At 53.9% G+C, this 57,671-nt stretch carries 44 protein-coding genes, 1 tRNA gene and 1 pseudogene (1 of these 46 running past the window's edge); 44 read left to right on the forward strand and 2 right to left on the reverse strand.

Features of this window, described 5'->3' with window-relative positions; all coding sequences use genetic code 11:
* Positions 1 to 386: 386 nt before the first annotated feature.
* From DXA66_RS03970 to DXA66_RS03980, 3 genes are all read left to right on the forward strand, one after another.
* Complete coding sequence (locus DXA66_RS03970) at positions 387 to 1,841, forward strand: lipopolysaccharide biosynthesis protein (protein ID WP_118526939.1); 1,455 nt, start codon at positions 387 to 389, stop codon at positions 1,839 to 1,841.
* 215 nt (positions 1,842 to 2,056) lie between these two features.
* A complete protein-coding gene (gene uxuA, locus DXA66_RS03975; protein WP_118526941.1) occupies positions 2,057 to 3,157 on the forward strand; it encodes a mannonate dehydratase in 1,101 nt (366 codons plus the stop codon).
* Between the two features lie 5 nt (positions 3,158 to 3,162).
* Entirely contained in the window at positions 3,163 to 4,749 is a 1,587-nt protein-coding gene (locus DXA66_RS03980) for a mannitol dehydrogenase family protein (protein WP_118526943.1), read from the forward strand.
* 137 nt (positions 4,750 to 4,886) lie between these two features.
* Here DXA66_RS03980 and DXA66_RS03985 read toward each other — a convergent pair whose 3' ends face one another.
* Complete coding sequence (locus DXA66_RS03985) at positions 4,887 to 5,420, reverse strand: YcxB family protein (protein WP_118526945.1); 534 nt, start codon at positions 5,418 to 5,420, stop codon at positions 4,887 to 4,889.
* Between the two features lie 137 nt (positions 5,421 to 5,557).
* On the opposite strand from DXA66_RS03985, the gene DXA66_RS03990 reads away from it, so the two are divergent.
* The 19 genes from DXA66_RS03990 to DXA66_RS04080 all read left to right on the forward strand — a co-directional run bounded on the left by DXA66_RS03990 (position 5,558) and on the right by DXA66_RS04080 (position 26,500).
* The gene (locus DXA66_RS03990; RefSeq protein ID WP_243089025.1) at positions 5,558 to 7,081 is read left to right on the forward strand and encodes a sensor histidine kinase; all 1,524 of its coding nucleotides are present in this window, start codon (positions 5,558 to 5,560) and stop codon (positions 7,079 to 7,081) included.
* Positions 7,078 to 7,887, forward strand: coding sequence for a response regulator (locus tag DXA66_RS03995; protein ID WP_005937194.1), 810 nt, complete (start codon positions 7,078 to 7,080; stop codon positions 7,885 to 7,887). Before DXA66_RS03990 ends, DXA66_RS03995 begins: the two co-directional genes overlap by 4 nt.
* Complete coding sequence (locus DXA66_RS04000; protein WP_242959327.1) at positions 7,884 to 8,894, forward strand: TRAP transporter substrate-binding protein; 1,011 nt, start codon at positions 7,884 to 7,886, stop codon at positions 8,892 to 8,894. Before DXA66_RS03995 ends, DXA66_RS04000 begins: the two co-directional genes overlap by 4 nt.
* Before the next feature lie 347 nt (positions 8,895 to 9,241).
* Entirely contained in the window at positions 9,242 to 10,330 is a 1,089-nt protein-coding gene (locus DXA66_RS04005) for a TRAP transporter substrate-binding protein (protein WP_118526947.1), read from the forward strand.
* A 99-nt stretch (positions 10,331 to 10,429) separates the two neighbouring features.
* Positions 10,430 to 10,951 (forward strand): TRAP transporter small permease, encoded by a 522-nt coding sequence (locus tag DXA66_RS04010; protein WP_097777886.1) that lies wholly within the window; start codon positions 10,430 to 10,432, stop codon positions 10,949 to 10,951.
* Position 10,952: 1 nt separating this feature from the next.
* Positions 10,953 to 12,293, forward strand: a complete 1,341-nt coding sequence (locus DXA66_RS04015; RefSeq protein ID WP_097777885.1) for a TRAP transporter large permease — start codon at positions 10,953 to 10,955, stop codon at positions 12,291 to 12,293.
* 233 nt (positions 12,294 to 12,526) lie between these two features.
* The gene (gene rpmE, locus DXA66_RS04020) at positions 12,527 to 12,727 is read left to right on the forward strand and encodes a 50S ribosomal protein L31 (RefSeq protein ID WP_005926533.1); all 201 of its coding nucleotides are present in this window, start codon (positions 12,527 to 12,529) and stop codon (positions 12,725 to 12,727) included.
* A gap of 189 nt (positions 12,728 to 12,916) precedes the next feature.
* Positions 12,917 to 13,891 (forward strand): ABC transporter ATP-binding protein, encoded by a 975-nt coding sequence (locus DXA66_RS04025; RefSeq protein ID WP_118526949.1) that lies wholly within the window; start codon positions 12,917 to 12,919, stop codon positions 13,889 to 13,891.
* A complete protein-coding gene (locus DXA66_RS04030) occupies positions 13,888 to 14,760 on the forward strand; it encodes an ABC transporter permease (RefSeq protein WP_118526951.1) in 873 nt (290 codons plus the stop codon). The genes DXA66_RS04025 and DXA66_RS04030 overlap by 4 nt, the downstream gene beginning before the upstream one ends.
* A 15-nt stretch (positions 14,761 to 14,775) precedes the next feature.
* Positions 14,776 to 16,206, forward strand: a complete 1,431-nt coding sequence (locus tag DXA66_RS04035; RefSeq protein ID WP_118526953.1) for a Gldg family protein — start codon at positions 14,776 to 14,778, stop codon at positions 16,204 to 16,206.
* 12 nt (positions 16,207 to 16,218) lie between these two features.
* Positions 16,219 to 17,202, forward strand: coding sequence for a DUF4340 domain-containing protein (locus DXA66_RS04040; RefSeq protein WP_118526955.1), 984 nt, complete (start codon positions 16,219 to 16,221; stop codon positions 17,200 to 17,202).
* A 280-nt stretch (positions 17,203 to 17,482) separates the two neighbouring features.
* Positions 17,483 to 18,529 (forward strand): spermidine/putrescine ABC transporter ATP-binding protein, encoded by a 1,047-nt coding sequence (gene potA / locus DXA66_RS04045; RefSeq protein WP_097774916.1) that lies wholly within the window; start codon positions 17,483 to 17,485, stop codon positions 18,527 to 18,529.
* Between the two features lie 9 nt (positions 18,530 to 18,538).
* Positions 18,539 to 19,354, forward strand: coding sequence for an ABC transporter permease (locus tag DXA66_RS04050; RefSeq protein WP_044953212.1), 816 nt, complete (start codon positions 18,539 to 18,541; stop codon positions 19,352 to 19,354).
* Positions 19,354 to 20,199 (forward strand): ABC transporter permease, encoded by an 846-nt coding sequence (locus tag DXA66_RS04055; protein WP_118526957.1) that lies wholly within the window; start codon positions 19,354 to 19,356, stop codon positions 20,197 to 20,199. The genes DXA66_RS04050 and DXA66_RS04055 overlap by 1 nt, the downstream gene beginning before the upstream one ends.
* Complete coding sequence (locus DXA66_RS04060; protein WP_118526959.1) at positions 20,199 to 21,431, forward strand: PotD/PotF family extracellular solute-binding protein; 1,233 nt, start codon at positions 20,199 to 20,201, stop codon at positions 21,429 to 21,431. The genes DXA66_RS04055 and DXA66_RS04060 overlap by 1 nt, the downstream gene beginning before the upstream one ends.
* A 63-nt stretch (positions 21,432 to 21,494) precedes the next feature.
* Entirely contained in the window at positions 21,495 to 22,232 is a 738-nt protein-coding gene (locus DXA66_RS04065; protein WP_118526961.1) for an acyl-[acyl-carrier-protein] thioesterase, read from the forward strand.
* Between the two features lie 176 nt (positions 22,233 to 22,408).
* Entirely contained in the window at positions 22,409 to 22,696 is a 288-nt protein-coding gene (locus tag DXA66_RS04070) for a hypothetical protein (RefSeq protein WP_005937246.1), read from the forward strand.
* 547 nt (positions 22,697 to 23,243) lie between these two features.
* Positions 23,244 to 24,758: an IMP dehydrogenase gene (locus DXA66_RS04075; protein WP_118526963.1), complete on the forward strand. Its 1,515-nt coding sequence runs from the start codon at positions 23,244 to 23,246 to the stop codon at positions 24,756 to 24,758.
* A 224-nt stretch (positions 24,759 to 24,982) separates the two neighbouring features.
* A complete protein-coding gene (locus DXA66_RS04080) occupies positions 24,983 to 26,500 on the forward strand; it encodes a nicotinate phosphoribosyltransferase (RefSeq protein ID WP_118526964.1) in 1,518 nt (505 codons plus the stop codon).
* A 50-nt stretch (positions 26,501 to 26,550) separates the two neighbouring features.
* Here the strand turns inward: DXA66_RS04080 and DXA66_RS04085 are convergent.
* A tRNA-Leu gene (locus DXA66_RS04085) sits at positions 26,551 to 26,634 on the reverse strand.
* A 283-nt stretch (positions 26,635 to 26,917) separates the two neighbouring features.
* Between DXA66_RS04085 and DXA66_RS04090 the strand changes: the two genes are divergently transcribed.
* From DXA66_RS04090 to DXA66_RS04190, 22 genes and pseudogenes are all read left to right on the forward strand, one after another.
* On the forward strand, positions 26,918 to 29,185 hold the full coding sequence (locus tag DXA66_RS04090) for a hydratase (protein WP_371288191.1): 2,268 nt from the start codon (positions 26,918 to 26,920) through the stop codon (positions 29,183 to 29,185).
* A gap of 64 nt (positions 29,186 to 29,249) precedes the next feature.
* The gene (locus DXA66_RS04095) at positions 29,250 to 30,107 is read left to right on the forward strand and encodes a PHP domain-containing protein (protein ID WP_118526966.1); all 858 of its coding nucleotides are present in this window, start codon (positions 29,250 to 29,252) and stop codon (positions 30,105 to 30,107) included.
* Between the two features lie 91 nt (positions 30,108 to 30,198).
* Complete coding sequence (locus tag DXA66_RS04100; RefSeq protein ID WP_005937268.1) at positions 30,199 to 30,462, forward strand: TIGR03905 family TSCPD domain-containing protein; 264 nt, start codon at positions 30,199 to 30,201, stop codon at positions 30,460 to 30,462.
* Positions 30,463 to 30,601: 139 nt separating this feature from the next.
* Positions 30,602 to 32,902 carry an ATP-dependent Clp protease ATP-binding subunit gene (locus DXA66_RS04105; protein ID WP_118526968.1) on the forward strand — a complete coding sequence of 767 codons (2,301 nt, stop codon included), beginning with the start codon at positions 30,602 to 30,604 and terminating at the stop codon, positions 32,900 to 32,902.
* A gap of 205 nt (positions 32,903 to 33,107) precedes the next feature.
* Positions 33,108 to 34,886, forward strand: coding sequence for a hypothetical protein (locus DXA66_RS04110; RefSeq protein ID WP_118526970.1), 1,779 nt, complete (start codon positions 33,108 to 33,110; stop codon positions 34,884 to 34,886).
* Positions 34,887 to 35,018: 132 nt separating this feature from the next.
* Positions 35,019 to 36,014: a diacylglycerol kinase family protein gene (locus tag DXA66_RS04115; protein ID WP_118526972.1), complete on the forward strand. Its 996-nt coding sequence runs from the start codon at positions 35,019 to 35,021 to the stop codon at positions 36,012 to 36,014.
* A gap of 253 nt (positions 36,015 to 36,267) precedes the next feature.
* Positions 36,268 to 36,555, forward strand: coding sequence for a co-chaperone GroES (gene groES, locus DXA66_RS04120; RefSeq protein ID WP_005937287.1), 288 nt, complete (start codon positions 36,268 to 36,270; stop codon positions 36,553 to 36,555).
* 52 nt (positions 36,556 to 36,607) lie between these two features.
* Complete coding sequence (groL, locus tag DXA66_RS04125; protein ID WP_118526974.1) at positions 36,608 to 38,251, forward strand: chaperonin GroEL; 1,644 nt, start codon at positions 36,608 to 36,610, stop codon at positions 38,249 to 38,251.
* A gap of 304 nt (positions 38,252 to 38,555) precedes the next feature.
* A complete protein-coding gene (locus tag DXA66_RS04130; protein ID WP_118526976.1) occupies positions 38,556 to 41,786 on the forward strand; it encodes a helicase-related protein in 3,231 nt (1,076 codons plus the stop codon).
* A 19-nt stretch (positions 41,787 to 41,805) separates the two neighbouring features.
* Positions 41,806 to 42,453: a DUF4391 domain-containing protein gene (locus DXA66_RS04135; protein ID WP_118526978.1), complete on the forward strand. Its 648-nt coding sequence runs from the start codon at positions 41,806 to 41,808 to the stop codon at positions 42,451 to 42,453.
* Positions 42,446 to 44,209 (forward strand): DUF4365 domain-containing protein, encoded by a 1,764-nt coding sequence (locus tag DXA66_RS04140; protein WP_118526980.1) that lies wholly within the window; start codon positions 42,446 to 42,448, stop codon positions 44,207 to 44,209. The genes DXA66_RS04135 and DXA66_RS04140 overlap by 8 nt, the downstream gene beginning before the upstream one ends.
* 17 nt (positions 44,210 to 44,226) lie before the next feature.
* The gene (locus DXA66_RS04145; protein WP_187119375.1) at positions 44,227 to 46,182 is read left to right on the forward strand and encodes a site-specific DNA-methyltransferase; all 1,956 of its coding nucleotides are present in this window, start codon (positions 44,227 to 44,229) and stop codon (positions 46,180 to 46,182) included.
* The gene (locus tag DXA66_RS04150) at positions 46,182 to 47,036 is read left to right on the forward strand and encodes a DUF2971 domain-containing protein (RefSeq protein WP_118526982.1); all 855 of its coding nucleotides are present in this window, start codon (positions 46,182 to 46,184) and stop codon (positions 47,034 to 47,036) included. Before DXA66_RS04145 ends, DXA66_RS04150 begins: the two co-directional genes overlap by 1 nt.
* Positions 47,037 to 47,051: 15 nt before the next feature.
* Positions 47,052 to 48,104: a virulence RhuM family protein gene (locus DXA66_RS04155; protein ID WP_118526984.1), complete on the forward strand. Its 1,053-nt coding sequence runs from the start codon at positions 47,052 to 47,054 to the stop codon at positions 48,102 to 48,104.
* The gene (locus DXA66_RS04160) at positions 48,094 to 51,231 is read left to right on the forward strand and encodes a type III restriction-modification system endonuclease (protein ID WP_118526986.1); all 3,138 of its coding nucleotides are present in this window, start codon (positions 48,094 to 48,096) and stop codon (positions 51,229 to 51,231) included. The genes DXA66_RS04155 and DXA66_RS04160 overlap by 11 nt, the downstream gene beginning before the upstream one ends.
* A 224-nt stretch (positions 51,232 to 51,455) precedes the next feature.
* On the forward strand, positions 51,456 to 51,740 hold the full coding sequence (locus tag DXA66_RS14050; protein WP_147365142.1) for a hypothetical protein: 285 nt from the start codon (positions 51,456 to 51,458) through the stop codon (positions 51,738 to 51,740).
* A gap of 832 nt (positions 51,741 to 52,572) precedes the next feature.
* On the forward strand, positions 52,573 to 53,586 hold the full coding sequence (locus tag DXA66_RS04165; RefSeq protein WP_118526988.1) for a hypothetical protein: 1,014 nt from the start codon (positions 52,573 to 52,575) through the stop codon (positions 53,584 to 53,586).
* Entirely contained in the window at positions 53,561 to 54,340 is a 780-nt protein-coding gene (locus DXA66_RS04170) for a replication initiator protein A (protein WP_118526990.1), read from the forward strand. The genes DXA66_RS04165 and DXA66_RS04170 overlap by 26 nt, the downstream gene beginning before the upstream one ends.
* A pseudogene (locus tag DXA66_RS04175) lies at positions 54,337 to 55,240 on the forward strand (ATP-binding protein). Before DXA66_RS04170 ends, DXA66_RS04175 begins: the two are co-directional and overlap by 4 nt.
* Entirely contained in the window at positions 55,237 to 55,431 is a 195-nt protein-coding gene (locus DXA66_RS04180) for an excisionase (RefSeq protein WP_117526274.1), read from the forward strand. The pseudogene DXA66_RS04175 and the gene DXA66_RS04180 overlap by 4 nt, the downstream one beginning before the upstream one ends.
* Before the next feature lie 127 nt (positions 55,432 to 55,558).
* Complete coding sequence (locus tag DXA66_RS04185) at positions 55,559 to 56,713, forward strand: site-specific integrase (RefSeq protein WP_118526992.1); 1,155 nt, start codon at positions 55,559 to 55,561, stop codon at positions 56,711 to 56,713.
* A 340-nt stretch (positions 56,714 to 57,053) separates the two neighbouring features.
* Positions 57,054 to 57,671: the 5' portion of a penicillin-binding protein 2 gene (locus tag DXA66_RS04190; protein WP_118526994.1), read on the forward strand. 978 nt of this gene lie beyond the right edge of the window; 618 of the gene's 1,596 nt are visible here — the first part of the coding sequence; its start codon is at positions 57,054 to 57,056; its stop codon lies off the right edge, out of view.

Below are 57,671 nucleotides of genomic sequence, written 5' to 3' on the forward strand. Positions count from 1 at the left end.
GGGAGGGGACTCGAACCCCCAAGGATAAACCACACGCACCTCAAACGTGCGCGTCTGCCAGTTCCGCCACCCTCGCATACCGTATTGTTTTCGCAGCCCTGAAATCTCTGAGGTGAAAGACCGTGATGCGGACTGCTTGAATATATTACCACGTTCCTGGCAGATAGTCAAGCGCTTTTTCTCTTTTTAAATGAAATTTTCGGGCCGTCATTCCTTAAGAATATGTTGGTTGAAATGCATGGATGGGTGTGATACTATATAACTAACTATCTCTGCTCAGTTGTTTTGGCAGCAGGGAAGAAGATGATAAGGATACGGCGGAAATGCATTTCTGCGCAGGGTGCAGACCGACCGGTTTTTTGAAAGGAATTTGAGTGGACGCAGGAATGAACGAGAAAAAAGAAAATGTTATTGTAAACGGTTTTTTCTGGCGCTTTGCAGAGCGGTGCGGTGTGCAGCTGATCTCAGCGGTGGTGTCCATCCTTCTGGCGCGCATCCTTACACCCGATGATTATGGCAAGGTGGCACTGGTGACGGTGTTCAACAATATCATGTATGTCCTGCTGGACTGCGGCATTGGCACCGCGCTGGTGCAGAAGAAGGAAGTGGACGAGCTGGATTACTCGTCGGCGTTCTTTTTCAGCATTGTGATCAGCTTTGTGCTGTATGGGGGAATGTTCGTGGCGGCACCGTATCTGGCTGCTTTCTACAATGACCCCAGCATGACCCCAATCTTTCGCGGCATCAGCCTGACAGTGGCGGTCTGCGGCATCAAAACGATCCAGCAGGCGCATGTGACCCGGAACATGAAGTTCCAGTATTTTTTCTATTCCGCCTTTGCGGGCGCGATCGTATCCACGGTTCTGGGCCTGGGCCTTGCCTATATGGGCTTTGGAGTCTGGGCGCTGGTGGTGCAGCAGGTATCCAATATCACGGTGGACACGCTGGTGTTGTGGAAGCTGTCCTCCTGGCGGCCTAAGATGGAGTTTTCGTGGCAGCACCTGAAAGGGCTGCTCTCTTATGGCTGGAAGCTGCTGGCCTCGTCGCTGAGCAGCGTCATCTACAACAACCTGCGCAGCCTGATCATCGGCAAGGTGTACACCTCGGCGGATCTGGCGTATTACAATCAGGGCGATAACCTGACTTATAATATCGCGTCAAGCGTGGATACTTCCATTGAGAGCGTTTTGTTCCCGGTCATGTCCTCACTGCAGGATGACCGTGCGCAGGTCAAGAACATGACCCGCCGCTCCATCAAGACCTGTACCTATATTATTGCGCCGGTGATGATGAGCGTTGCGTTCTGTGCCGAACCGCTGGTGCGCCTGATCCTCACCGAGAAGTGGCTGCCCTGCGTGCTGTTCCTCAGGGTGTTCTGCCTGAGCTATATATGCTGGCCGATCATCACGGCAAACCTGAATGCAGCCAAGGCCGTGGGCCGCAGCGATCTTTACCTGAAGCGTCAGCTTATGAACGAAGCGGTGTGCATCCTTCTTCTGCTGGCAACATTCCATATCAGCGTCGAGGCCATTGCATATGGTGTGCTGATCACGAATGTCGTGACCCAGATCCTGGATGCACAGCCCAGCAAAAAGCTGATCGACTATGGCTATCTGGAACAGATGCGCGATATCCTGCCGACCCTGCTGCTGGCAGCGGGCGCAGGCCTGTGCATGTATCTGGTCATTTTCCTGCACCTGCCGGATCTGCTGACGGTGATCATTCAGGTGGTGGTTGGTCTGGGCATTTATCTGACAGGCTCTGCCATTCTGGAATTGGACACCTTTGAATATTTCAAGGATGTGCTGGCTCCGTCCATCCGGCAGAAGCTGAAACGCTGAAACCGGCATTTTGAATCGCGTAAAAATCCGTCGGGCGGGTGATGTCCGACGGATTTTTGTTCTTTTTGTCTAAAGTATACAAGAACAAACATTAAAAACCGGCAAAGCGACCATTGAAAAAACGCAACTGATATACTAGAATATAAGTACAAGAGCGCGGCACACGGCTGCGCGGAAAATGCAAAGCAGAAAATATAAAACAGGAGGATTTTCCTATGCCTATGAAAATGGGTTGGCGCTGGTATGGCGAGGGCAACGATCCCATCAGCCTGAGCGACATCAAGCAGATCCCCGGCGTGACCAGCATCGTCTGGGCGCTGCACGATAAGATGCCCGGCGAGATCTGGGAGATCGACGAGATCCAGAAGGTAGCCGATCAGATCCACGCCTACGGCTTCGACATGGACGTGGTCGAGTCGGTCAATGTCCACGATGATATCAAGATCGGCCTGCCCACCCGCGACAAGTACATCGAGAACTACAAGCAGTGCATCCGCAATCTGTCCAAGTTCGGTGTCAAGGTCATCTGCTACAACTTCATGCCGGTGTTCGACTGGACCCGTACCGATCTGTTCCACCCCGTGGGCGACGGCTCCACTGCACTGTTCTATGAGAAGGACAAGATCAAGGGCGATTACAAGGCTATGGCTGAGTACATCATGTCCTTCACTGAGAAGTATAACATGACCTTCCCCGGCTGGGAGCCGGAGCGCATGGCAAAGCTGGACGAGCTGTTCAAGGCTTACGCCCCTGTCACCAAGGAAAAGCTGTGGGAAAACCTGAAGTACTTCCTGGAAGCACTGATGCCCACCTGCCATGAGTGCGGCATCAAAATGGCCATCCATCAGGATGATCCCCCTTGGGATATCTTCGGCCTGCCCCGTCTGCTGGTGGATGCCCAGAGCATCGACCGCTTCCTGAGCATGGTGGATGATCCGTACAACTGCCTGACCCTGTGCACCGGCAGCCTGAACGCAAACCCCAACAACAACTGTGCTGAGACCGTGCGCAAGCACTGCGACCGCATTGCCTTTGGTCACATCCGCAACATCCACCACTTCCCCAATGGCGACTTCTCCGAGGCTGCTCACCGCGACTGCTGCGGCGAGACCGGCATTATCGAGGTGCTGCGTGCTTACCATGACTGCGGCTTTGAGGGCTACATCCGTCCCGACCATGGCCGTCAGCTGTGGGAGGAAGGCCCCGGCAGCTGCCGCCCCGGTTACGGCAAGTATGACCGTGCTCTGGGCGTTCAGTACATGCTGGGTGTCTGGGATCTGCTGGATCGTCTGGATGAAGAGAAAAAGAAGGGCTGATAAATATGAAGCTGTCTGAGATCAAAAACGGCAATCTGTCCGCCGAGTGGGCAGAGAAGGGCTATGAGCTGCCCCAATTCGATATCGAGGCCGTCAAGGCCAAGACCCACGCTGAACCCACCTGGGTGCACTTCGGCGCAGGCAATATCTTCCGTGCATTCCCGGCTGCCATCCTGAACGATGCGCTGAACACCGGCAAGTATGACCGCGGTGTCATCGTGGCCGAGAGCTTTGACTATGAGATCATCGACAAGGCTTATCGTCCCTACGACAATATGAGCCTGCTGGTCTGCCTGAAGTCCACCGGCGAGATCGAGAAGAAGGTGGTGGCTTCCGTTACCGAGAGCCTGAAGGCTGACTACTCCTTCGGCGAGGACTGGGCACGTCTGGTGGAGATCTTCCAGAACCCCAGCCTGCAGATGATCTCCTTCACCATCACTGAGAAGGGCTACGGCGTTGCTCCTGCTGATCTGGAGCGCGGCCTGACCCCCGTGCTGGCCATGGGCAAGGTCACTGCTCTGCTGTACGAGCGCTTCAAGGCCGGCAAGCTGCCCCTGACCGTCCAGAGCATGGATAACTGCTCCCACAACGGCGATAAGGTCAAGAATGCTGTCCACGCCTATGCTGCCAAGTGGGTGGAGCAGGGTCTGGTGCCCGCCGAGTTCCTGGCCTATGTGCAGGACGAGACCAAGATCACCTTCCCCTGGAGCATGATCGACAAGATCACCCCGCGCCCGGATGCCAAGGTCCAGCAGATGCTGGCCGACGACGGCTTTGAGGATAACTACACCATCGTCACCGAGAAGCACACCTTCACTGCTCCCTTCGTCAACGCCGAGGAGACCCAGTACCTGTGCATCGAGGATCACTACACCAATGGCCGTCCTCCGCTGGAGCTGGGCGGTGTGCTGTACTGCGACCGTGAGACCGTTGACAAGATCGAGAAGATGAAGGTGTGCACCTGCCTGAACCCGCTGCACACTGCAATGTCCATCTATGGCTGCATGCTGGGTTACACCCTGATCTCCGCCGAGATGGCCGATGAAGACCTGCGTGCCTTCATCCAGAAGATCGGCTACATCGAGGCAATGCCCGTCGTGGTCGATCCCGGCGTTCTGAACCCCTACGAGTTCATCGGCGCTGTCATCAACCGCCGTCTGCCCAACCCCTTCATGCCGGATGCTCCCCAGCGTATCGCTACCGATACCTCCCAGAAGCTGGCCATCCGCTTTGGTGAGACCATCAAGGCCTACGAGGCACGCGGTCTGGACAAGAGCAACCTGATCCTGATCCCGCTGGTGCTGGCAGGCTACGCCCGCTACCTGAAGGGCATCGATGACAATGGTCAGGCTTTTGAGCCTTCCACCGATCCGCTGCTGGCTGAGCTGCAGGCCATCGTGGCTCCGCTGGAGGTCAAGGAAGGCGAGCAGGACTTCAGCTGCCTGAAGCAGCTCTACAGCCGCACCGATGTGTTCGGCGTAGATCTGTACGCTGTTGGTCTGGGCGAGAAGATCGAGGCAATGGCCAAGGAGCTGTTTGCCGGCCCCGGCGCTGTGCGCAAGACCCTGCACAAGTATACGCTTGCCCGCTGATCGGCTGACGCAATCACATAAGCTATCTCCGCACCCACGCTGCGCTTTGCTTTGCCGCAGTGTGGGTCTTTATAAAAGAAAAGAACTGCTGAACGAAATGTCAGCAGTTCTTTTTTTGTGTGTGCATATTTTTGGGTTTAGCCTTTTCTGCAGTCGTGCAGCTTTTCTTTGGGCAGGATGCTGGCCAAAAACTTCCACACCACTTCCATGCGGTCGTTCAGTAAGTAAGCTTTCTCTTTTTCTACGTAGAGGTACACCGCATTGTCCGTGCGGTAGGCGCAGTAAAAGCTGTCCCATGCGTGGCGGCTGGTGGGTTCGGGCTTGTCCTGCTGGCCGTACATCCACACAGCAATGCCGGTGTCGGCCAGCTCCACACGGTAGAAGGCCCGCGGCAGGTGCATCTGTTTGATTTGCCGGGAAACGCTGCGGAAGAATGAGTAAAAGTAGCTCACCGGCAGGCCGATGCCCACAATGGCAAGCACAGCAGCCAGCAGCCCGGCACCCGGGCGCTTGCCCAGCTGCGAAAGGCAGACGGCGGCAAAAGCCAGCATGATGGCGGCAAAAACAGCGGGACGCAGCCATGCTTTGCGGTGATGGAATGCATCGAACACGGCAAAATCGCGGAAGCCCTGCTCACCCATGGTGGTGGAAACGGAGATGGTCTGGGACATAAAGTCGCCTCCTTTGTATTTATAGGCATCGTACCACAATTGCGCGGTTTAGGCAAGAGAAAAACATGCAAACCTTGCCAATCCGGCCCAAAGCGTGGTACAATAAATCGTTACCAAACGAAAGGAGGCGGCAGGCTTTGCAGCACCGCAAGCGGCAGATCACCCTCAAGCAGCGCATGGGCTTGTGTCTGGCAGCATTTTTTGCGGCCTTTGCCATGCAGCTCACGCTCAATGGCTACCAGTCCAGAGCAGTGCAGGCAGTACAGGACGCGCAGATGGGCTGCTTCAACGCCATCAGCCGCTTTCAGGGCGGTGTGGAAAGCTCTATTTCCGTGCTGGAGAACTACCGCTGGGAGAACAGCGAGCCGGAGGTGATCATTGACCGGCTGCAGTCGGCATCTTCCACCTGCAACGCATGGCTCTGGCGCATCGGTACCAGCCTGAACAGTCTGGAAAGCGTCAGCGATGAGCAGTGGGTGCTCTACAGCGCAGTGGATACGGTCTATCAGACCTACACCGGCCTGCTGGATGAGCTGGAAAACGACCTGCTCAGCGGCAACGATGCCGCAGCTTCCCAGCTGTATTATGCAAAGGTGGTGCCCTGCGGCGATTACCTGAGCCAGTACACCCTGCAATTGCTGGAAACCGCCATTCAGGATTCCCAGACCACCTACACCACCATCTCGGCCCTGAACGAGCGCATCACCATGCTGCAGACGGTGGTGGTGGCGCTGTGCGTGGCGCTGGGCTGCGTTACCGGTTTGATGGTCATGCGTCTGCTCACGCCGGTGCAGCAGATGATCGCAGCCTCCCGCGCCATTGGCAAAAGTGAGTTCGACACCCCGGACATCCCGCTGCCCAAGCAGCCGGAGATCGCTCAGCTGGCCGAGTCCTTCAACATCATGAAGCACTCCATGGCCCAGCAGGTGACCACCCTGCAGGAGAAAAACGAGATCGAGCGGGAGCTGCATCGCCAGAAGACCGAAGCACTGGAGCTGCAGAACCGCATGGAGCGCAGCCGGCTGCAGCAGCTGCGCAGCCAGATCGACCCGCACTTTCTGTTCAACACCCTGAATGTGATCCAGCAGACCGCCGGTACCGAGACGGCCTACCGCACGCAGGCACTCATCATGGCGCTTTCGCATCTGCTGCGCTACAGCCTGATGAGCAACGATGAACAGGTGCCGCTCTCCCGTGAGGTGCGCATCGTGGATGAATATTACTCCATCTACCATGTCCGCTTTGGTGAGCGGGTGCGTATGGAGTGGCGCTTTTCTGATTCGCTGGATCTTACCGAGACCATGGTGCCGTCCTTTATTTTGCAGCCCATCGTGGAAAATGCCTTCAAGCACGGCATCTGCCCCAAAGAGGAGGGCGGTGTGGTGCGCATCCGCGTGAACCCTCTGCGGGAGAAGGGAATGCTGTGCATCCGCGTGGTGGATAACGGCGTGGGCATCCAGCCGGATCGATTACGACAGCTGCGCGGGGCGCTCAGTCAGCCCGGTGAGCGCTGGGAGCATATCGGCATTTATAATGTTGCGGCCCGCCTGCGTCTGCTGGATCGGAACAGCCGCTTTGTGATACGGTCCCATCCGGGACGCGGTACGGCGGTGGTGCTGTACCTGCCATTGGTGGAGAATGAGGAGGAGTTTGAGGAATGATTCGTCTGTTGATCGCGGATGATGAAGCACTGGAACGGGAAACGCTGGCGGACATCGTGGCCCGCCGCTTTGAGCACGAAGTGACCATCGAGACTGCCGAGAACGGCCGCAAGGCAGCGGATACGGCGGTGCTGTGGGGCGCAGACCTGATCCTGATGGACATTGAGATGCCCGGTATGAACGGTCTGGATGCAGCCCGCGCCGTGCTGGAACAGCGCCCGGAGTGCAAGGTGATCTTTGTTACGGCCTACAGTCTGTTCCAGTACGCCCACGAGGCCATGCATCTGGGGGCCTGCGATTATCTGCTCAAGCCGGTGAACCCGGACGAAGTGGAAGCTTCCATCCGCAAGGCCATCCGTCAGATCGAGGCGGGCCGCCGCCTTGCAGAGCTGGCTCCGGTGGAACCGGAGCCGGAAGCTGACCCGGAGAGCGATGCCGCCGAAGCAGGGGAGAACGACCGCAATGCACTGGTCATGGCCCATGTGCGCAAGTATATGGAGGATAACTATATGTTCGACCTCTCGCTGGACAGTGTGAGCGAGATCCTGCATATCAGCCCGGCGTATCTCTCGGCACAGTTCAAGAAGTACCAGAAGATGAACTTTCTGGACTGCCTGACCGAGCTGCGTATCAACGCTGCCAAGGAGCTGCTCACCGACCCGTTCCGTTCGGCAGCAGAGGTAGCTTCCATGGTGGGCTACGAGGATTCCAGCTATTTTGCCCGCACCTTTAAAAAACGCACCGGCATGACCCCCACCCAGTACCGCAGGGAAGCGGCCAAGGCTGCACGGGAGGCCCGCCTGTGACCCGCCGTCAGATGCTGACCGCCCTGTTTGGCGCAGCCGTGCTGGCACTGCCGGTGGCGGGCTGCGGCCATCAGCCGGTGCAGGAGCAACAGGGGGCGGAACTGGTCCTGCGCTATGCGGAGAACCAGCCGGAGGATTATCCTACTACGCAGGCGGCGCTGGCCTTTGCGGATCTTGTGGCCCAGCGCACCGATGGCCGCGTGAAAGTGCTGGTGTACAGCGGGGGAGAACTGGGCGCGGAGCAGAGCGTGATCCAGCAGATGCAGTTCGGCGGCATTGATTTCTCCCGTGTGTCCCTCAGCCAGCTGGCTGAGTATGAACCGGCGCTGAGCGTTTTGCAGCTTCCGTATCTTTATACCGATGCCGACCAGATGTGGCGGGTGTTGGACGGCTCCATCGGCGACGAATTCCTTTCCATGCTGCAGTCGCTGGAGCTGACCGGCCTTTCCTGGTTCGATGCCGGTGTGCGCAGCATCTACACCCGGCAGAAGGTGACAGGCCTTGCAGATCTGCAGGGCCTGACCATCCGCGTGCAGGAATCGGACATGATGAGCGAAATGATCACCGACCTCGGCGCAAAGCCGGTAAAGGTGGTGTACAGCAAGGTGTATGCCGCCCTGCACAACGGTGAGATCGATGGCGCAGAGAACAACTGGCCCAGCTACGAAGCCATGGGTCACTACGAGGTGGCACCTTACTTTTTAAAGGACGAGCACACCCGCGTGCCGGAGGTGCAGCTTGCAAGCCCTGCTGTGATGGAAAAGCTGGCCGCACTGGACGAGCGCTACCCGGAGATCATCCGCCTGTGTGCCCGGGAGAGCGCCAAGGTGGAGCGCAGGATCTGGGCGCAGCAGGAGGCGGAATCGGAAAGTGATCTGCGTGCAGCAGGCATTGAGGTGACGGAGCTGGACGAAGAAGAAAAGGCAAGATTCCGTGCTGCTGTGCAGCCGATGTATGATCGGTTTGCCCAGCAGGGCGAATTGATCGCCCGCATCCAGCAGGCATAAGCTCCACAGCAAAGCCCGGAAAAGATGGGCAAAGAAATCAGGAAAACAGAATAAAGAACCGGCAAAGCGCTGTGTGCTCTGAACCCAAAAGGAAAGGGCATCCAGCGCTTTGCTTCCATCTGGAATACAGAAATGTATCCATCTGTTAGGCGAAGGTGCACAAACAAAAAGTAAAGCACTTGGCAGTTTTCACAAAAGAAATTCTGACATTTTTTCAAAAAGCAGGACATTTTTTGAAAGCCCTTGTTTCGTTTAAAAAAATTTGCTAAAGTGTGTACAGTAAATGAACGGCATGCGGGCCCTGTGCAGACCGGGCCGTTCGGGAGATTTAAGGAGGACGATTTATTATGAAAAAGATCACTCGTCGCAGCTTTCTGGCAGCAGCCGGCGTTTCCGCCGCTGCTCTGGCTCTGACCGCATGTGGTGGCTCCAGCAATTCTGCTGCTTCCACCTCTACCGCAGCTTCTTCCACCGCAGCTTCTGCTGCTGGTGATGCTACTGCTGCTGCAAACGATCCCAAGGTGACTCTGGTCTACGCCGAGGTCAACCCGCTGGATACCATCGTTGGCCAGACTGCTACCCACTTCAAGGAGAAGGTCGAGGAGCTGACCGGCGGTTCCGTCGTCATCGACGTGCAGGCTTCCGGCGTTCTGGGTTCTGAGAACGACGTTCTGGACGCAATTCTGGGCGGTTCTACCTCCATCGATATGAGCCGTATCTCCGCTTTCGCACTGACCAGCTATGGCTGCAACAAGTCCAAGCTGCTGTCCATCCCCTTCACCTTCGAGAACCGCGCACACTTCTGGAACTTCGCTAACAGCGATCTGGCACCTGAGTTCCTGAACGAGCCCCAGGAGCTGGGCCTGCCCGTTCGTGGTGTCTTCTACGGCGAAGAGGGCTTCCGTCACTTCTTCACGGTCAACCCGGTTTCCGGCATCGCTGATTTCAAGGGCCTGAAGCTGCGCGTGTCCAACGACCCCGTTATGAACGGCATGGTCGAGGGTCTGGGCGCTAACCCCACCGTCGTTTCCTTCGGTGAGCTGTACAGCGCACTGCAGACCGGCGTTGTGGATGGTGCTGAGCAGCCCATCGCAAACTACAAGTCCAATGCATTCCCCGAGGTTGCCAACAACCTGATCCTGGACGGCCACACTCTGGGCGCTATTCAGGCTGTTATCACCGATAACGCATGGGGCAAGCTGACCGAGAACCAGCAGGCTGCCATCATGGAGGCTGGTGCTGATACGCAGGCCTTCAATGCAGACCTGTCCGAGACCGCTGAGAACAAGGTTCTGGAGGAGCTGAGAAGCTCCGGCTGCAACGTTGTGGATGTTGACGACAAGGCACCCTGGCAGGAGGCCTGCGCTAAGGTCATCAGCGAGAACACCTCCGATCAGGCTGAGCTGTATCAGCAGCTGCTGGACATGAAGGCATAATTGAAAAAGCCTTTCCTGTTCTGAGATAGTACATAGCCCGGCGGGGGACTACGGGATACGCCCGCAGACCTGCCGGGTTTTTTATATGGAGGAATTCATATGCCGAAAATCTTTACCACTTTGGATAAGATCAAGCCGGCGTACGACATCACCTACAAAGTGGTCCTGTTTATCTGCAAGCTGCTGCTGATCGCAGATATCCTCATCACTACCATGTCGGTCATCGGTCGTTACGTCTCGTTCATCCCGGACCCGGCATGGTCGGAAGAAGTTGTGCTGACCTGCATGAGCTACATGGCCGTGCTGAGTGCTGCTCTGGCCATCCGCCGCGGTGCCCATATCCGCATGACTGCGTTTGACGTGTATCTGCCCAAAACCGCCGTCAAAGCGCTGGATATTCTGGCCGATCTTGCCGTGTGCATTCTGGGTGTCATCATGATGGTGGTCGGCTGGAACTATGCCACCACTCTGGGCGGCCGCGGCTTCTACGTGTCCATGCCCTGGCTGAGCCGCTTCTGGATGTACTTCCCGGTGCCGCTGGCCGGTGTTGCCATGATCATCTTCGAGATCGAGGCACTGTACAACCACATCAAGAGCATTTTTGTAAAGGAGGAAGTGTAATATGACAGTTCAGACACTGGCAATCATTGTCCTTCTTGTCAGCTTCTTTGTAATGATCTTCCTGCGTTTCCCCATTGCATACGCCGTTGGTCTTTCCAGCGTGCTGTGCATGATGGTGCAGGGTCAGGCACTGACCGATGTCTGCCGTCTGATGGTCAAGGGCATCTCTTCCTTCAGCCTGATGGCCGTGCCGTTCTTCATCACCATGGGCGTGCTCATGGGCTCCGGCGGCATTTCTGAAAAGCTGATCGCTCTGGCTGATGCCTGCGTGGGCTGGATGCGCGGCGGCATGGCAATGGTCAACATCGTTGCTTCCTACTTCTTCGGCGGTATTTCCGGTTCTGCATCTGCAGATACCGCTTCCATCGGCTCCATCATGATCCCCATGATGGTCGATCAGGGCTACGATGCCGACTTCTCCACTGCTGTTACCATCACCTCCTCCTGCGAGGGTCTGCTGGTTCCTCCGAGCCACAACATGGTCATTTATGCCACCACTGCCGGCGGCATCTCGGTCGGCAGCCTGTTCCTGGCAGGTTATCTGCCCGGCGCTCTGCTGGCCATCGTCCTGATGATCGGTTCCTACATCATCTCGGTCAAGGAAAATTACCCCAAGGGCTCTCCGTTCAGCATCAAGGGCTTCGTTAAGCAGCTGGGCACTTCCATCTGGGCACTGGCCGCTGTTGTCATCGTTGTGTTCGGCGTTGTTGGCGGTGTGTTCACCGCTACCGAGTCTGCAGCTATTGCAGTTATCTACTCTCTGTTCGTGTCGGTGTTCGTCTACAAGGGTCTGGACTGGAAGGGTGTCTGGCATGCGCTGGATGAGTGCGTGAACACTCTGTCCATCGTGCTGATCCTGATCGCTACCTCTGCAGTCTTCGGCAACTGCCTGACCATGCTGCATGTGCCGGATCTGGCTGCAAATGCCATCACCAGCGTCACCGATAACCCCTACATCATCGCTCTGCTGATCGACCTGATCATCTTGGTTCTGGGTTGCATCATGGATATGGCTCCCATCATCCTGATCGCTACTCCCATCCTGCTGCCCATCGCAACCTCCATCGGCATCGATCCCATCCAGTTCGGTATCATCGTGGTTCTGAACTGCGGCATCGGCCTGCTGACTCCTCCTGTCGGCGCTGTGCTGTTCATCGGCTCTGCCGTTGCAAAGCGCCCGATGGAAAAGGTCGTCAAGGCGACCCTGCCGTTCTACCTGTGCATGTTCATTGCACTGCTGCTGCTGACCTTCGTGCCCGACATCAGCCTGGCGATCCCCAAGCTGCTGGGCGGCTACGTCAGCCCCATCACCAACCCGCTGGGTCCTGTGTTCATCCACTGATGGCCTGACGGCGTAAGGTAAAACCGTTAAAGTCCTCTGCATGAAAGTGCAGGGGGCTTTTTGTATGCTAAAAACTTTATTTTCCCTCTTGCATTCTGTCGGAATCGTGCTATAATAGTAAGGCAATCGTTTCCAAGGCCGCTCGACGGGGTAGCCGATATTGAAGGTTGTGATGGGCACATACATTTATAATATGGCCCCAACAAGTCAGAACCAGAAATGAGGTGAAAAGAATGAAACAGGGTATCCATCCGAACTACGTTGACTGCACCATCACCTGCGCATGCGGCAACGTCATTAAGACTCGTTCCACCAAGCCTGAGATCCACGTCGAAGTTTGCTCCAAGTGCCATCCTTTCTACACTGGCAAGCAGAAGCTGGTTGACACCGGCGGACGTGTTGAGCGCTTCAACAAGCGTTTCGGCCGTAAGTAATTATGGTTTTCTGAGCACCGTTTCCTTTGGGAAACGGTGCTTTTTTGCTGCCTTTTTGGCATATGAAAGGGCGGCCTTAATCATTCTTAAGAATTCTTTTTGCATCCCACCACAGGATTGTCTTAATTTTTACACATTTTCCGTCTAAAATATACCAGCATTGAACTAGATGAAAAAGGAGCGTTTGCTGTGATCGAAGTATCGCATCTGAGCAAAAAGTATGGCACGCACCCTGCCATTGAAGATTTGTCCTTTACGGTGGGCGACGGCCAGATCTTCGGCCTGCTCGGCCCCAACGGCGCGGGCAAATCCACGATTATGAATATCCTCACCGGCTACCTTGCCGCCACCTCCGGTGAAGTGAAGATGGCGGGCTTCAGCCTGCCGGAGCAGGCCCAGCAGGCCAAGGCCTGTGTGGGCTATCTGCCCGAGCAGCCGCCGCTCTACCCGGAAATGACGGTGCAGGAATATCTGGATTTTGCTGCAGAGCTGAAAGGCATCAAAAAGAAGGCCGACCGCAAAGAACAGGTGCGCAAAGCTGCCCGCCGCACCGGGTTGGAAGAGGTGCTGCCCCGGCTCATCCGCAGTCTGTCCAAGGGCTACCGCCAGCGCGTGGGCATTGCGCAGGCACTGCTGGGCGCGCCGCAGCTCATCATTCTGGACGAGCCTACCGTGGGCCTTGACCCTGCACAGGTCATCGAGATCCGCAGACTGATCCGGGAGCTGGGGAAAAGCCACACGGTCATCCTGTCCAGCCACATCCTCAGCGAGGTGCAGGCAGTGTGCAGTCAGGTACTGATCCTTTCCAAGGGACATCTGGTGGCGGTGGGTGCGCCGGAACAGCTGGCCGAAAAGCTGAACCCCGGCAGCCGTCTGCGCGCTACCGTTCTGGGCGGGGGGAAGACCGTACTGAAAACAGTTGGCTCCATTCCGGGCATCCGCAAGGTGGAGATCGAATCCGAGGCCGACGGACAGGTGACCTTTACCGCAGAAAGTGCCGATGCTTCTGACCGCCGCGCCGAGGTGTCCCGCGCCCTTTCGCAGGCCGGATGCACGGTGCTGGCGCTGGCAGCGGAAAACAGGACGCTGGAGGAAGTGTTCCTTGCACTGACCGAAAACGAGTCTGAAACACCATCGGATGAAGGGGAGGAGAAAACGGAATGACCGCCATTTTCAAACGCGAAGTCCGCAGCAGCTTTCATGGCATGATCGGCTATGTGCTCACCGCCTTTATGCTGGCGGCAACGGCTATCTATTTTGTTGCTCTGAATCTGGGCTACGGCCTGACGGATTTTGGCTATTACACGCTTTACCGCACCACGTTTGTGCTGCTTTTGTATATCCCGGTGCTCACCATGCGCTCCTTTGCAGAGGAACGCCGCACCCGCACCGATCAGCTGCTGCTTACCAGCCCGGTGTCTGTGTGGGAGATCGTGCTGGGCAAATTCTTTGCCCTGTGCGTCATCTTTGCACTGCCGTGCCTTGCCGATGCGGTCATGATCCTTGTACTGGCCGCACTGGGTGCCACCGGCACGGCCACGCTGGCAAACTTGGCCGCTCTGCTGTGCTATTATCTCATGGGCTGCGCCGCCATTGCCATTGGCGTGTTTCTTTCCAGCCTGACCGAGAATCAGATCATTGCTGCGGTGGCAGGTGTTGCCGCACTGCTGCTGGCCTACATGATGCCCAGCCTGCGCAGCATGTTCACCGCAGGCAGCGCAGTGGCGCTGGCCCTGTTCACCGCCATTGCGGCAGTGCTCAGTGTGGTGGCAGGCCTGCGTACCCGCAGCTTTACGCTGGGCTGCCTGACCTTTGCGGGCTGCTGTGTGGTGCTGACGGCACTGTTCCTGCTGCAGAGCAGCTGGCTGACCGAAGCGTTCAGCGCGGTGCTCAGCGGGCTGTGCCTGTTCACGCCGTTTGAAGAGTTTGTCAACAACAGCTTTTCCATCTCGACGCTGGTGTACTACCTGACCGTGACCATGCTGTTTTTGTTCTTCACGGCGCAGGGGCTGGAAAAGCGCCGCTGGAACTGAGGGGAGGGGAACAACATGAAAAATTTCAAATTTTCTTCCTCCGCAAACGGCAAGGTGTTCCGCAATGGGCTGTACTCCACGGCCATTCTGGCAGCAGCCATCGTGTTGGCCGTGCTGATCAATCTGCTGGTGGGGGCCATCCCGAAAAAATACACCGAGTTCGACCTCTCTGCCGCCAAAATGTACACGCTGGGCGACAGCTCCAGGCAGCTGATGCAGAGCCTGGATCAGGACGTGACCGTTTATTATCTCTGTGAGACCGGCAGCGAGGATGCCATTATCACCAAGCTGCTGGATCACTACGCCGACGAGAGCGGTCACTTCCACTGGGAGCAGAAGGACCCGGCGCTTTACCCGACCTTTGCAGCGCAGTACGGCGCAGAGAATGCATCCACCGGCAGTCTGATCGTGGTCAGCGGTGAGAACAGCGAAGTGCTGAACGCCGCCGAACTTTACGAGTACGATTACTCCGATTACTACACCACCGGCGCTGCCAACGTGACCTTTGGCGGCGAAAAACAGATCAGCTCTGCCATCTACAAGCTGACTGCCGCAGCAGAAAGTCATGCCTACTACACCACCAACCACGGCGAGCAGGCGCTTACCTCCTCGCTGACCGAGGCGCTCAAGGCGCAGAATATCAATGCCCAGCCGCTGGATCTGCTCACCGGCACCATCCCGGAGGACTGTGATCTGCTCATCATCAGCGACCCCGCTTCGGATTTTGCAGCGGACGGCCTTGTGGATGAGATCGCGCAGCTGCAGGCCTATCTGGAAAACGGCGGCAAGGTGCTGCTGACCACCAGCGGCTATACCGAAACGCCCAATCTGGATGCAGTGATGGCACAGTTCGGCCTTGCGCGTGAGCCGGGCCTTGTGGTGGAGGGCGATGCGGGCCACGCGCTGTACGGCTACCCGTACTCGCTGTTCCCGGACTACGCGGCCGCCGACGAAAGCACCGCGCTGGACGGCGTGAATCAGAGCACCCATGTGAGGCTCTCGGTGGCACAGGGCATCACCATTACCGAGACAGACGATGTGACGGCGGAACCGCTGCTGTATACCACCGAGGATGCCTACAGCAAGCAGAACTTTGATGCCAGCTCTTCTTCCGCAAAGGAAGCCGGCGATACCGACGGCCCGTTCTCGCTGGCCGTATGGGCGCGCAATGACTCCACCGGTGCCGAGGTGATCTGGATCGGCTGCCCCAACATGGACAACGAGCAGGTGTACCAGTCCATTCCGGGCAACCTGACCTTCCTGCAGGGCTGTGCCGCTTCGCTGGTAGGGCAGAGCCTGCTCATCGACACCAAAGCACTGGAAGCTGCACCCATCACGGTCCCGGCTTCCGCATCCATGACGCTGGGCATGGTGTTCGTATTCGTGCTGCCCGCAGCAGTGCTCATTGCAGGTGCTGTGGAGGTGCTGCTGCGCCGCCGCAGGTAAGGGGGCACTGCCATGAAAACAAAACAGCGCACCCTTGCGGTGCTTCTGGTGCTGGTGCTGGTGCTGGGCGGGCTGCTGTGGGTTGTCAGCCGCAGCAATGCCGCAGAAGAAGCTGCTTCCAGCGCCGCCACAGAGGGCAGCATTGTGCTTTCTTCTTTTGCGGCGGGCGATGTGACCAGCATCCGGTATGCCTATGGCGGCGAAACGCTTGCCCTGAATTACGATTCCGGCAGCTGGACGCTGGCGGATGACCCGGACTATCATCTGGATGCATCTGCCTGCAATACCATGGTCACGGCGCTGGCATCCCTGAACGCCAAACGTCAGCTCACGGCTCAGCCCGGCGAGGACTACGGCCTTGCCGATCCGGCTGTTACGGTCACGGTGACGGCGGCAGGCGAGACGAACACCTTTGCCTTTGGCACCGAGAACCCGGTCACAGGAGATCTGTATGTGCAGAAGGCAGGGGACGATGCCGTGTACACCGTTTCTGGCAACAAGGCGGCCTGCTTTGAGCTGACCGAAGCGGACCTTTTTGGCGCGTTCAACCCGGCGGGACTGACGGCCTCCGCGCTGGAAAGTGTTTCCATTACGACGGGCAGCGGCACCCTTGCACTGAATGCAGTCTCTGAGCCTGCGGAAGCGGAGAGCGATTCCTCGGAAAGTGCGGCCGATTCCACCACCTATCAGACCGTGTGGCGGCTGGCCGATGAACCCTCTGCCGATCTGGACGACAGCAAGGTGCAGAGCATCCTCTCTGCTCTGGCAGGCTATGTGACCGCACAAATCACGGATGCCGACCCTTCGGCCTATGGCTTTGATGCACCGCTTGCAACGGTGCGGGCCGTCTCTGCCAATGGGACCGTGACCCTCCACTACGCCGAAAATGCAGACGGCTGCTGGATGATGGTGGAGGGGGACAGTTCCGTCTATGCGGTTGACCTTGACACTGTGCAGGCCCTTCTGATAACGGCCGCTGCCTTAAAAGCTGAATAAAAACCTTTGTGCGCCGTATGCGGAAAGCCCGCTGCGGCGCATGTTTTTTTGTTGCGGCGTGTAAAGCTTCGGCAAACATCGGCAGAGTGATTGACATTTCAGCAAAGATTGATTAAGATAGACGAGACAGGGCAGAATAACTGCGCAATATAAGAGCCTGCTTTTGCAGGTTCTCCGGTCGTCATGGATGTTGTGCGGGGCTGGGTCGCCCTGGTACGAGAGATGGGGCATGGCCCTGTCTTTTTTCGTATCTGAGTTACAAGGAGGATAAAGTAAAAAAATGGACAACTCGGTGATCGTTTCACTGCGGGATATCGTAGTGGAATTTGACGGTCAGCGCATTCTGGATGGGCTGAACCTCGACATCCATGACAAAGAGTTCGTAACGCTGCTGGGCCCTTCCGGCTGCGGCAAAACCACCACCCTGCGTCTGATTGCAGGTTTTCTGGAACCCAATTCCGGCAAAGTGCTGCTGAAAGGTGAGGACATTACCGGCGTGCCGCCCTATAAGCGCCCGGTGAACACTGTTTTTCAGAAATACGCACTGTTCCCGCACCTGAACGTGTTCGAGAACGTGGCCTTCGGTCTGCGGCTCAAAAAGATGGACGAAGAGACCATCCGCCGCAAGGTGCGCAACATGCTGGAAGTTGTTGGCCTGAAAGGCTTCGAACGCCGCAGCATCAGCCAGATGTCCGGCGGCCAGCAGCAGCGCGTGGCCATCGCCCGCAGTCTGGTGAACGAGCCGGAGATCCTTCTGCTGGATGAACCCCTTGGCGCACTGGACCTCAAGCTGCGCAAGGAGATGCAGCTGGAGCTGAAGCGCCTGCAGCGCGAAATGAACATTACCTTTATTTATGTTACCCACGATCAGGAGGAAGCCCTTACCATGTCCGATACCGTCGTGGTCATGAACGGCGGCAAGGTGCAGCAGATCGGCACGCCGGAGGATATTTACAATGAGCCGAAGAATGCCTTTGTTGCAGACTTCATTGGCGATTCCAACATTGTGGACGGCGTGATGCACCGGGATTTTCTGGTGTCCTTCTCCGGCGTGGACTTCCCCTGTGTGGACCGCGGCTTTGCCCGCGAGCAGAGCGTGCAGGTAGTGGTGCGCCCCGAGGATATCGAGGTGGTCTCTCCTGTGGAAGGCCAGCTTGTCGGCGTTGTGAACGATGTCATCTTCAAGGGTGTCCACTTTGAGATGCATGTGGAGTGCGAGGGCCGCGAATGGCTGATCCATTCCACCCGCGCCTGCACCCCCGGTGAGACCATTGGTATGCGCATCGGCCCCAACGAGATCCACATTATGGCGCGTTCAGAGGGGTGAGCCGCAATGATGAAGATTTACGATAAAAAGCTGGCCTATCCGTACTTTGTATGGATGACGCTGTTCACAGTGGTGCCTTTGATCATCGTGGTGTACTATGCATTTACGGATGCAAACGGAGCTTTCACGCTGGATAACCTCACCTCCATCAGCGGCTACGGCTCGGTGTTTGCCCGCAGCCTGCTGCTGGCCCTCATTGCCACGGTCATTTGTCTGGTCATTGCGTTCCCGGTGGGCTATTTTCTTTCCCGCCTGCGGGTGAACAAGCAGCACATCATGCTCATGCTGGTCATGCTGCCCATGTGGATGAACTTTCTGCTGCGGACCTATGCATGGATGGGCCTGCTCAGCATCAACGGCCCGGTGAACGCCGTTCTGGGCGTGTTCGGCCTTGGCCCCTTCAATATGCTCAACACCTCCGGCGCGGTGGTGCTGGGCATGGTGTATAACTATGTGCCCTATATGATCCTGCCGCTGTACACCAGCATGACCAAGATCGACCAGAGCCTGGTGGAAGCTGCGCAGGATCTGGGCGCTTCCACCACCAAGACCCTTCTCCGGGTGCTCATTCCCATGAGCGTGCCCGGCATCAGCACCGGCATCACCATGGTGTTCGTCCCGGCGGTGTCCACCTTTGTTATCAGCCGTATGCTGGGCGGCGGCTCCAACCTGCTCATTGGTGATCTGATCGAGATGCAGTTCCTTGGCAACAGCTACAATCTGAACGTGGGTTCTGCCATGAGCCTTGTGCTGATGATCATTGTGCTGCTGTGCATGAGCTTCACCTCCAGCTTTGATGAAGATGAAATGGAGGGCGTGTCCTGATGAAAACGAAACATCTGCGCCTGATGCAGCGCGTCTATATCGTGCTGTTTTTCTGCTTCATGTACCTGCCCATTGCATACATGATCGTATTCAGCTTCAACCAGTCCAAGGGCTATTCGCTCTTCACCGGCTTTACCCTCAAGTGGTACTCCAGCCTGCTGCACAACTCCTCCATCCTGCATGCGCTGCTGGTCTCGCTGGAAGTGGCTCTGATCTCTGCGGTCATTGCCACTGTGCTGGGTACAGCGGCAAGTCTGGGCATTGCGTCCATGGGCCGCGGAAGCCGCCTTGTCGTTACCAACATCACCTATATCCCGGTGGTCAACCCGGAGATCATCACCGGCATCTCGCTCATGCTGCTGTTCGTGGCCTACCAGCGCTTTGCCGGGGGTGTCTCCTGGCTACCGGATACCATCATGGGCTTCCCGACGCTGCTCATTGCGCATATCGCGTTCAATGTGCCGTATGTCATCTTCAACGTCACGCCCAAGCTCAAGCAATTGGATATCAAGCTGTATGAGGCAGCGCTCGACCTTGGCTGCGACCCCAGGCAGGCCTTCTTCAAGGTCATCCTGCCGGAGATCAGCCCGGCCATCCTGTCGGCATTCCTCATCTGCCTGACCTATTCCATCGACGACTTCATGATCTCCTATTTCAACTGCGGCACGGTGGAAACGCTGCCCATCGCCATCTACTCCATGACCCGTAAAAAGGTCAGCCCGGAGATCTATGCGCTGTCCACCATCATGTTCGTGGTCATTCTGTGCATCATTCTGATCTCCAACGCAATGGAGAGCCGCAGCTACCGCCGCGACCAGAAGGCGCTGAGAGGGGAGGGCATGTGATGAAACGTTTTGCTGTGCTGCTGCTGGCGCTGGCAATGACGGTCTGCTGTGCAATGCCCGCCTTTGCCGCCGGCACCATCGAAGTCACTGAGGACGTCTCGGTATCGGACGATTACGACTGGACCCGCTTCAAGGGCCAGAACATGGCCATCAATGTCTATAACTGGGGCGAGTACATCTCCAACGGCTCGGACGACAGTGTGGACGTGGTGGCGGCCTTTGAAAAGCTCACCGGCATCAAGGTGAACTACACCACCTTCGACTCCAACGAGTCCATGTACGCAAAGCTCAAGTCCGGCGCAGCCAACTACGATGTGGTCATTCCGTCGGATTACATGGTGGCAAAAATGATCGCCGAGGGGATGCTCAAGCCTCTGAACTACGACAATATCCCGAACTTCAAAAAGATCGATCAGGAATACGTGGATCCGGATTACGATCCGCAGAATGCCTACACCGTGCCCTATATGCTCTGCACCACCGGTATCATTTATAACACCACCATGGTGGACAAAGCGCCCACCAGCTGGGCCGACCTGTGGGACGAGCAGTACGCAGGCAATATCCTGATGTTCAACAACAGCCGCGATGCCTACGCCATTGCTGCTTTTAAGAGCGGCCACGATATCAACCCGCAGTCCACCGAAGAGGTGGATGAGGTGGTGGAAGAGCTGAAGGCTCAGAAACCGCTGGTGCAGGCCTACGTCATGGATGAGATCTTTGATAAGATGATCGGCGGCGAGGCAGCCGTCGGTGTGTACTACTCCGGCGATGCCATCACCATGATCGACGATAATCCCGACCTTGCATGGGTGTTCCCGGAGGAAGGCAGCGTGCTTTCCGTGGACTGCATGACCATTCCTGCTGCCAGTGAACATCAGGAAGCTGCGGAAATGTTCATCAACTTCATGTGTGAGACGGACATCGGCAAGGCAAACGCCGAGTACATCGGCTACACCACCCCCATGCAGGATGTGTGGGAGGTGCTGGACGAGGATCTGAAGGAGAGCGAGATCGCTTATCCGTCCGAAGAGAAAGTCGCCAAGGAAAAGGTGTTCACTGCCCTGAGCGACGATGTGAACAGCGAGCTGGACGTGAAGTGGAGCGAAATGAAGAGCTACGACGAGGGTGGCAGCAGTCTGCTGTTCCTTGCGCTGCTGGCAGCCATGGTAGCGCTGGCCTGCTTCAACATCTGGCGCAAGGTCCGCAGGCGCAACCGCAATCAGTATTAAACGCAAAGGAGGCTGCTGCACAGAACAACGTGCAGTGGTCTCTTTTTATAGAAAGGAAAAACCATGGAACAGTTCTTTTACACCGAGACCATGACAGTCATGAACGCAGATGCCGACTTCCGCAGCCTGCTCAAGCCCAGCGCCCTGCTGCGCTATGTGGAGCAGATTTCGACAGACCACGCCCGCGCCTTTGGGATGGATGACCAGTTCTTCAAAGATCGCGGTGTGACCTTTCTGGTGGGCAAGCAGGCCCTGAAATTTGACCGTGTGCCCCAGCGTGCCGAAACGCTGACCCTTACCTCCCGGGCGCAGGTCAGCAAACACGGTTCGGTCAAACGCATCACCAACCTGACCGATGCCGAGGGCAAAGAGGTGGCTATGGTGGACTGCCGCTGGATCGTGGCAAGCCTTGCCGAGGGCCGTATCCTGCGGGAGCCGGGCTGGACGGTGGAGAATTTCTGGAACGATACGGTGGAGGACGAGCTGCCTTTGCAGCTGCACAAGTGCAAAGATGGTCTGACCAGCGCAGGGGAGTGGACGGTGCATTATTCCCAGTGCGATCTGAACGGCCATTTGAACAACGCATTCTATCTGGACCTTGTCTGCGATGCGCTGCCGCTGGAAGTGATGCGCAAAGGCCCCGTGACCTTTGCTTCTATCAACTACCACCGCGAGATCCCGATGGGAGAAACGGCAGAGGTGTTTTATGCCCCTTCGGCGGATGGCTGGTATGTGATCGGAAAGCACAACGGCCAGACCAGCTTTGAGTGCTATCTGGAGGTGGGAAAGACAAACGTGTAAATCGTTGATCTCTCAAGAGAACCGCTGCGCCGCTTTTAGCTGAAAATAAGCGAGCAATGCAAAAAACGTCACCTGTGCAGAAAAAACGGCGCATTTTGAGAATTGCATCCTCTGAGGAACAGGGAGTACTCTTTTATTAGAAGGATCTTCTCGTTGTCCAAAGGAGGATAAAACAAATGAAAAAACATCTCCGAGTCCTTGCGGCCGTTCTGGTACTGTGCTTCAGCCTGCTGTGCCCGGCGGCATCTGCCGCCAGTGTACAGACTGCGGCCTGCAAGCCGTCCACTGCAGCCGTTCAGACCATTTCTGCCGGCAAAAAGACGGAGCAGATGGTCTGGGTCCCAACGCACGGCGGCAAAAAATATCACAGCAAGTCTACCTGCAGCAATATGAAAGACCCGGAAAAGGTTACATTATCGAAAGCAAAAGCGGAAGGCTTCACTGCTTGCAAAAAGTGCTATTAAGAAAATAAAGAATGATCTGCAAAGCCCTTGCCGGAAATTTTCTGGCAGGGGTTTTATATGTGTCTACAAAAAGTTAACAAAAGAAATTACAGAAAAATTACAAAATCCTATTGCAAAATGGTTTCAAAAGAGTTACAATATGGTTACAGCAAGGGCACAAGCCCAGCTGAGTGTGAAATCTTTTTCTTCTTGTTTTTTTGGGATATCGGGCACAGGTTCTCCTCCTCCGGCTGTTCTCCTTCACAGTCGTGATCCATGTGCCGCACAGGCGGTATCCCGCTTCGTGTGCAAAAAAGCTCGTCCGTTCTGGACGAGCTTTTTTGCATCCATAAATCACGCAAAAACCGGCTTCTCATGCGGGAAAGTATGACCTTACGCCATTTTGGTGGGCAATTTGCCTGTTTTTCTGCAAAGGACATTTACAAAGTTTGGCGCGGCGGGGGTTTGTATTCCGGCTGGCTTTGTGGTACAGTATATACAATCAATTTATAGGTTGCAAACATGAATCCGATTGATGTTGATGCGTTAAGAGAAAAGGAGTTTGAACATGGCTTATTTCTATAAAGAACCTTCCCGCACTTTCGGTGAATATCTGCTGATCCCCGGCTATTCCTCTGCAGAGAATATCCCCACAGCTGTCAGCCTCAAGACCCCGCTGGTCAAGTACCGCAAGGGCGAGGAGGAGTGCCCCCTGCAGATGAATATTCCCATGATCAGCGCTATCATGCAGGCGGTCTCTGGCGATAAGCTGGCCATTGCACTGGCCCGTCAGGGCGGCGTGTCCTTCATCTACGGCTCTCAGAGCATTGAGAACGAGGCCGCCATGGTGCGCCGCGTCAAGAGCTTCAAGGCCGGTTATGTCGTGTCCGATTCCAACCTGGCCCCCACTGCTACCCTGCACGATGTGCTGGAGCTGAAGGCACGCACCGGCCACTCCACCATTGCCGTCACTGCCGATGGCACTCCGGGCGGCAAGCTGCTGGGCATTGTTGCATCTCGTGACTACCGCATCAACCACACCCCGGATGATGCCCCTGTCACCACCTTCATGACTCCCATTGAAAAGCTGGTCACTGCACCGGAGAACACCTCCCTGCACGACTGCAACAACATCATCTGGGATAACAAGATCAACACCCTGCCTCTGGTGGATGCCGAGGGCAACCTGAAGTATATGGTGTTCCGCAAGGACTACGACTCCCACAAGAAGAACGCCAACGAACTGCTGGATAAGAACAAGAGCTATGTGGTGGGCGCCGGCATCAACACCCGCGATTACGCTGAGCGCGTGCCCGCACTGGTGGATGCCGGTGTGGATGTGCTGTGCATCGACTCTTCCGAGGGTTACTCCGAGTGGCAGAGCCGCACCATCGGCTGGATCCGTGAGCACTACGGCGATACCGTCAAGGTGGGCGCAGGCAACGTTGTGGATGCCGAGGGCTTCCGCTTCCTGGCCGAGGCTGGTGCAGACTTCGTGAAGATCGGCATTGGCGGCGGTTCTATCTGCATCACCCGCGAGACCAAGGGCATCGGCCGTGGTCAGGCTACCGCTGTCATCGAGGTGGCAAAGGCCCGCGATGAGTACTATAAGGAGACCGGCATCTACGTGCCCATCTGCTCCGACGGCGGCATCGTCCACGATTACCACATCACGCTGGCACTGGCCATGGGCGCGGATTTTGTGATGCTGGGCCGCTACTTTGCCCGCTTTGACGAAAGCCCCACGAATAAGGTGCGCATCAACGGCCAGTATATGAAGGAGTACTGGGGCGAAGGCTCCAACCGTGCCCGCAACTGGCAGCGCTACGATCTGGGCGGTTCCAGCAAGCTGAGCTTTGAGGAAGGCGTGGACAGCTACGTGCCCTATGCCGGCCCTCTGGCTGACGGTGTGCAGACCACTCTGTACAAGGTCAAGAGCACCATGTGCAACTGCGGCGCTCTGTCCATCCCGGAGCTGCAGCAGAAAGCAAAGCTGACCGTGGTTTCCTCTACCTCCATCGTTGAGGGCGGCAGCCACGACGTTGTGCTGAAGAATGCTACCCCCAATATCATCAACGGTTAACACGTTTGTTCTGAAAGCCGCCCGTGCTGTTTGTGTATGGGCGGCTTTTTCTTACCGGAAATCGACCGGGATTTTCCAAAAATGCTTGCACCGCTCTGCGTTTGGTGATATCATGATAGAAACGCACTGTCAAGACAGGCAGGCGCGCAAACCTTCCCACAGGTCAGAACGGCAGGGGACAGCAAGGAGCCTTTGCCGGGTGTAAAGAAGAGAGGATACTATTCATGGACGAAATCAAGGTTGTGCCTTATATTCCAGATGAGGACTACGACAACCCCGCAATGGTCGTGGATTTTTATGAATTTACAATGGCAAACTGCCTGTTCCTGCACGGATTCAAGGACACCACGCTGGTGTTTGATATGTTCTTCCGCAAGAACCCGGATACTCAGGGCTACTCCATCAGCGCCGGCCAGCGCAAGCTGACCCGCTTCCTGCTGAACTACCACTTCAATGCACAGGATATCTGGTGGCTGCGCACCAAGGGCATGAGTGAGGAATTCTGCGAGTATCTGCGCACCTATCAGTGGAAGGGCGACATGTACGCTCTGCCCGAGGGCACGGTGGCATACCCGCATGTGCAGATGGTGCGCATCGAGTGCGACCTCGTGGGCGCAATTCTGATCGAGACCTACCTGCTGCAGACCATGAACTTCCACAGTCTGATCGCCACCAAGGCTACCCGCGTCACCGGCCTGAACACCCACACGCCCCGCAGCGTGATGGAATTCGGCACCCGCCGTGCGCAGGGCGAAAGCGCTGGCAACGATGGTGCATATGCTGCTGTTCTGGGCGGCTGCGTGGGCACTGCCAACTGCTTGGCCGAGATGAAGTTCGGCGCGGAGGTCAAGGCTGTGGGTACCGTAGCGCACAGCTTCATCGAGTTCTTCCCCACGGAGTTTGATGCCTTCAAGGCCTTTGCCGATACCTACCCGGATTCGGTCAGTCTGCTGCTGGACACCTATAATATCATGGAGAGCGGTCTGCCCAACCTCATTAAACTGGACGATTACCTCATCGAAAAATACCCCAACGACCCGAACCGCCGCGTCAAGAGCGCCCGTATCGACTCCGGCGACCTGGCCCGCGGCTCCAAGCGCCTGCGCAAGGCACTGGATGCGGCCGGTAAGCCTTACATCAAGCTGGTGGCTTCCAATGGTCTGGACGAAAAGAAGATCGCCAACATGGAGCTGTATGAGCACGCCCATTTTGACTCCTACGGCGTGGGCGAAAATCTGATCACCTCTGCTTCCGACCCCGTGTTCGGCGGTGTGTACAAGTTGGTGGCAGTCAAGCAGCCGGACGGCAGCTACACTCCCAAGATGAAGTGCTCGGATTCCGCCAGCAAGGCCATCATTCCGGGCAAGAAGATGCCGTGGCGCCTCTACGATGAAAATGGTCAGGCCCAGTGTGACCTGATCGCCATGGATGATGAAGTCATCGAGGCGGGCAAGCCCGTCACGATGGTCAATCTGGACTCCGATGCCATCGAGCGCACCGTCACCATTACCCCCACCAAGGTCAAAAAGCTGCTGGTGCCGCATGTGCTGAATGGTCAGCTGGCCATTGAGCTGCCTTCGATCGCAGAGAAGAAGGCCTACATTGCAAAGCAGCTCACCGAGGAGACCTGGGAGAGCGAGCTGCGTCTGGAGTGCCCGCATAAGCACTATGTGAACATGACCCCGGCTGTGGCCGAGTGCCGTTCCAAGATGTATGCAGAGCTGCACGGCGGCAAGGTGTAAAATAAGCAAAATAAAAAGCCCCTCAAGCGTAAGCTTGGGGGGTCTTTTTATGCCGCCGACGGGGGTTGAACCCGTACTCTGTCTCCAGAAAGGGATTTTAAGTCCCTCGTGTCTGCCAATTTCACCACAGCGGCATACAACGCTAATAATAATACAATAGAATGGCTTCTTTGTCAAGAAAAAGCACGGAGCCCGTCTCTTCATCCTCCGTTCACGATTCATTTGTAAAAAGTGCTTTTTCTTTCCGTGGTTTCATGGTATAATAACCCTCAGATACGGTTTTCCGGGCCGTAGCCGCGTGCTTTGGCAGCGCGGCAGAAGAGGGCAGAGCGGGCAGCGTACCGCTCTGCTGGGGCAGTGCCCGCAAGATAGGGCGGGCGGGAAATACAAAAAGAGAGGCGAATCGAGATGTTGGATATGATCAAGTGCAGCACCGGCGGCGCATACTATGCCCGCGGTGAATGGGTGCCTGCAGACGGCGAAGCAAGCGCCGCACTGGCAGCAAAGGGCTTTGATGCCGCAGCCATCGAGAACGCAAAGACCGGCACCATGGCCTACAGCATTCTGCAGGCCCACAACACCAGCGGCGATGCCGAAAACCTGAAGATCAAGTTCGATGCCATGGCCAGCCATGACATCACCTTTGTGGGCATCATCCAGACGGCCCGTGCGTCCGGTCTGGAGAAATTCCCCATTCCGTATGTGCTCACCAACTGCCACAACAGCCTTTGCGCCGTGGGCGGCACCATCAATGAGGACGACCACCGCTTCGGCCTGTCCGCCGCCAAAAAATACGGCGGCATTTTTGTGCCCCCGCATCTGGCGGTCATCCACCAGTACATGCGCGAAAAGTTTGCGGGCTGCGGCAAGATGATCCTTGGCTCGGACTCCCACACCCGCTACGGTGCTCTGGGCACCATGGCCATTGGTGAGGGCGGCGGCGAGCTGGCAAAGCAGCTGCTGGGCCGCACCTACGATGTGGCCCGTCCGGGTGTTGTTGCAATTTATCTCACCGGCTCTCTGCCTGCAGGCTGCGGCCCGCACGATGTGGCCATTGCGCTGGTGGGCAAGCTGTTCAAGAGCGGCTATGTCAAAAACAAGGTGATGGAGTTTGTCGGCCCCGGCGTTGCGTCCCTGCGTCAGGATACCCGCAACGCCATCGATGCCATGACCACCGAGACCACCTGCCTGTCCTCCATCTGGGAAACAGACGAAACGACGCAGAAATTCCTTGCGGTGCATGGCCGTGCCGCCGACTATAAGAAGCTGGCTCCGGCCGACCTTGCTTATTACGACGGTGTGGTAGAGGTAGACCTTTCTGCCATCCGCCCCATGATCGCACTGCCCATGCATCCCTCCAATGCATTTACCATTGAAGAGCTGAACGCAAACCTTGAGGATATTCTCCATGCCTGCGAGCAGGATGTGCAGAAGTTGATCGGCCGCAAGGATGTCAGCCTTGACCTGTGCAGCAAGATCGAGAACGGTAAACTGCGTGTGGATCAGGGCGTGATCGCAGGCTGCGCAGGCGGTCTGTACGACAGCATTTATGAAGCTGCCTCCATCCTCAAGGGCCACACCGGCGGCTGCGGTGACTACGCCCTGAGCGTGTATCCCGGCAGCCAGCCCATCATGATGGAACTGGTGCGCACCGGAGTCATCCACGACCTGATGGCCAGCGGTGCCACCGTCCGCACTGCGTTCTGCGGCCCCTGCTTCGGCGCAGGCGACGTGCCCGCCAACGGCGCGCTGTCTATCCGCCATACCACCCGCAACTTCCCCAGCCGCGAAGGATCCAAGCCCGGCAACGGCCAGCTTTCCGGTGTGGCACTGATGGATGCCCGCAGCATTGCGGCCACCACGGCCAACGGCGGCATTCTGACCCCGGCTACCGATATCGACTATGATCCCACCGTGCCGGAGTATCAGTACGATCCTTCCAGCTACGATACCCGCGTGTATCAGGGCTTTGGCAAGGGCGATTACGATGCCCTGCTCAAGCTTGGCCCCAACATCAAGGACTGGCCCGAAATTGCACCGCTGGGCGATAACCTGCTGCTGAAGGTGGCATCTTACATCACCGACCCTGTCACCACCACCGACGAGCTGATCCCCTCCGGTGAGACTTCGTCTTACCGTTCCAATCCTCTGGGCCTGGCCGAGTTCACCCTCAGCCGCAAGGACCCGGAGTATGTGGGCCGTGCCAAGGCCGTGCAGGCCGAAGAAAAGGCCCGCCGTGCAGGCGAGGGCAGCGCCGAGGTGCTGGCCCAGCTGCACAAGGTGCCCGGCTGCGAAAACCTGACTTGGAACGATGTGCAGATCGCATCCACCATCTTTGCCGTCAAGCCCGGCGATGGTTCTGCCCGTGAGCAGGCGGCCAGCTGCCAGCGTGTGCTGGGGGCCGGTGCCAACATCGTTACCGAGTACGCCACCAAGCGCTACCGCTCCAACCTCATCAACTGGGGCATGCTGCCGTTGCAGCTGGTGGGCGCAACGCCCTTCGGTCTGGGCGACTATGTCTTTATCCCGAATGTCCGCGAGGCCCTCAAGGGCGACCTGCAGGACATCAAGGCCTATGTGCTGGGCGACACCGCAAAAGAGTTCAGCCTGTACATGGCCCCGCTGACCGCCGACGAGCGCAAGATCCTGGCCGACGGCTGCCTGATCAATTTCTATAAGCACTGATATGATAGAAGGCTTCCTCTTTGGGGGAAGCCTTTCTCTGGCTTTCTTGGGAGGTTCATTTTCCATGCCCGGCGATCTTCACAACCATTCCACCTGTTCCGATGGCTCTGTGCCCATCCACCGCCTGCCGCTCATGGCGGCGCGGGCGGGGCTGGACACCATGGCCATTTCCGACCACGACACCCTGCTCAGCGTGAACTACTGCTATGAGCACCCTGTACAGGACGGCGTGCGCCTGCTCCCGGCCACCGAGCTGACCGGCTATGACCATGAGCATAGGCATCGCGTGCACCTGCTGTGCTACTTCCCGGATCCGGAAAGCCGGGAGCTGAAGGAGCACTGCGACATCCTGCGCCAGCGCCGCAACGAGTGCGGCCTGCAAAGCGCAAAGGAGATCGAAGCGCTGTACCCGCAGTTCCGCACGGAACAGGCACTGGAATATGCAAAGGACAGCGGTGTGCTGTTCAAAAGCGGCATTATGGAAGCGCTGCACCAACTGGGGCTGTGCGATGCTGTGTACGGCAAGCTGTACAGTTATCTCTTTGGCTGGGAGCCGCGCGGTGTGGTGCTGCATCAGGTAAAGTATCCATCGGTGCAGGAAGTGATCGCCACGGCAAAAGCTGCCGGTGCGGTGCTGGTATTTGCACACCCGACCGTTTACAAGAGCATGCCGCTGGTGCGTCAGCTTGCCAAAGAGGGCATCATCGATGGCATTGAGGTGGAGCACCCCCGCAACAGCCCGGAGGACAGGGCCGAGTGTGCTGCTCTGTGTGAGCAGTATGGGCTGATCCATACCGGCGGTACGGACTTCCACGGTGCAAACCACAAGGTGCCGCACCCGGTGGGTACCTGTACCACGGCAGACGATCAGGTGGCCCGCATTCTGGAGCTGGCCCACAAGCGCCGCGGTATTGATGTGTGACCCGGTCACATTGACATTCCGGCACGCTGCTCTATAATAGAAGCAGACGATCTTCGTCGGGATTTCTGTCAAAAAGAGAGGATTTTGAACTATGAGCAAGGAATTCAGCTTCCCGAACAGCGGCACCTGTTCCAAGCAGACCAACTTTGTGCTGAACGATGACCACACCATTGCGTCCATGGAGGTCATTGGCGGCTGCAACGGCAACCTGAAGGGCATCTGCCGTCTGGTCAAGGGCATGAAGGCCGAAGATGTGATCGACCGCATGGAGGGCACGCTCTGCGGCTTCCGCAATACCAGCTGCCCGGATCAGATCGCCAAGAACCTGAAAAAGGCTCTGGCCGAAATGGACTGAAAAATCAAACAGCGAAGGGGGAGATGCCTGCGGGTATCTCCTTTTTGTTTTCCCATCCCGACAGAAAGAGATGTTTTTTTTCTGTGCTTCGGGGCTATACTTCTTGTGAAAACGAATTTCATCAGCAAGGAGCGGGCAAATGAGTATTTGGGAAAAACTTGGCTTTGGCGGGTACAAGGGCTTTTCGCACGAGTCGGATCAGCTGCTGCGCAGTGCGGTGGAGCTTGCCGGGAACCTTGGCTGCGAAAAAGCCGATACCGGCCATCTGCTGCTGGCGATCCTGCAGCAGGATCACGGGGCGGCAGCACGGTTTCTGGAGGGCAAGCAGATCCGGGAACCGGAGGTGCGCCGTCAGCTGGCCGAGAGCCGCCGCGCACCGGCTTTGCATCTGGATCGCTACGCTCTTGCGCCGGACCTCAAGCGCACCATGGATTACGCCATCATCGGGGCACAGAACGCGCACCTGAACCGGGCCGAGCCGGAACATCTGCTCTGCGCCATGCTGGAGGATGACGGCTGCACAGCAGGCATCCTGCTGGCATCCATGGGCGTGCAGCTCACAGATGCCGTGCGGGAGTGCCGCCAGCTGTCCGGGCAGTTCGTACTGCCGTATCAGACGCGGACCACGGTCAGTGCGCCGCGCGGCAGCCGCGCCAGTGATAAGTACTGCCGGGATCTGACCCGCCGTGCTGCGGAACGGGAACTGGACCCGGTGTTCTGCCGGGAAGCAGAGCTGGACCGCATGGTGGAGATCTTATGCCGCCGTCAGAAGAACAACCCCTGCCTTGTGGGGGAGCCGGGCGTGGGCAAGACCGCCCTTGCCGAAGGGCTGGCCCAGCGCATTGCCACGGATCGTGTGCCCCGTGCGCTCAAGGGCCGCCGTCTGCTGGCACTGGATATGGCCAGCCTTGTGGCGGGCACCAAATACCGCGGTGACTTTGAGGAGCGGTTCAAGAACCTGCTGGAAGAGCTGGTGCGGGACGGCAACTCCATCCTGTTCGTAGACGAGTTCCACACCATCGTGGGTGCCGGTGCGGCGGAGGGCGCCATCGATGCTGCCAGCATCTTAAAACCGGTGCTGGCCCGGGGCGAGATACAAATTATCGGCGCTACCACTACCGAAGAGTTCCGCACCCACATCCAGAAGGATGCCGCACTGGAACGCCGTTTCGGCAAGGTGCAGGTAGAGGAGCCTACGCCTGCGCAGGCGCTGGATATCCTCAATGGGCTTGCGCCGCGCTATGAGTGCTACCACAATGTCTGCCTTCCGCCGGAAGCGCTGCAGGCTGCGGTGGAGCTTTCGGTGCGATATCTGCCGGGGCGCTTTCTGCCGGATAAGGCCATCGACCTTGTGGACGAAGCCTGTGCGGCGGCACGCATCCGGGCCGAGCAGGCAAAGCAGTCAAAGCCCACGCTGATGCCGGACGATATCGCCCATGTGGTGGCGCAGGCCAGCGGTGTTCCGGTGGAGCGGGTAGGTGAGCAGGAGCGGGAACGGCTGGACAAGCTGGAAGAACGTCTCAACGCCGAGATCGTGGGCCAGAGCCGGGCTGTGGCTGCAGTGGCAGGTGCCATCCGGCGCAGCCGCACCGGTCTTGGCGAGCCGGGCCGGCCCATGGGTGCCATGCTGTTTCTTGGCCCCACGGGAGTGGGCAAAACGGCTCTTGCCCGGGCACTGGCGGTCAGCTGGTTCGGCAGCGAAAAAGCCCTGCTCAAATTTGATATGTCGGAGTATCAGGAGCAGCACACCGCTGCCCGGCTGCTGGGTGCGCCGCCGGGCTATTTGGGCCATGACGAGGGCGGACAGCTGACCGAAGCAGTGCGCCGCCGCCCTTACAGTGTGGTGCTGTTTGACGAGATCGAAAAGGCACACCCGGACATTCAAAACATCCTTTTGCAGATACTGGAAGATGGCCAGCTGACCGATGCCATGGGCCGCAAGGCGGATTTCCGCAACACCATCGTACTGCTCACCTCAAACCTCGGCGCACGTTTTTTGGCGGGTCAGAGCACGCCGCTGGGCTTTGCGGCGGGCAGCGAAGCCGTGTTTGAAAAGCAGTCTGCGCAGGCCATTGAGGAGGCAAAAAAGTGGTTCCGGCCAGAGCTGGCAGGCCGTCTGGACGAGATGATCGTATTCCGTCCGCTGGCCGACGACAGCCTGTGCGCCATTGCCGAAAAAATGCTGTGCCAGCTGGAGCAGCGTGCCGCCCGCAGCGGCTACCAGCTGCATCACACACCGCGGGTAGGGCAGGCGCTGGCAGCAAAGGCCCGCTCTGCCTACGGGGCCAGAGAACTGCGCCGCGCAGTGGACAGGGCAGTGGAGCAGGCACTTGCGGATCAGATCGCATCCGGCACGGCCTGCGTGGGCCAGCACTGGACAGCGGACTGCTCGGCGGATGGTGCTATCGTCCTGCGGGAGGACGAAACCGCAACACTGTAAAGCATCTGAAGCCCAAAATGACCGCCCTGAGTTACAAGACCCGGGGCGGTATTTTTTTGTCTGCAGGGGGCGGGCGGAAGCGATTCACGCAGGTTTTGGCGCGATTCACGCAGGTTTTGTTCTACTTTTTGCAAAAATATGGTATGCTTCCCTCAAAGCATACCCCCCCCCCGTAAATAAAACGAAACAAAAAGGAGAAAACTGTATGAAATTGCACAAGCTTATCCAGCGCGCTTCGGCGGCAGTTGTGGCCTCGGCCATGATACTGTCGGTGACACTGCCAACATTGGCTGCGGCCCCGGACGGAACGGGCAATGCCGCTGCGGCAGATATGTTAAGTTTGACGAACGGTACTGCCGCTTTGAGCGAGGAAGATGAAGGGCAAGATACCGGGATCACCGTCAACGACCAGAGGGTGCTTGTCAACAGTACCAAGGTCGATAATATCCGGATTCAGTATACAGGTGGCACGGATGTCAGCACCCTGACGATCCTGCAGGCAGTTGCCGGCGATCTGACGATCAAGGTAGATCCTACCATCGCGGGCTATGTTGATGTAGTGATGAAAACAGAAAGCGGTGCAGCTGTCGGCGGAAAACTGACCGTGACCGGTGCACACAACGTGACCATAACCGGTGAAACCATGGCGGCAGATCGAGCGGATATTGGCGATATCAGCGGTGATCTGACCCTGATCGCAACGGGTGAGGGCGGCATGGCGATCCGTCAGTGGATATCGGTCTGCGTTTCTTCTAATAGTGGCGAAAAGGCAATTTATGTCGGCAGCAACAGAGAAACGGAACAGTTTGAAAGCCGTATGGGGGATCCTTTCGTATGCCGCAGTTGGTATCCTTCGGAAGCTTATATCAGCGTCCGGAAAGCAACTACCTACCCGGTAACAGTGCATGGAGGAAAACTCAGTAACTCTGAGAATAACACGACCTTTTACAAAGGTGAAACTGTACGGGTGAAAACCTCCCGGCCAGAAAAGGGCCTGAAATTCAACCGCTGGTTTTTCCCGGCTGACGTAGAAACTACCGATGACCCGACAGGAACGGCCTTTTTCTTTACCATGCCAGACCATGCGGTGGAAGTGACGGCAAATTGGGAACTTTACACCGGCAGCGAACCGACGGTGTTCTGGGAATATTACACGTATAGCGGTTTGCTTACCCCGGATAATACTCCGCAGAATCCGGCTGACATGTCAAACATGACCGTTTCCTATGACTCTGCAAGCAGGGCATACACGGTCGACCTTAAGGACGATCTTTGGAGCTCGGTGGATTTCAAAGGCAACGAAAATCCGAACATCGAGGTCAAAGGTGAACTGGGAAATTCCGTCCATATTTCCGGTGCAAACAATGTAAGCATCGATATTGATTCCCAGGAGAGGAGAACAGATCTGAATGTGGATTGCGCCGGTACGCTGAGGCTGGAAAATAAAACCGGGAAATCTCCTCTGAAACTAAAACTGACCTATAAGCAGGCCGAAGGCGTGGGCTACACTGTGGTGCTGGACGGCGAAAAACTGGAAGAAGCGCCTGCTTATGAAAATGCCATCGTAAGCCTGAACGAGAGCCTGACCATTATCCCGGACATCTCGGACCCCATCCCGGATGATTCCGGTGCGGGCGGCGACAGCTCCGATGCCGCAGGGGCTCTTGTGGCAGCAGCTGTTGCGGGTGCTGCTGTCTTTGGCGGCTACACCATCATCACGGAACTGATGCTGCAGGATCTTCTGCCCGAGGGCGCGGCGATCCCCAAAAATCAGGCCCAGCTGGCAAAACTGGTCTGGCAGACGGCGGGTTTTCCGGAACCGGAAAATGCTTCTGCCTTTGCCAATATGACGGACCCCGAAACAGCCAAAGCTGCACAGTGGTGCGTGGAGCAGGGCTATTTGGATGCGGATTTCGATCCCGACAGATGGACCCCGAAATTCAAGGTCATCCAGACATGGAATAAGGCATTCCCCAAACAGTAAACATCCCCCCGAAGGGAGCGGAGACATCCGCTCCTTTTTTGTGCGTACGGGGCAGGGACATTGTGAGATTGGCTCTTGCATCCTTTTGGTTTTCTGTTATCATAGAAGCAACAGAATTGCAGGAGGAAGTCCATGCGCACATTATTTCTTTTGAATCCAACTGCCGGTAAGGCCGATTGCACCCGTACGCTGCCGCAGCAGATCAATGCTGCCGCCGCGCGTGCAGGGCTTGCGCCGGAAGAATATACCATTCAGGTCACAAATCACGCCGGTCATGCCCGGGAGCTGGCCAATGCCGCTGCGCAGCAGGCCCGGCAGAGCGGGGAAGAACTGCGGGTCTTCACTGCTGGCGGCGACGGCACCTTCAACGAAGCGCTCACCGGGATCTATGGCTATGCAAATGCAGCCGTGGGCTGTCTGCCCTTTGGCAGCGGCAACGATTTTCTGCGCACCTTTGGTACAAAGGAAGAGTTTCTGGATCTGGATGCCCAGCTGGCCGGTGGGCCGGTGAGCATCGATCTGATGCAGACCAGCCTTGGCCTTTCGGCCACCATCTGCGCTGCCGGTCTGGATGCGCAGGTTGCCTACGGCATCCCGAAGTTCCGGCGCATCCCGCTGTGCGGCGGCGAGATGGCCTATGTGCTTTCCATTGTGGAACAGCTGTGCGGACACATTGGCCGCAGGGTGGAGTACACCATCGATGGTGAAACGCTGGATGTGGACTGCCTGATGTGTGCCATCTGCAATGGCCGCACCTATGGCGGCGGCTTCTATGCAGCGCCGGAAGCACAGCCCGACGACGGCTGGCTGGATGTATATATCATCCGCAAGGTGAGCCGCGTGACCATTGCAAAGCTGCTGGGAATGTACAAGAGCGGCAAGCACTTCCAGAACGGTCAGCTCGTCAGGGCTGCAGAGCCGTACTTCATTTACCGCCGCGCAAAGCAGGTGAGCCTGCGCGCTGCGGATGGCCGCGGGCCGATCGTTGCCACGGCAGACGGTGAATGCGCACCCAAGGAGCAGATCACTGTACAGGTACAGCCGCTGGCAGGGCGCATCCTTCTGCCAAAGCCTGCTTTTGAGCGCTTTGCAGCGCAGAGGACGGCACAGAGTGCAGACCGAACATGAAAAACCAGAAGAAGAGACAGCTTTTTTGTCCAAGAAGAAAGCTGTCTCTTTTTCGCTGTACGGCTGATTTTTTCATCTGTCATAAATTCTTAACAAAAAGAAGCAAAAAAGGTCTTGATTTTTCGGGTCAAGATGAGTACAATACACTTAGCACTCAGAGAAATGGAGTGCTAAAGAACCAAAGAGCCGACATGAGGCCCTTTGGACACAGCAAAGTTTTAAATTATATTTTTACTATAGGAGGGCAAGAACTATGAAGATCATTCCTCTTGCAGACCGTGTTGTCATTAAGGCTGTTGAGGTTGAGGAGACCACCAAGGGCGGTCTGATCCTGACCGGCAGTGCTAAGGAAAAGCCTCAGGTGGCTGAGGTCATCGCTGTCGGCCCCGGCGGCGTTGTGGACGGCAAGGAAGTCAAGATGACTGTGAAGGTCGGCGACAAGGTCCTCACCAGCAAGTACTCCGGTACCGAGGTCAAGGTGGACGGCGAAGAGTGCACCATCGTCCGTCAGGGCGATATCCTGGCAGTCGTTGAGGACTGAGCGGTTTCCCCTCTGATATTTGAAAATTGAGCTTTAAAGGAGCGATTTGATTATGGCTAAGCAGATCAAGCAGGGCGAGGATGCCCGCAAGGCACTGTGTGCCGGTATCGATACCCTGGCAAACACCGTTAAGATCACCCTGGGCCCCAAGGGCCGCAATGTGGTGCTGGGCAAAAAGTTCGGTGCACCGGTCATCACCAACGATGGCGTGACCATTGCCAAGGAGATCGAGCTGAAGGACGAATTTGAGAACATGGGCGCACAGCTGGTGCGTGAAGTCGCTACCAAGACCAACGACGCAGCAGGCGACGGCACCACCACCGCAACCGTTCTGGCACAGGCCATGGTCACCGAGGGCATGAAGAATGTCACCGCCGGTGCAAACCCCATGGATATCCGCCGCGGCATGAGCAAGGCTGTTGCCAAGGCTGTTGAGACCATCAAGGCTCACAGCCAGAAGGTGAAGGACAGCAACGATATCGCCCGCGTCGGCACCATTTCTGCAGGCGACCCCGAGATCGGCCGTCTGATCGCCGAGGCTATGGAGAAGGTCACCTCCGATGGCGTTATCACCATTGAGGAGAACAAGACCACCGCTGAGACCTACAACGAGATCGTGGAAGGCATGCAGTTCGACCGCGGCTACCTCACCCCGTATATGGTCACCGATACCGACAAGATGGTGGCTGATCTGGACAACGCCGCCATCCTGATTACCGATAAGAAGATCAGCGTGATTCAGGATCTGGTCCCTCTGCTGGAGCAGGTGATGCAGAACGGTCTGAAACTGCTGATCGTTGCTGAGGACATTGAGGGCGAGGCTCTGTCCACTCTGATCGTCAACCGCCTGCGCGGCACCCTGAACGTCTGCGCTGTCAAGGCTCCCGGCTTTGGTGACCGCCGCAAGGAAATGCTGCAGGATATCGCAACCCTGACTGGCGGCACCGTGATCTCTTCCGATCTGGGCTATGAGCTGAAGGATGCTACTGTCCAGATGCTGGGCCATGCCCGTCAGGTGAAGGTCTCCAAGGAGAACACCACCATCGTTGGCGGTGCAGGCGATAAGGATGCCATCGCAGCCCGCATCGCTCAGATCCGCAGCCAGATCGAGGCCGCTACCAGCGATTTCGACCGTGAAAAGCTGCAGGAGCGTCTGGCAAAGCTGGCTGGCGGCGTGGCCGTCATCAAGGTCGGCGCTGCTACCGAAGTTGAGATGAAGGACAAGAAGCTGCGCATCGAGGATGCTCTGAACGCAACCAAGGCTGCTGTTCAGGAAGGTGTTGTTGCTGGCGGTGGCACTGCTCCTATCAATGCGATCCCCGCTGTGCGTGAGCTGTGCGACACGCTGGAAGGCGACGAGCGCACCGGTGCCAAGATCGTTCTGAAGGCTCTGGAAGCTCCTCTGCGCCAGATCGCTAAGAATGCCGGTCTGGAAGGCAGCGTCATCATCGACAAGATCATCTCTGCCAACAAGCCCAACTACGGCTTTGATGCTCAGAACGAGGTCTTTGTGGACGATATGATCGCCGCTGGCATCGTTGACCCCACCAAGGTCACCCGTTCCGCTCTGGAGAACGCAGCCTCCGTCGCTGAGATGGTGCTGACCACCGAAAGCCTGGTCGCTGACCTGCCGGAACCCCCTGCTGCACCCGCTGCTGCAGGCGGTGACATGGGCGGTATGGGCGGCATGTACTAATAACTGCCTAAAAACCGCATGAATCCTTGATTTTTGGAGCGCGCAAAAGCGGATTTACGCCAAACTTACGCCACTTACGCCAAAAATCAAAGCGCACTATAGGGTAACAAAATCGGCACTCGCTGAAAAGCGGGTGCCGATTTTTGTGTCACGAAAAGCTGATGGATGCTGCACGCTACACACCGTCAGCTTTTTCGTTTACAGGGGAAAAAGTGGGTGGTATAATAGAAATAGATTTTTGTAAGAGCGCCTTCATAGTCAAGACTATAAAAGAATACGGATAAGCATAAAACCGGTGGATGATATGAAAATTCTGGATAACATCACCAATACCGTTCGAGATGATTTACGGGTCGAAATCAAAAAAGGCAGCAGGGTGTCTATTGCGGCAGCCTGCTTTTCGATGTATGCCTACAAAGAGCTAAAGAAGCAGCTGGAAACCATAGACGAGTTTGAATTTATCTTTACATCCCCCACGTTTGTGAAAGAAAAGGCTGAAAAGCAGAAGCGGGAGTTCTACATTCCCCGCATTTCTCGTGAAACGAGCCTTTACGGTACAGAGTTTGAAATCAAACTGCGCAATGAGATGACCCAGAGAGCCATCGCAAAGGAATGCGCAGACTGGATCAGGAAAAAGGCAACGTTCAAATCGAACACCACCGGCGAAAATATGGCTGGCTTCATGACGGTGGATTCCGGTGCAGCACAGACCGCTTATATGCCGATTGGCGGCTTTACGACAGTCGATATTGGCTGTGAGCGTGGAAATAACAGCTACAACATGGTCAACTGCATGGAGGCACCGTTCGCACAGCAGTACATGAAGCTGTTCGATTCTCTTTGGAACGACCGGGACAAAATGCAGGATGTCACCGATGTGGTTCTGGAAAATATCAGCACGGCTTATGCAGAAAATTCCCCGGAGTTCATCTACTTTATGACGCTGTATCATGTGTTCAGCGAGTTTTTGGACGACATCTCAGAAGACGAATTGCCGAATGAGGCAACCGGCTTCAAGCAGAGCAAGATCTGGAGCCTGCTGTACGACTTCCAGAAGGATGCGGTGCTTGCCATCATCAATAAACTGGAAAAGTACAACGGCTGTATCCTTGCGGACAGTGTTGGCCTTGGTAAGACCTTTACCGCACTGGCTGTCGTAAAGTATTATGAGAACCGAAACAAGTCGGTTCTTGTGCTGTGCCCCAAAAAGCTGGCGGAAAACTGGAATACCTACAAGGACAACTATGTGAACAACCCGATTGCATCGGATCGGCTGAACTATGACGTCCTGTTCCACACAGACCTGTCCAGAAGCAGCGGAAAATCGAATGGCCTCGATCTGGATCGCCTGAACTGGGGCAACTACGATCTGGTCGTCATTGATGAATCGCACAATTTCCGTAATGGAATCGGAACTCATAGCAAGACACAGGACAACCGTTACCAGCGTCTGATGGATAAGGTGATCCGTGCCGGAGTTAAGACCAAGGTGCTGATGCTTTCGGCAACGCCGGTCAACAACCGCTTTGTGGATTTGAAAAATCAGCTGGCCCTTGCCTATGAGGGAAGCTCCGAGTATCTGGATGAGAGGCTGAACATCTCAAAGAGCATTGAGGACATCTTCAAGCAGGCGCAGAAAGCCTTTAACGCATGGAGCAAGCTGAAACCAGAAGAGAGAACCACGGATGCGCTGCTACGGACATTGGATTTCGACTTCTTTGAGCTGCTGGACAGTGTGACCATCGCACGTTCTCGGAAGCATATCGAGAAGTACTATAACACCAACGCTATCGGAAAGTTCCCGGAGCGGCTGAAGCCGATTTCTGTTCGTCCATGCCTGACAGACCTGAATAATGCCATCAACTACAATGAGATTTACGATCAGCTGATACAGTTGCGCCTGTGCGTCTATATGCCCTCCAACTATATCTTCGCAAGTAAGATCCAGAAGTATCAGGAGCTGACGCACAATAAGGGCGAGAATCTGACCCAGAGAGGTCGTGAGCAGGGCATTTGCAGGCTGATGAGTATTAACCTGCTGAAACGGCTGGAAAGCTCTGTATGCTCGTTCCAGTTGACCCTGACGCGCATCAAGAAGCTGATTGATGGTACGATTCAGTCCATTGACCAGTTTGAACGCTCCGGCCATGCCGATCTGGATATGTACGACATGACCGGAGACGATTTTGACATGGACGATGAAAATACTGGCTTTTTCACCGTCGGCAAGAAAGTCAAAATCGACCTTGCGGATATGGATTGGAAGAGCTGGCGCACGGAGCTTCGGAAAGATGCAGAAATTCTGGAACTGCTGACCTTTATGGTGGCAGACATTACGCCGCAGCATGACACAAAGCTGCAAGAGCTGTTCAAGCTGCTGTCTGAAAAAATTGAGCATCCGATCAATGCCGGCAACAGAAAAGTGCTGATTTTCTCTGCATTTTCGGATACGGCAGAGTACCTTTTTGACAATGTGAGTACGTTTGTAAAGCAGAAATATGGGCTGAACACCGCCGTTATTACCGGCTCGATTGATGGACGCACCACGATCAAGGGCTTCAAGGCAACGCTCAACAACGTGCTGACCTACTTCTCTCCCATTTCCAAAGACCGGGATGTTCTGATGCCCGGTAGTACCACGGAAATTGATGTGCTGATTGCGACAGACTGCATTTCTGAAGGCCAGAACTTGCAGGACTGCGATTATCTGATCAACTATGACATTCACTGGAACCCGGTGCGCATCATCCAGCGTTTTGGACGAATCGACCGTATCGGCAGCAGAAACCAGTACATCCAGCTTGTGAATTTCTGGCCCGATCTGACACTGGACGATTACATCAACCTGAAATCCCGTGTGGAGACCCGCATGAAAATCACCGTTATGACCTCTACCGGCGATGATGACCTTATCAACCCCGAAGAAAAGGGCGATTTGGAGTATCGCAAGGCACAGCTGAAACGCTTGCAGGAAGAGGTCGTGGACATCGAAGATATGTCGGACGGAATCTCCATTATGGATCTGGGACTGAACGAGTTCCGGCTCGACCTGCTGGATTACATCAAACACAACGGCAATCTGGACAAGAAGCCCCATGGACTTCATGCGGTGGTTCCGGCTACGGATGAACTGCCGGAGGGCGTGATCTTCGTTCTGAAAAACATCAATAACAGCGTCAATGCGGATAATCGCAACCGTATCCATCCGTTCTACATGGTCTACATCGGAATGGATGGGCAGATCGTCTGCGACTATCTGAACCCCAAAAAGATGCTGGACGATATCCGGCTGCTGTGCCGTGGAAAGTCTGAGCCGATCAAAGAGGTGTACGAACGCTTCAATCGGGAAACAGACGACGGAAAGGACATGGCAGAAATGTCCGAATTGCTGAGTGAAGCCATTGATTCGATCATTGATGTTAAGGAAGAAAGCGATATCGACAGTCTTTTTAAGCGCGGTGGAACAACAGCATTGCTTAGTCAGGTGTCTGGGCTGGATGATTTTGAGTTGATTTGTTTTCTTGTCGTGAAATGAACACATAGAGGTGAAAAACGTGCTGGACTTGCCTGTATCTACCGAGTTTAATAAACGCATCCCGAAGCAGAAGTTCTATGAGAACATCGCTGTCACTCCGGCTATGAAGAAGGCCTTTGTCGAGCAGATCAAAATCATCTACTGGCGCAATAAGATTGCTGCCACCACCCTGAATCTGGCTGCTGGTGGGCAAGTGACGGAGATCGAGGTATTCGAGGTGCGGCTGTCTGCCCCGGAGCTGGACGAGAGTGTGCTGCGCCAGATCGACCGGGAAATTCCGTATCACATCCTCTTTTTGCTGGAATACGAGGGCAAGTATCGTGCTGTCATCGGCTACAAGGAGGCTGCGGCGGGCAAGACAGCCTTTAAGGTTGATCACTATTATTCTACGGACTGGCTGGACGAGGAGGACCTGCCGGTGCATCTGGAAGGGCTTACGCTGGATGCTGTATACGAGAACTTTGTCCGGCAGATCGCAGGTGATGCGCTTGGTGCAGGAGAAAGCACATCCCTGAAAGACAGCGTGGAGCAGCAGAAGCAGCGAGAGCAGCTGGAAAAGCAGATTGTGGCACTGGAAGCTAAAATCCGTAAGGAAAAGCAGCCGAAAAAGAAATTTGAGATGGTTCGAAAAATTAAAATGTTAAAGGAAAGGCTGAAAGATGTCTAATTCAATGATTTCAAAGCATAGCAAATCAGCTTTTGACGAGTCTGAATCAATCAGAATTCTAGAGGAACTTTTGGAATCAACACGTGAAATTAAAACTTTTTTTAGCGAAAATGATCGAACTCCAAATTATGATGGAACATTTGAACTTGTAAACAATGAATGTGAACCTGTCAAGCAATTTATCGTCCAAATAAAAAAAGTTGACAAATTGATACAGAATACAAAAGGAAAAAACATTGGAAAATATGATTATTCACTCAAAACAAATTTCTTGCAGTATGTTAAGGACAAGGTGACGGAATGTCCGGCAATTTACTTTGTCGTAGATCTTTCGACCAAAAAGGTATTCTGGATATATCTTTCAGATGAAACGCTCATGCGATTGAATTTTGAAGGAAAAAAGACAGTGATGTATCATTTTCAGGAGACAGAGTTTATTTCTGATATCAATGCTTTCATTTTAGAAATGAGGCATATCGCTCAAGAACGCAATCGACTTTTTGTATATAAAACATCTCAGCAGATTTCGGAACTTCAAGATGCTGTGGATTACCTTAACCAGCACTTGAATGGTGATTTGAAGAAGATAAAGGAACGTGTTTTTCCGGATTTGTGGAGGATTGGCATTAAGTATAGCTCGAACCGTGATATTCAGGTTAATGATAGAACGATTCAAGTTGCTGGGTGTGTTGCGTTGTATCCTCAAATGCGTGGAAATCTTGACACAGGAGTGCACGAATATGACTGGAATATAAAAGAAAATATGTTTACACATTTTTCTTTTATATCTGAAACCGATTTGAAGAAATATAGTAAAAACACACTGCATGAAATTATTCAAAACTATTTTAGAATCGGAATACAGAACGACTGCTTACCGACACTTGTGCTGTTAGAACAGGTGGAGGACTTTATTGAAAAAAGCAACTGTTTCTTTGAAAAATCAAAATCGAATATATACTTGCCATCGAATATTTGCCGTAGATTCGTTTTATTGCATAATTACATGTGCTTTGTCCTCTCAGGATATGCATCTTCAGATAAGGAAATTGCATATGTAAAACGGACAAATGAAATCCTCTCTCATGGAAGAAAAAATTTCTACGATATCTTTGAGTGCGCACGTTCATGTCCGGAAGATTTCAAAAAATATTGTGCTTCTGGAAGGGATGATGAAAACCGTTTTCGAGGAAGTATGCTTGAGCTTTTGACAGATGAAAGTGTACGGTGGCTTTTGGCAATTCTTGAACTTGAAAAACGGAAGGTGCAAGAGATTGCTCCTGTTTGGAGATATCATTGGTACGATTTGGTTCAACTCAATAAACCTGATTATATTTCCAGATGCAATGATATATGCGGAAAACTGTTTTCTAAGTTGCCTGATTTGTACGAAGAAACGTATCATAATATCTTTGACACAAATAAATATCTTCTTCAAAATAGATATGTTTACAAGCTGATTTGTGACAGCCTCGATAATTCAAAATATTTAGGGATAGAGTCTCAATGCTATCAGGCAAAAAAATTCAGTATACAGATGGAACCGTCTCTTTCGTTGGATTTCCCAAATGGGGATATCCCAGAGGGACTTATGTCGGCAACTGGAAGCATGTCGATAGGAATGTTTGTACAGAAGCGAAAACTATACTACGATTCGATTTGTTGCCTTCTTTATCGTGGTATCTGTAAAGGACTGGAATTTGAGGAGACAGATTTGCCACTATATGAACATGAAAACGTTAAATTCTATTTATAAAAACGAGAGGTTATCTGATGGAAACTCTAAAAATGCACAGCCTTGACGGTGTACAGCGCAACATTGAGCTGATCGGCAAGCTGTTCCCCAATGCAATTACCGAGGTGAAACGCAACGGCAAGGTAGAACACGCCATTGATTTTGACGTTCTGCGGCAGGAGCTTTCCGACTCCATCGTGGAGGGCCGGGAAGAGCGCTACCAATTTACATGGCCGGACAAGAAAAAGGCGATGCTGGCGGCCAATGCGCCCATTACGGCAACGCTGCGCCCGGTTGTGGCAGACAGTGTGGGCAAGGACGGCACGCCCGGCGGCTTTGACAGTGAAAACCTCTACATCGAGGGCGATAATCTGGAAGTGCTGAAGCTTTTGCAGGAGACCTATCTGGGTAAGGTCAAGATGATCTACATTGACCCGCCGTACAACACCGGCAATGACTTTGTTTATAATGATGAATTTGGAATGAGGGGCGAGGAATGGAACGCCACCAGCGGAAACTATGATGAAGAGGGAAACCAGATCGTTGGCAGGCTGGAACTGAATACAGAGAGCAACGGTCGATTTCATACGGATTGGCTCAATATGATTTATCCGCGCCTGAAATTAGCAAAGGATTTGCTTGCAGATGATGGGGTTGTTTTTATTAGCATTGATGATAGTGAGCAAGGAAATCTCAAAAAAATATGCGATGACATTTTTGGCGAATGCAATTTTGTGAATACCGTGATTTGGGAAAAGCGTTACAGTCCTCAAAATGCTGTACAGTGGTTTTCTGAAAATCATGATTTTATTTTGGTATATGCAAAAAATAAAATGATTTGGCATCCACAGCTTTTGGAACGAACGGATGAGATGAACGCTCGATATACAAATCGAGATAATGATCCTCGTGGTCCATGGAAGGCAAGCGACTCTTATGCACAGGCGGGGCATGGAACAAAAAATCAATTTTACATCTTGACGGCACCAAATGGAAAAAAGCATTATTTGCCAAGCGGACAGTGCTGGAGATATACAGAAGAAGCAATGCAAAAGTTGATTCAAGATAATCGAGTATGGTTTGGTGAAGATGGAAATAATGTTCCTGCCATCAAAAAGTTTTTGAGTGAAGTAAAACAAGGGATGGCTTGTCAAACAATTTGGAACTATGAAGATGTTGGGCATAGCCAAGAGGGGAAAAAGGATGTCAAAAGCTTATTCCCTGATAGAGTTCCATTTGATACACCTAAACCTGTTCGTCTTATTAAGAGGATTATTCAACTTTCAGGACAAGATGATTTTATTGCAATGGATTTCTTCTCTGGTTCTGCTACCACTGCCCATGCTGTGATGCAGATGAATGCAGAAGATGGTGGACACCGAAAGTTTATCATGGTGCAGTTGCCGGAAAAGACGGACGAGAAGAGCGAAGCGTACAAGGCTGGCTATAAGAACATCTGCGAAATCGGCAAGGAACGTATCCGCCGTGCGGGCAAGCAAATTCTGTCCGCAGTGGGAGGACGGTTGTCAATGGATGGAGTGCGGCTTGACACAAACTCCACTCTCAACACTCCAAACTCCACACTGGATATGGGTTTCCGGTGTTTGCGGTTGGACAGCAGCAATATGGAAAACGTCTACTACACGCCGGAAGAAATCAGCCAGCAGGATCTGTTCTCGCTGGTGGATAACGTAAAACCTGACCGTACCCCGGAAGATTTGCTGTTCCAGGTGATGCTGGATCTGGGTGTGCTGCTGTCCAGTCCCATTGAGGTGAAAGAGAGTGCGGGCAAAAAGGTGTTCAATGTGGCAGATGGTTTCCTGCTGGCCTGCTTTGACCATGATGTGACCGAGGAGACCGTCAAGTCTATTGCTCAGATGAAGCCCTACTATGCCGTGTTCCGTGACAGCTCCATAGCAAACGACAGTGTTGCGACAAACTTTGACCAGATTTTTGAAACGTATAGCCCGGAGACGGTAAGGAAGGTACTTTGATGATGACTGAAATTAAATATCCCGAAATCGATCTTTATCACTATACATCTATAGAGTCACTCATGTCTATTTTGCAAAACGAGACGATTCGCCTGACAGATTATCGATTCTTAAACGATACGCAGGAATTATCATACGCTCTTGCATGGTTGAAAAGCATTTTACAGTCAAGGTCAGAGGATGATTTTGTCAAAAAACTTTTGATTGCAATTGAAAACATTGAGCATGGAAAAATTGAGCGCATAAAAGGCGTTGGAGAGAATCTCCCTTATGTTCACAATAGTTTGTGTGATGTGAAGTACTATATTTTATCTTTGTCGCAAAGTTTCGATGATCTTCCGATGTGGCGAATGTATGCGAAAAATGGATGCTGTATAAAGTTCAATAGTCAGAAAATGTATGAATTTTTTTATGGCTTTCGCGATGCGAATCTGAAAAATGGCGTTACAAATTTAATAAACGGGAAAGTAAATTATCACGTGAGAAACGAGCTTGAGGATAGAATAAAGCTTTGGTGTAGTTTGAAGAATGAACTGATGATTTATGACGATATATTAAGGTTTTGCCTGCTTATAAAATCACCATCGTTTTCTTTTGAGCATGAGTATCGAATTGGTATTCCTTTTGAAGACCAATACATGGATAAGAATTGCTCAAAGGAGTTCTTTCTGTCAGGAACAACGATTCGTCCACAACTGGAATTGAAAAATTTTCCGATTAGAGATATTGTGGAAGAAATAACTATCAGTCCGTTTGTTACTTCAGAACTAACAAAAATAGGGATGCAGGAACTTTTGGCTTCAAAAGGAATTTCACCTAGTATTGTGAAGTTGTCGAATGTTCGGATAAGGTAAGAAAGGCGGCTTTCCGTGGCAGAAAGAAGAAGAAAAGAATCTATCCGTAGTTCCGCAGCGGAGTACCTGACCTTTGTGGCATCCACAGGCGAAAGCGATGTAAGCTTTGAAATGCGCTATGAGGATGAAAACATCTGGCTGACGCAGAAGATGATGGCGGCACTGTATGATGTGGATGTGCGCACGGTCAACGAACATATCAAAAAAATCTATGCAGACGGCGAACTGACCGAGCAGGCAACTATCCGGAAATTCCGGATAGTTCAGACCGAGGGCACTCGGCAGGTCAATCGGGAACTGACACATTATAATTTGCAACTGATTATTGCAGTCGGCTTCAAGGTGAACAACCAGCGGGCGGTGCAGTTCCGCAAGTGGGCGGGGCAGATCGTCAAGGACCACACCATTCAGGGCTGGACAATGGATGTGGAACGGCTGAAAAAAGGCCACATGTTCACCGATGAATATTTTGAGCGTCAGTTGCAGCAGATTCGTGAAATTCGTCTGTCGGAGCGCAAGTTCTACCAGAAAGTGACGGATTTGTACGCAACAGCGTTTGATTACGACAAGGATGCCAAGACGACCCGGCTGTTCTTCCAGACGGTTCAGAACAAGATGCACTATGCTGTGCATCGCCACACGGCGGCGGAACTGATCGTGGAGCGTGCCGATGCCAACAAGGAACACATGGGGCTTACCACATGGGAAAATGCGCCGGACGGAAAAATCCTGAAAGCAGATGTGACGGTGGCCAAGAACTACCTGAGCAAAGAGGAAATGAACTATCTGGAGCGTATTGTGTCGCTCTATCTGGATTATGCCGAGCTGCAAGCGGAACGCAAGATTCCCATGAGCATGGAGGACTGGGCAAAGCGGCTGGATGGTTTTCTGGAGTTCAACGGCAACGAACTGCTGACAGGCCCCGGTAAAATCAGCGCAGAGCAGGCAAAACTCCATGCGGAAACCGAATACGAAAAGTATCGTGTCATTCAGGATCGCCTGTATGAAAGTGACTTTGACCGGTTCCTGATGCTGGAGCAGGAGGTAAACCACAAAGATGAAGTTTAGTTTTAAGATTCAGCAGTACCAGACGGATGCTGTGGATGCGGTGGCACGGGTCTTTCAGGGTCAGCCCTACAATGCAGGCGTGTCGTACCTGCGGGATATGGGAAACCTGTCTGCACAGCCGCAGCAGTTGAGCCTTGTTTCCAATGGGGACGATGCAACACAGGTGGAGTTGCTGGATTTGATCAACGATTCCGGTTTTAAGAACGAAGCAATCCAACTGACCGAGCAGGAGCTGCTTCAGAACATCCGCACATTGCAGGCAGAAGCAAACATCCATCAGTCGGAAAAGCTGGTTGCCCCGCTGGGCAGGTGTTCTCTGGATATTGAGATGGAAACCGGCACAGGCAAGACCTATGTTTACATCAAGACCATGTTCGAGCTGAACAAGCGGTATGGTTGGAGCAAATTTATCGTTGTTGTGCCGAGTATCGCCATCCGTGAAGGCGTAAAGAAGTCCTTTGAGATCACTGCCGATCACTTTATGGAGTGCTACGGCAAAAAGGCACGGTTCTTTATCTACAACAGCAGCAACCTGAATCAGTTGGATTCCTTTTCCAGCAATTCCGGCATCAATGTCATGATCATCAACACGCAGGCGTTTGCCGCCTCCATGAACGAGGACAAGAACGTGGAAGGCCGCAAGGGTGATGCCGCTGCGAGAATTATCTACACCAAGCGGGATGAGTTCGGCTCCCGCCGCCCGATTGATGTGATTGCCGCCAACCGCCCGATCCTGATTCTGGACGAACCGCAGAAGATGGGCAAAGAGGACTCTGCCACTCAGAAAGCCCTGAAAAAGTTCAATCCACTTTTCACACTGAATTACTCTGCTACCCACGCCAAGCAGCATAATCTGATTTACGTTCTGGATGCGCTGGACGCTTACAATAAGCGACTGGTCAAGAAAATCGAAGTCAAAGGCTTTGAGGTCAAAAATCTGCGTGGTACGGACAAGTATCTGTATCTGGAAAGCATCATCATCTCCCCGAAAAATCCGCCACGGGCAAAAGTGGAGATGGAGGTCAGCCACCAGAACGGCACGAAGCGAGAGTTCCATACGTTGGATGTGGGCGATAATCTTTATTACATCTCCGATAAAATGGAGCAGTACAAGGGCTTCGTGGTGTCGGAAATCGACCCGATCACGGGCGTTGTGACCTTTACGAACGGAGACACCATCCGCAAAGGCGATGTCACCGGCGATGTTTCCGAAAATGATATGCGCCGGGTGCAGATCCATGAAACGATCCTTTCGCACTTTGAAAAAGAGCAGGAACTTTTCAAACTGGGCATCAAGACTCTTTCGCTGTTCTTCATCGACGAAGTGGCAAAATACCGCCAGTACGATGAAGACGGAAACGAGCTGCTGGGCGAGTACGGCAAGATTTTTGAGCAGGAGTATCTTTCGGTTCTGAATGAGCATCGCACCCTGTTCGACCCTGCTTATACAGCCTATCTGGATTCAACCGATGTGCATGATGTCCACAAGGGCTATTTCAGCATCGACAAGAAAGGTCACAGCGTCAACAGTTCGGTCAAGCGTGGCTCAGATATGTCGGATGACATTTCTGCCTATGATCTGATCCTGAAAAACAAGGAACGTCTGCTGTCCTTTGAAGAGCCGACCCGGTTCATCTTCTCCCACTCCGCACTGCGGGAAGGTTGGGATAACCCGAATGTGTTCCAGATCTGCACCCTGAAGCACAGCGACAGCACCACGCAGAAACGGCAGGAAGTAGGCCGTGGTCTGCGTCTGTGCGTGAATAAGGACGGAAACCGCATGGATGCGGAAGTGCTGGGAGATAAGGTGCAGGATATTAACGTCCTGACCGTTATTGCCAGCGAGAGCTATGCAGGGTTTGTAGACGGACTGCAAAAGCAGACCGAAGCAGTGTTGTATGACCGCCCCCGAAAGGCAGACATTGCATATTTCACCGGCAAGACCATCAGGCTGGATGGCAAAACCGTCAAGGTGGATGACCGTCAGGCACGGACAATTTATCAGTATCTTGTCCGCAATAACTATGTGGATGAGCAGGACAACATCACGCAGGACTACCGGGACGATGTGCAGGCCGGAACACTTGCACCGGTGCCGGAAACGCTGAAGCCCATTGAAGAGGGCGTGCACACGCTTGTGCAGGCAATTTATGATGACAGTATGCTCAAGTCCATGTTTGAGGATGGCAACAAGCCGAAAGTGCTGGAAAATCCGCTGAACGACCGGTTTGAAAAAGCAGAGTTCCAGAAGCTCTGGCAGACGATCAACCACAAATACGCCTATACGGTGGATTTTGATTCTGAGGAACTGATTCAGAAAGCAATCGCACACATTGACAGCGAACTGTACGTCAGCCGGTTGCAATACACCGTCACCTATGCTGGTCAGAAAGATGTTCTGAGTGCCGATATGGTGCGGGAAGGCAGCAGTTTCAACGACGCAAAACGCAAAACGGATGTGCTGCGGAATGCGCATAACGGACAGGTTGCGTATGATCTGATTGGTAAAATTGCAGAGAGCACAACGCTGACCCGGCGCACCGTCGCACGGATTTTGCAGGGCATCAAGCCGACGACCTTTGCGATGTACCAGAACAACCCGGAAGAATTTATCACAAAGGTGATCCGGCTGGTCAAGGAGCAGAAAGCTACCATGATCGTGGAGCATATCACCTATGATACCATCGAGGGCAGCTACGACAGCAGCATCTTTACGGCAGAGAAACACGCTCTGACGATGGATAAGGCTTACAAGGCACAGAAGGCGATTCAGGATTACGTTTTCACCGATGGCACAGCGGAAAAGAGCGTAGAACGGAAGTTTGCGGAAAATCTGGACGGTGCAGAGGAAGTCTTTATCTATGCAAAACTGCCGAAAGGCTTCTATATTCCGACCCCGGTTGGACACTACTCCCCGGACTGGGCAATCGTGTTCCATGAAGGCAAAGTGAAGCACATCTATTTTGTAGCAGAAACCAAAGGTACAATGGAGAGCCTGAACCTGCGTCCGATCGAGAAATCCAAGATCGACTGCGCCAAGAAGCTCTTTGCAAAATTGTCAGATGGACTTGTGACATACGACCATGTGGACAGCTATCAGGAGTTGATGAATAAGGTGCTGCAGTGACCAGTACAAAATGAATCATGAAGCGGCTGTTTGCGTAGATGCAGATGGCCGCTTCTGCATTTGACATCCTGATCGGGAGTGTGAGCGATAATATAGGGCTGCGATGAGTTTGAACGAATCAGCGATGCAATCGCACAGTCTGCATCCACCGGATGCAGTTCGAGGGTTTGGGTGCTCCCAACAAGTATTTTGCAACGCAAATGGTGTTTGTATAGACAGACACATTGCTTGCAGATGCAGACGATGTATATACGTCTGCCCTGCTTGCGGGCGCTATAAAGCCTCTCAATGTGCCTTCCAAATTTGAAAATCATTTTGCAATCAGGACCGTCAGCTTTCAAGTTCAACTTGAAGCTGGCGGTTATTTTTTTGCTCAGGAAGTTTTCGAGTTTGCAATCGCAGCAAGCAGGGCGAGTTGGTACCAACTCACGATTTTTGAATCTGATTTTACAAATCCGACTTCAAAAACGATTGTTGGGCTTCGCCAAAACCCGATATTCAGCACATAAACTGTGCCGACTGCGTATCTTAACAGACGCTGAATAAGCAAATTTCTTGTAGAAAAAATCGTTTCCGAAAAATCATCGTTGATTCATTCAATATTGCACAAAACCGGAACTATTACTTCCGGTTTTGAAGGCAAAAAGCGGAAGTATCACTTCCTAAAAAATCGAGCAATTTTATGGTATGCTCTATCCAGAGCCGTTCACAAGAACCGGACCTCCCAAGTCCGGTTTTCTCCCTCAAAACCGGACCTGATACGTCCTAAAAATACTTATTTGATTGTGATAGGCTTTCTATAAGCCTTCATCGAACCTTGAGAACCGAATGACCGTCTACATGGGATACCCGGCCATGACCCCGCAAGGGAGAGCCGGAAAACGCCGCTGGAAAGGGGTAGGAAGTCCGTGCAGAGAGAACGGCACCCAAAATTTGAAATTACGTTGATACGCAAAACCAGAACCAATAGTTCCGATTTTGCCTTGAAATTCACTTCGTATTTTTTAAAAATCGGAACTACCAGTTCCTAAAAATAAAATTTACGATGTGATACAATTTTTTCGATGGTTTGCAGCAGAAAACCGGAAGCACTACTTCCGCTTTTTTATAATCAAAAACCGGAGGTACGACCTCCTAAAAAATCTTCTATGAATGTGTTATTCTAATTTCAGAGCCTTCATCGAACCTTGAAAACCACATGACCGTCTGCATGGAATACCCGGCGATGATCTCGCAAGAGCGAGCCGGAAAACGCCACTGGAAAGGGGCAGGAACACCATGCAGAGAGAACGGCGTAAGAACAATGATATTCTATTTCATTTCAGAAAGGATGGTTTGCCTATGACAAAACTGAGCCAGCTTAAAATCGACCCGGAGTTCCAGAATCAAATCAACCCTCCGTCGTTTGAGGAAACCCACCAACTGGAAATGAACATCCTCAAGGAGGAACGTGTACTGAATCCGATCATCACATGGAACGGCTATATTGTGGATGGACATACACGCTATCAAATTCTTCGGAAATATCCATTTATTCCATTTGAAGTCATCGAAAAAGAATTTTCCAGCCGTTATGAAGCACTCGTATGGATCTGTAAAAATCAGCTTGGGCGGCGAAACCTGACCCCAGAACAGAAAAAGTTCCTGATCGGAAAGCAGGCAGAAGCGGAAAAGCAAATCAAATCGTTTCACGGCAATCAGTATACTTTGGCATCTGAAAGTGGTCTGGTTCAAAATGAACCAGACCGCACAAAGCACGGTTCACGATCGAAGGTCGCTGCGGAACATGGAACATCCGAAAGTTATGTTTACCGTGCAGAGCAATTTGCAAGAGGTGTGGAAGCAGCGGAGGAAGCAGTACCCGGAGTGCAGGAAGAAATCCTGAGCGGAAAGATCCGGGCAACCGACCGTGAAATTTCCTCGATTGCAAAGGTTCCAAAGGAAAAGCGTCCCGAAGTTGTGGCAGAGTTGCGTAAGCCTAAAGCCAAACGGGATTCCAGTATCACGGATTCGTATTCTTCGCCTTCAAAGGGCAATGAGTTTATAACGACCTTCAAGCAAGACATTCAGGGGCATAAGAAAGGACTCAACAAGGAAGAAAAACAGAATCTCAAGGATGCCGTCAAGAGCATCTATTCACCTCGCCGTTTGGCAGATGGCGAAGCCATGATGTGCGAGATTCAGGGAGCACAGGAGGATTTTGTCCGGCGGTGGGAAATGTGCTTTCGTGAATACCCGGATATTCTTACCGAACCGAAGAACAATGAGAAACTGCTGATTTTTATCGACCGTGCCAGTCGGTATCTTCAGGCTGTAAAAGACAGACTGAATGATGACAAAGAACAACGATCCTAACCCGACAGATGGTCGTATGAAAGATAAGGAGGTGAATGCCATTTCAGATTATTTGAAACCCAATATGCCGCTGCCGCAGTATCTGCCCTATGCCCGGTTTTTGTTAGATACTGATTTGAGCCACACGGCAAAGCTGCTCTACACGCTTCTGCTCGACCGTGCCACACTCTCACAGAAAAACAACTGGGTGGACAATCAGGGGCGTATTTATGTGATCTATCCGCTTTCCAATCTGGCAAAAGATTTGGACTGCTGTATCTCCAGCGTGACACGCTCTTTCACAGAACTTGAAAAAGCCAACCTTGTCGAACGAGTGCGCTACGGCTTTTCTAAACCCAGCCACATTCTGCTCAAAGTTCCGCATACTGTGCAGAATTGCGCAGTCACAGTATGCACCAGCGCACAAGCTGACTGTGCAGAAACGCACAGTATGATTGCGCAAAAATGCACACCTAACCAACGTAATAAGAACAATCTGAATGATAACCACCTGATAAAATCAAATAATGCTTGTCTATCGTTGGGAGAATACCGGAATGTCTTTCTGACGGAAAAGGAGTATAAGCGACTCAAGGCTGACTTTGCAGGGCTTGATGGTTTGATCGAGCAGTTGTCCGCTTATGTCCAGTCCACCGGAAGGAAGTACGCCGACCATGCCGCCACCCTGCGTATCTGGGCAAAGCGGCAGAAAACAGAACGAAAATCGACGCCGGGCATCCCGGACTACACCTTCAAGGAAGGAGAAAGCCTATAGAGACGATTGAGAAAATTTCAGAACAGTCCGTTTCCAGTATTCCCGAAAATGCCGAAGATTATTATGGCATGGATGGATTGCTGTACTGCGGAAAATGTCATACGCCAAGGGAAGCGTTCTTCGCAAAAGGCGTCGCTCTGATGGGCAAGAACAAGCACCCCATTGAATGCAGCTGCCAACGCATCGAGAGGGCAAAGCAGGAAGCCCTTATCAGCCAGCAAAAGCACAGCGACCTTGTGCGGCGGCTGAAAGCCGAGGGATTTTCTGACCCGGCAATGCTGGACTGGAAGTTTGAAAACGACAATGGCCGCAGCCCGCAGATGTGTCATGCACACCGTTATGTAGAGCAATGGCAGACCATGCGTGCAGAGAACATTGGATTGCTTCTCTGGGGCGGTGTCGGCACCGGTAAGAGTTTCCTTGCCGGGTGCATTGCGAACGCTCTGATGGCTCAGGAAGTACCTGTGTGCATGACGAACTTCGCACACATCCTGAACGAGCTGAATAACAGCTTTTCCGGGCGGAATGAGGTGGTGGAAAGGCTGTGCCGATACCCTTTGCTCATTATCGACGACTTTGGAATGGAGCGCGGCACGGAGTATGCACTGGAACAGATCTACAATATTGTGGACAGCCGCTACCGCAGCCGAAAGCCCTCATCGTCACCACCAATCTGACACTGGATGAGATCCGGCACCCACAGGATACTGCTCACGCCCGAATCTATGACCGCCTGTTAGAAATGTGCGTTCCGATTTCCTGCATTGGGGTCAGCTTGCGCAGGAAAACCGCACAGGAGAAGCTGGAACGGCTGAAAGCATTGATTGGATGAATCGGAAAGAAAGCTTGAAAAACTTGCTGGCACACAGCACAGCTACAAGGAAAGGAAAATGCCTATGAAAGAAATCCCGATTTGGGAAAAGAGCAATCTGACGCTGGAAGAAGCTGCGGCTTACTCCGGCATTGGCATCAACAAACTGCGTGAAATTACGAATGAAGATAAATGCAAATTCGTCCTTTGGGTGGGAAACAAGCGTCTGATCAAACGTCGCCTGTTCGATTGCTTTGTCGAGCAAGCATATTCTATTTGAGAGGCTGCCAAAGGCTGCAAATGTGAAACCGTCCTTTTCTCATTCGCTGCGGGTGGAAATCGCATGGTTGATGTGTTATACTGACACTGACCTTATAGATGCGCTTTTCACAGAAAGGAGCTTCTAAATGCCTGAAAAGCGCAAGGATAGCAAGGGCCGTGTTTTGAAGGATGGCGAAAGCCAGAGAGCAAACGGCACCTACGACTATCGTTATACCGATATCCACAAGAAACGGCGTTGTATTTACGCTAAATCCCTGACAGAGCTGCGGAAAAAAGAGGAAGAACTGTGGCGCGATCTGGCAGACGGCATCGATTACGCCGCCGGAGAGATGACGGTGGCTGATCTGGTTGACCGCTATATGAACCTGAAACGTGGGTTGAAACCCAATTCACTTCGGTCGTACAACACAGCGGTCAAGCGGATTCATGCTGACCCTTTCGGGCAAAAAGCCATCAAAACGGTAAAATTGTCCGATGCGAAAGGCTGGTTCGTGTTTCTGCATGACAGCGGTTTCAAGCAGAACACCATAGGAATCCTGCAAAGCGTTGTCAGACCGGCATTCGAGATGGCGGTGGAGGATGACATCATCCGCAAGAATCCATTTAAGTTCAAGCTGTCGGACGTTGTGCCGAAGGACGCTTATGTGCGTGATGCACTGACCAGAGAGCAGCAGGAGAAATATCTGCAATTCGTTCAGGACTATGGCGGCAACTATTATGATGATATCGTCATTCTTATGGGAACCGGCTTGCGTGTGAGTGAGTTGTATGGCCTGACACGAGCAGATATCGACTTTGAACGGCACTGTATCCATGTCCGGCGGCAGCTTTGCCGGACGGCTGAAAAGCCCTACTTTGTCACACCGCCGAAAACCAAAAGCGGCATCCGCAATGTTCCCATGACAGATACCGTTTGTGCAGCGTTGCGGCGTGTAGTAAAAGCCAGAGCGTCCACGAAAGTGGAAGCGCTGGTGGATGGCTGCAGCGGATTTCTCTTTCTGGACAAGTCCGGAATGCCGAAGGTGGCAATGCACTTGGAAAACTATATGCGTGGCGTGCAGGGAAAGTTTGAGAAGGTGTACGGCAAACCTGTTCCGCGCATTACACCTCATGTGCTGCGACACACCTTCTGCACCAATGTTCAGCAGGCCGGGCTGGATGTAAAAAGCCTGCAATACCTGATGGGACACTCCAATGCCAGTGTGACGTTGGATGTCTACACGCACAGCAGCTTTGAATCGGTTGAAAGGGCCTTTGAACAGATCGCCGGCAACCTGTGATTTTCGACGCATGAAGCGGAATTGCTTACGCCGAAACTTACGCCAAAACTTACGCCAATCACCCGGTAAGTGGCGTAGATTTGTGTAGAAAAGTGTGGATCGTGCAAAAACGGAGAATCTGGAAAAATCGGCTTGTGGCCTTGATAATTCTACAAAAGTCTACGTTTCCGGATATGCGTGATCCGGCTCCAAAAGTGTGGTTTGGAAGGGCGGCATGTACTAAGCAGCAGACGTGCTTACTCAATAAGTACCTTATGGAGACGGGATCTCTTCGGAGACCCCGTCTCTTTTTGTATAGAAACCACAGATGCAGCCCACTCTAGCAAAAAGGGGTGAGCAGATGTCCGGTAAACGGGTATTGGCGTTGTATGCAGCTGTTCTGCTGGGGTTTGCGGTAGTTTTGTGCCGCCTGTATTTTCTGGCAGAGAACCATACCTATGCTGCCCGGGCCGAAGCGCAGAGCACGGTCCGGCTCTCGCTGCCTGCCCGGCGGGGCAGCTTTTACGATCACAGCGGCCTGCTTCTCACCGGGCTGGAAACGCGGTATCTTGCCCTCTGCTTCCCGGGCGAAAACAACTACACACGCCTGTATGCATTTACGGACAGTGCCGGACAGGCACTTTTGTACCGGAACCGCAACCGCTCCGCACCGTTTCTGCTGGAAGTGGACCGCGACCTTTCCGGGCGCGGCATACGCTGCTTTGCAACGGCACGGCGCTGCGCAGAAGTTCCGCTGTGCCAGCATCTGATCGGCTATCTGGATGCAGAAGGCCACGGCACTGCCGGGCTGGAAAAGGCGCTGGACAGCCAGCTGGCCGGGACAAAGGAGCATGACACGCTGGTGTGCGCGGTCACAGCACAAGGACGGCTGCGGGCCGGGGAAACACCGCAGCTCACCCGGCAGGACAGCAGTGCGGTGGGCGTGCAGCTGACGATCTCCCGCCCGGTGCAGCGTGCC

This window comes from Faecalibacterium sp. OF03-6AC, from assembly GCF_003478175.1.
In the GTDB taxonomy this organism is placed as follows: domain Bacteria; phylum Bacillota; class Clostridia; order Oscillospirales; family Ruminococcaceae; genus Faecalibacterium; species Faecalibacterium taiwanense.

Coding starts and splice junctions, on each gene's coding strand:
- DXA66_RS03970 (WP_118526939.1), top strand. CDS start 387: ATGAACGAGAAAAAAGAAAATGTTATTGTAAACGGTTTTTTCTGGCGC.
- uxuA (WP_118526941.1), top strand. CDS start 2,057: ATGCCTATGAAAATGGGTTGGCGCTGGTATGGCGAGGGCAACGATCCC.
- DXA66_RS03980 (WP_118526943.1), top strand. CDS start 3,163: ATGAAGCTGTCTGAGATCAAAAACGGCAATCTGTCCGCCGAGTGGGCA.
- DXA66_RS03985 (WP_118526945.1), bottom strand. CDS start 5,420: ATGTCCCAGACCATCTCCGTTTCCACCACCATGGGTGAGCAGGGCTTC.
- DXA66_RS03995 (WP_005937194.1), top strand. CDS start 7,078: ATGATTCGTCTGTTGATCGCGGATGATGAAGCACTGGAACGGGAAACG.
- DXA66_RS04005 (WP_118526947.1), top strand. CDS start 9,242: ATGAAAAAGATCACTCGTCGCAGCTTTCTGGCAGCAGCCGGCGTTTCC.
- DXA66_RS04010 (WP_097777886.1), top strand. CDS start 10,430: ATGCCGAAAATCTTTACCACTTTGGATAAGATCAAGCCGGCGTACGAC.
- DXA66_RS04015 (WP_097777885.1), top strand. CDS start 10,953: ATGACAGTTCAGACACTGGCAATCATTGTCCTTCTTGTCAGCTTCTTT.
- rpmE (WP_005926533.1), top strand. CDS start 12,527: ATGAAACAGGGTATCCATCCGAACTACGTTGACTGCACCATCACCTGC.
- DXA66_RS04030 (WP_118526951.1), top strand. CDS start 13,888: ATGACCGCCATTTTCAAACGCGAAGTCCGCAGCAGCTTTCATGGCATG.
- DXA66_RS04035 (WP_118526953.1), top strand. CDS start 14,776: ATGAAAAATTTCAAATTTTCTTCCTCCGCAAACGGCAAGGTGTTCCGC.
- DXA66_RS04040 (WP_118526955.1), top strand. CDS start 16,219: ATGAAAACAAAACAGCGCACCCTTGCGGTGCTTCTGGTGCTGGTGCTG.
- potA (WP_097774916.1), top strand. CDS start 17,483: ATGGACAACTCGGTGATCGTTTCACTGCGGGATATCGTAGTGGAATTT.
- DXA66_RS04050 (WP_044953212.1), top strand. CDS start 18,539: ATGAAGATTTACGATAAAAAGCTGGCCTATCCGTACTTTGTATGGATG.
- DXA66_RS04055 (WP_118526957.1), top strand. CDS start 19,354: ATGAAAACGAAACATCTGCGCCTGATGCAGCGCGTCTATATCGTGCTG.
- DXA66_RS04060 (WP_118526959.1), top strand. CDS start 20,199: ATGAAACGTTTTGCTGTGCTGCTGCTGGCGCTGGCAATGACGGTCTGC.
- DXA66_RS04065 (WP_118526961.1), top strand. CDS start 21,495: ATGGAACAGTTCTTTTACACCGAGACCATGACAGTCATGAACGCAGAT.
- DXA66_RS04070 (WP_005937246.1), top strand. CDS start 22,409: ATGAAAAAACATCTCCGAGTCCTTGCGGCCGTTCTGGTACTGTGCTTC.
- DXA66_RS04075 (WP_118526963.1), top strand. CDS start 23,244: ATGGCTTATTTCTATAAAGAACCTTCCCGCACTTTCGGTGAATATCTG.
- DXA66_RS04080 (WP_118526964.1), top strand. CDS start 24,983: ATGGACGAAATCAAGGTTGTGCCTTATATTCCAGATGAGGACTACGAC.
- DXA66_RS04090 (WP_371288191.1), top strand. CDS start 26,918: ATGATCAAGTGCAGCACCGGCGGCGCATACTATGCCCGCGGTGAATGG.
- DXA66_RS04095 (WP_118526966.1), top strand. CDS start 29,250: ATGCCCGGCGATCTTCACAACCATTCCACCTGTTCCGATGGCTCTGTG.
- DXA66_RS04100 (WP_005937268.1), top strand. CDS start 30,199: ATGAGCAAGGAATTCAGCTTCCCGAACAGCGGCACCTGTTCCAAGCAG.
- DXA66_RS04105 (WP_118526968.1), top strand. CDS start 30,602: ATGAGTATTTGGGAAAAACTTGGCTTTGGCGGGTACAAGGGCTTTTCG.
- DXA66_RS04110 (WP_118526970.1), top strand. CDS start 33,108: ATGAAATTGCACAAGCTTATCCAGCGCGCTTCGGCGGCAGTTGTGGCC.
- DXA66_RS04115 (WP_118526972.1), top strand. CDS start 35,019: ATGCGCACATTATTTCTTTTGAATCCAACTGCCGGTAAGGCCGATTGC.
- groES (WP_005937287.1), top strand. CDS start 36,268: ATGAAGATCATTCCTCTTGCAGACCGTGTTGTCATTAAGGCTGTTGAG.
- groL (WP_118526974.1), top strand. CDS start 36,608: ATGGCTAAGCAGATCAAGCAGGGCGAGGATGCCCGCAAGGCACTGTGT.
- DXA66_RS04130 (WP_118526976.1), top strand. CDS start 38,556: ATGAAAATTCTGGATAACATCACCAATACCGTTCGAGATGATTTACGG.
- DXA66_RS04140 (WP_118526980.1), top strand. CDS start 42,446: ATGTCTAATTCAATGATTTCAAAGCATAGCAAATCAGCTTTTGACGAG.
- DXA66_RS04145 (WP_187119375.1), top strand. CDS start 44,227: ATGGAAACTCTAAAAATGCACAGCCTTGACGGTGTACAGCGCAACATT.
- DXA66_RS04150 (WP_118526982.1), top strand. CDS start 46,182: ATGATGACTGAAATTAAATATCCCGAAATCGATCTTTATCACTATACA.
- DXA66_RS04160 (WP_118526986.1), top strand. CDS start 48,094: ATGAAGTTTAGTTTTAAGATTCAGCAGTACCAGACGGATGCTGTGGAT.
- DXA66_RS04165 (WP_118526988.1), top strand. CDS start 52,573: ATGACAAAACTGAGCCAGCTTAAAATCGACCCGGAGTTCCAGAATCAA.
- DXA66_RS04170 (WP_118526990.1), top strand. CDS start 53,561: ATGATGACAAAGAACAACGATCCTAACCCGACAGATGGTCGTATGAAA.
- DXA66_RS04180 (WP_117526274.1), top strand. CDS start 55,237: ATGAAAGAAATCCCGATTTGGGAAAAGAGCAATCTGACGCTGGAAGAA.
- DXA66_RS04185 (WP_118526992.1), top strand. CDS start 55,559: ATGCCTGAAAAGCGCAAGGATAGCAAGGGCCGTGTTTTGAAGGATGGC.